The sequence below is a fragment of the Curtobacterium caseinilyticum genome (genome assembly GCF_030363035.1).
Classification (GTDB): Bacteria; Actinomycetota; Actinomycetes; order Actinomycetales; family Microbacteriaceae; genus Curtobacterium; species Curtobacterium caseinilyticum.
In genome coordinates this window covers 285,431-341,299 of the sequence record NZ_JAUCMN010000004.1, presented here as the reverse complement: position 1 = coordinate 341,299, position 55,869 = coordinate 285,431, and the positions used below count along the sequence as shown (strand labels likewise).

Genomic DNA, 55,869 nt, shown 5'->3' with positions numbered 1-55,869 from the left:
GCGATCCCGAAGGGCATGGACCCGATGCGGGCGCGTGCCGGCCGGCCGCGCTGATCCGACCGCTCCCGCTCGCAACGACGACGCCCCCGACCGTGCCAGGTCGGGGGCGTCGTCGTGTGCGGGCCTGCGTGCGGGCGGGCGCGGGTGCGGGTGCGGGCGCGGGCGGCGCGCGGTGTTTCCCGGTCGGTGGAGCAGGAAACGTCGAGTGGTCACTCCGTTGACGACGTCTTCTGCTCCATGAACGGCGAGGCGCGGCAGCGCGGCAGCGGGCACCGGGCACCGGGCACCCATCGAGCCCCGCGGGTCAGCGTCGGACGAGCACCGTTCCCGCGATCCGGTCGTGCGCCCCGCGGCTGTCGCGGTCGATGATGAGCGCGGGCACGACCAGGCAGAGCAGCACGGTCCGGACCACCGGCCGCCAGATCCCGACGTAGCCACCGCGGATCGGCACGACACGCAGCCCGACGCAGACGTGGCCGAACGAGCCCGACAGTGTGCAGATGAACAGGACCTGGAGCACCGCGAAGATCGCGAGCTGGATCCAGGTGTGGGTGATGTCCCCGGACCCGGCGACGGGCGACCAGACCCCGGTGACGAACGCGACGAGGTCCGCCAGCAGGCCGTCGATGAGCAGACCGACGATGCGACGTCCGATGCGCCCGACACTCCGCGGCCCCTCTTCCGGCAGCCCGAGGTCCTTGCCCGGCCACCCGTCCGGGTGTTCACCGCCGGGCTGTGCGGAGGGCGCGGAGGGCGGGGTGGTGCGGCGAGCCATGGTCCAAGGGTAGGTGACCCCGCCGACGTAACACGCACGAAACAATGCAGTCATGTCCGGGAAACTCGGTGTCTCTAGCCTCGTCGGAGGGTGCACCTGCGGCACCTCCGACATCACCTACCCCCCAGGAGATCGACACACATGTTCAGCGATTCCTCCGAGGTGCTCGCCTTCATCAAGGACACGGACGTCAAGTTCCTCGACATCCGCTTCACGGACCTGCCCGGTGTCCAGCAGCACTTCAACATCCCGGCGTCGACGGTCGACGAGGACTTCTTCTCCGTCGGGCAGCTCTTCGACGGCTCCTCGATCCGCGGCTTCGCGTCGATCCACGAGTCGGACATGCAGCTCATCCCCGACGTGACGACGGCCTACATCGACCAGTTCCGCGCCGAGCGCACGCTGATCATGATCTTCGACATCTACAACCCGCGGAACGGCGAGATCTACGGCCGCGACCCGCGCCAGGTCGCCAAGAAGGCGGAGAAGTACCTCGCCTCGACCGGCATCGCGGACACGGCGTTCTTCGCCCCCGAGGCCGAGTTCTACATCTTCGACGACGTGCGCTACTCGGTCACCCAGAACAAGTCGTTCTACTCGGTCGACTCGGAGGAGGGCGCCTGGAACACCGGTCGCGAGGAAGAGGGCGGCAACCTCGCCAACAAGACCCCCTACAAGGGCGGCTACTTCCCGGTCTCCCCCGTCGACAAGACGGCGGACCTCCGCGACGACATCACCCTCAAGCTGATCGAGGCGGGCTTCGAGCTGGAGCGCTCGCACCACGAGGTGGGCACCGGCGGCCAGCAGGAGATCAACTACAAGTTCGACACGATGGTCCACGCCGCGGACGACATCCTGAAGTTCAAGTACATCGTCAAGAACACGGCCGACCAGTGGGGCAAGGTCGCCACGTTCATGCCGAAGCCGCTCTTCGGTGACAACGGTTCGGGCATGCACACCCACCAGTCGCTGTGGTCCGACGGCAAGCCGCTGTTCTACGACGAGAACGGCTACGGCGGGCTCTCCGACGTCGCCCGTTGGTACATCGGCGGCATCCTGAAGCACGCGCCGGCGCTGCTCGCCTTCACCAACCCGTCGATCAACTCGTACCACCGCCTGGTCAAGGGCTTCGAGGCGCCGGTCAACCTGGTCTACTCGGCCGGCAACCGCTCCGCGGCGATCCGCATCCCGATCACCGGGACCAACCCGAAGGCGAAGCGCATCGAGTTCCGCGCGCCGGACGCCTCGGGCAACCCGTACCTCGCCTTCGCCGCGCAGCTCATGGCGGGCCTCGACGGCATCCAGAACCGCATCGAGCCGCACGAGCCGGTCGACAAGGACCTCTACGAGCTCCCCCCGGAGGAGGCCAAGGGCATCCCTCAGGTGCCGGGCTCCCTCGACGAGGCACTCGAGGCGCTCGAGGCGGACCACGAGTTCCTCACGAAGGGCAACGTCTTCACCGAGGACCTCATCCAGACCTGGATCGACTACAAGCGCGAGAACGAGATCCTCCCGCTGGCCCAGCGCCCGCACCCGTTCGAGTACGAGCTGTACTTCGGCGTCTGATCTCCGGCGTTCGTCGTCGAAGGGCCCCGCACCGTCTCCGGTGCGGGGCCCTTCCGCGTGCACGGGCGTCGCGTCGAGCGGGAGCAGTGTGCGGGAGCGACAGACCAGTACGGGAGGTCGGCCGCGCTCGATCGCTGCCGCGGAGTACTCCGCGGCGCGGCTGACGACGCGGCGCCGACCGACGAGGCAGCGCCGGCTGACGACGCGGCGCCGACCGACGAGGCAGCGCCGGCCGACGAGGCGGCGCCGGCCGACAGCGGAGGTGACGGCCTGGAGGCCCGGTGCCAGCCCGGCGGACCGGCACCGGGCCTCCAGGCTGACGCGGTACCGGCCGCCCGATCCTTCCCAGAACGGTTGCGATGGCGTGTGGGAACGGGCGTACCTGGTCGGAACGAACGACCTGGTACGCCCGGAACGACCGGGCACGCGCGGCGCGATCGGGTACGCCCGGAACGATCGGGCACGCGCGGCATGACCCGGTACGCCCGGAACGACCTGGTACGCCCGGAAGGACCCGGTACGCCCGGAACGACCGGGCACGCGCGGCACGACCCGGTACGCACGGAAGGCCCGGAACGACCGGGCACGCGCGGCACGACCCAGTACGTACGGAACGACCGGAACGACCGGGCACGCGCGGCACGATCGGGTTCGCCCGGGTACGCCCGGAACGACCGGGTACGACCGGAACGACCGGGCACGCGCGCACGGCCGGTGCGGCCCGGTGCGCCCGAGAAGGCTCGGCGCGAGCGGTGCTGCCCGGGGCGCACGGAAGCGGGGTCCGCGCCGCCCCCGGCACGGACCCCGCTCGAGCGGAGACGACTAGCGCGCTGTGGCCAGCACGTCGTTCGCCCCCGCCGCCGTGCTCACGGGTGCACCTGTGACCGGAGTGGGCCGTCCCAGGGAACGGACGGTCCACCCCGCCTTCACCCAGTCGGCGACCGGGAGGCAGTTGCGCGCATCGATCACCGTGCGGCGACCGGCGAGCTCGCCGAGCGCGACCGGGTCGGCGCCGATGATGTCGTCCCACTCGGTGAGGACGAGCACCACGTCGGCACCCTCGATCGCGTCCTCCTTCGAGGTGGCGTACGACAGCGTCGGGAAGGAGCGGCGGGCGGTCTCGTTCGCCTCCGGGTCCCACAGCGTGACCTGGGCGCCACGCAGGTGCAGCGCCGCGGCGACGTTGAGCGCCGGCGAGTCGCGGACGTCGTCGGTGAGGGGCTTGAAGGCAGCCCCGATGACGGCCACGCGACGGTTCAGCACGGACCCGCCGAGCGACTCGATCGTCATGTCGATGACCCGCTCGCGCTGGCCCATGTTGATCTCGTCGACCTGCTGCATGAGTCCCACGACCCGGCCTGCGCCGAGCTCGTTCGCGCGGTGCATCAGCGCGCGGATGTCCTTCGGCAGGCAACCGCCGCCGAAGCCGAGGCCCGCGTTGAGGAACTTCCGGCCGATCCGGGCGTCGTGCCCGAGGGCGTCCGCGAGCGTGGTGACGTCGGCGCCGGTGATCGCGCACATCTCGGAGATCGCGTTGATGAACGAGATCTTCGTGGCGAGGAACGCGTTCGCGCTGACCTTCACGAGCTCGGCGGTGGCGAGGTCCGTCGTGATCACCGGGGTGCCCTCGGCGATCGGCGCGGCGTAGACCTCGCGGATCACGGCGTCCGCCGCTGCCGACGCGCCGCCCCAGACCAGGCGGTCGGGGTGCAGGGTGTCGTCGACGGCCTTGCCCTCGCGGAGGAACTCGGGGTTCCAGACGAGTTCAGCCTCGATGCCGCTCGGCGTGAACTCGCGGACGATGCCCCGGAGCCGTTCGGCGGTGCCGACCGGCACGGTCGACTTGCCGACGATCAGGCCCGGGTGGGTGAGGTGCTCGGCGACGCCCCGGGTCGCGGACTCGACGTAGGAGAGGTTCGCGGCGTGCGACCCGGCCTTCTGCGGCGTGCCGACGCAGACGAAGTGCACGTCGGCGGCACCGACCGCCTCGGCGATGTCCGCGGTGAAGCGGAGCTTCCCCGTCGCGACGTGCTTCGTGATGAGCTCGGGCAGGCCGGGCTCGTAGAACGGCACCTCGCCGGCGGACAGCGCGGCGAGCTTGGCCGGGTCGACGTCCACGCCGATGGTGTCGAGGCCCATCTCGGCCATGGCGGCCGCGTGGGTGGCACCCAGGTAGCCGGTGCCGATGACGCTGATGACGGGAGCTGGGCGTGCGTCGACCGACGAGGTCGACTGCTTCGGTGCGGTCACTGGGGGATCCCTTCCAGGCGGTAGTTGGTGTCGGTGCGCGAGATGCCGTCCACGAAGGCCTGCAGGCTGTCCCGGCGCGAGTCGAGCCGCCAGTCGTTCGTGGTGCGGCTGCCGTCGACGATCGTGGTGGCGACCTCGCTGAAGTACGCGAAGCCGATGATGTCGTCGTTGGCGGGGTCGGCGAGGGCGTCGAACAGCGAGGTGATCCACTGCGACTTCTGCCCCTCCGAGACCGATCCGCCGGTCTCGGTCGCGCCGATCTCGTTGAGGACGATCTTCTTGCCCGGCGCGATCTGCCGGATCTGCGCGAGCGTCGCCCCGTAGGTGTTCTGGAAGGTCGGCTGCTCCCCGGTGGTCCGGTAGTACCCGCTCATCCCGACCCAGTCGACGTACTGGTCACCCGGGTAGTACGCCGCCATGTAGTCGAGCGTCTGGTACTTCGGGTTGCCGAGCTTGTCGATGCGGGACGGCGACCAGTCCCAGATCACGTAGTCGTTGGCGCCGTTGGCCTGGAAGACGTCCCACACGTGCTTCCACATCGCGACGTAGGAGCCGGGCGCGTTCTGCTGGTTCTTCGACTCGGACCAGTTGTACCACTGGCCGTTCATCTCGTGGTCGAGCCGGATCACCATCGGCATCCCGTTCGCCGCCAGGTCCTTCGCGTACTTCGTCAGGTAGGCATCGAACGAACCGGAGGTGATGTCGGCGTTCCCGTAGCCGGGGACCCACGGCTGGTCGTTGCCGGTCTCGGCAGGGAGCGACTCCCACGTCAGCATCGGCAGGCGGCCGTTGGCCCAGGAACGTTGCACGGCAGTCGCGTTGAAGTCCTGGTCGAAGCCCTGGAAGTAGCCGACCATGTTCGTCGCCTTGCCGACCGCCTTCGACACCTGGTCGTACTCCGACCAGTTGAACGGGGACTGCGCGGTGTACAGGCCGTACCAGCGGGACTGCTGGGCCAGGACCTGCGCCTTGGTGGGGGTCCGGATCGGTTCGGGGCTCGGCGGGGTGACTCCACCGCCGGAACCGCCGGGCTCGGACCCCGGACCGGTCCCACCGCCGGCACTGCCGGAACCACCCGAGCCGCCACCGGAGGAGCCGCTGCCGGAACCGCCGGGACCGCCGGAGCCCGGACCCGAGCCCCCGACACCTCCGGAGCCGCCACCGGCTGCTGCGCCGGCGCCGTCCCCGCCGCCGGACCCGCCGCCACCCGACGCTCCGGCCCCGCCCGATGCCGAGGCCCTGCCGCCGCTGGTCGCCGCTCCGAGGTCCGACTGCAGCGAGGCGATCTGCGCCTTGAGCCGGGTGATCTCGTCGGCTCGCGACCCGGCCTGGGCGCTCGAGGAGTCGAGCTTGCCCTCGAGCTTCCAGATGGTCTCCTGCGCGGCATCGAGCTTCGCGCTGAGCTCGGCGGCGCTGGGCTGCTTCGCCTTCGGCGGGGTGACGCCGAGGGCGGTGTGCACCGCGGTCGACACCGGGCCGGCGGGCGAGACCCACACCGTCCACGTGATGAGACCGAGGACGAGGACGATGGCGACCGTGCCGATCGCGGTGCGTCGCGCGTGCTTGCTGGACTGTGCCCACCACGAACTGGTGGAGCGGATGAGGTCAGACAATGAGGAACGCCTCCAGGGCGAAGATCGCGAACCCGATGAGGTACGGGATCGCCGCGTAGGGGTTGTAGCGACGGGCCTTCAGCGGACCCGGACGCCGTGCGGACGCGGCGGGTGCCGCGGTGGCTGCAGGACGTCGGGTGGCGAGCACCGTCGCGGTCGAGTTGGTGGTGGCATCGGCGCCGAACAGCTCGTCGAACGCGCGGTCCGCCGCTGCCTGGTCCGTCGGCGAGCCGACGCGATCCGCCGTGGAGCGCCCCGCAGCACGGCCCGCAGTGACCTGGTCACCGAGGTCGACCGGGCTCAGCGGCGGGGTGTCGAGCACGGCCGGCTGCGCGGCGTCGGCGGGATCCTCCTCGACGGGACCGCCGGCGTACGCCCCGGCACGGGTCCCCCAGCCGGACGCGTGGGCCAGGCGGAAGAAGCCGATGAGCCGGATCGGCATGAGGAAGAACGTCGACACGATGATGAACATCGGCAGGCGGAAGAAGTCGCTCGGCTTCTCGGCCAGGTGACGCATCTGCCGGATCGCCATGCTCAGCACGCTCGAGACGACCATGAGGCCGGCGACGTAGACGAAGCCCGTCGAGAACCCGTACTGCTGCAGGATCCCCTGGTAGAGGTTCTCGCCCTGCCCGGTCACCGCGCGGTAGATCCAGCCGGCGATCACCCCGAAGAGCATGAACGGCAGGATGATGTCGGTCAGGAAGAACACCGCCAGGATCGGCGCGTGCCCGAGCATCCAGGGCAGCATCCGGAGCGTGTTGTACTGCGAGCCGCGGGCCCAGCGGAGCTGCTGCTTGAAGAGCTTCTTCACCTGCAGCGGAGCGTCCGTGTAGACCAGCGAGGTGTACTGGTAGACGGTCCGGTACCCCTCCTTGAGCGTCAGGTTCGTCAGGGTCCGGTCGTCGGACACCTCGAGGAAGACCCCCATGAACTTCTCGTGCATGAACCGGTCCATGACCCGCACGAGGATGCTGCGGCGGAAGGCGATCGTCCGGCCGGGCAGGCAGCCGATCTGCCCGAGGACGCTCTGCGCGGGCATCGAGTAGAGCGCTCGCGAGTTCTCGAGCCAGTCCGCCCAGCGGGTGATCCAGGAGCGCGTCGGCTCGAGGATGCGCTGGCGGGTCGTGACCCCTCCGACGGACTCGTCGGCGAAGGGCTTGAGGAGCTCGTCGAGCGTGCCCGGCGTCCAGACGGTGTCCGAGTCGACGAGGATCGTGATGTCCCCGTTCGACATCTCGGTGCCGACCTTGACGGCGTTGCGCTTGCCGGGGATCGGCGTGTGGGTCCAGCGGACGAGCGGGGCGAACTCGTCGCAGACCCCCTCGAGCGCCTCGTTGCGGGCGCCGTTGATCACGACGATGATCTCGCCCGGCCGCTGCTCGACCATGCGGCCGATCACGTCACGGAACAGGTCGAGCGGTTCGTCCACGACCGGGACGACCACGCTGGTCGTCCCGACGAAGGTGCCGGTGTACGGGCGGTAACGCGCGGACAGGATGACCTTGAGCAGCCAGAGCAACCAGATCACCGCGGAGTACACGGCGAACAGGTAGAACTCGGGGTGCCCTTCGACCATCTGCCGGATCTGCAGAATGAAGGTGAACATCGATCCCTGCTTCAACGTTCGAGGTGGGGATTCCGCTTCATCGAGGAACCAGTGGTCGGTTCGGGTGAGCCCATTGAGACAGAAGTGGGGGCACCGCGCAACGCGTCCCCCGACCGGGGGCATCGCCGGTCCCCGACGGGGTACAGCCGTGTCCTCCGCCCGGAACGCGCCCGGTGTCCGCACTGCTGCTGACAGCAGCAATGCGGACCGCCTGAGAGCCGTTAGTCGCGGTCGGCAAGGCGCTCCGCGGACGGGAGGCGCGGGGATGCGTGCGGAGGAACTCCTGATCAGCGGCTGGTCGCCGCATCGGTCACCGTGGTCACGAGATGCTCCGGTGCCACCGGCCGTGAACCTGTGCCGCAGCTGAATCGCGACGACGGGAGGCCGACAAGACGGGGGACACCACCAGCCCCGACGGGGTACACGGTTCGTCACACAGATTTCACCGTGCACGTCCGGTCACCCCGGCCCCGATGACGTCATCCCGGGCGTGTCGCAGACACCGCGAACGGTCTCGCGGAACCGTCAGGCGCCGTAGAACTCTCGCTCGAACACCTGACGCGCCCGGCGTGTCACACCGAGGTAGTCGTCCTCGAGGCGTGAGGCCGACCCGGGCGGGTACTCCATCAACCGCGCCACGCCCTCGAGCTGCACGCGGTCCACCGGCAGCACGTCGGTGGTCTTCCCCGACCAGAGCACGAGCGCGCTCCGGGTGCGCGAGGCGAAACGCCAGGCGGCGCCGAGCCGCTCGGCGTCCTCGGCGCCCACGAACCCGGCGGCCCTCGCGGCCTCGAGGGCCTCGAGGGTCGAGGTCGTCCGGAGTCCCGGCACCGCGGCGGCGTGCTGCAGTTGGAGGAGCTGCACGAACCACTCCACGTCGCTCAACGAACCTCGGCCGAGCTTGAGGTGTCGGGCCGGGTCCGCGCCGCGCGGCAGGCGCTCGGACTCGACCCGGGCCTTGATGCGGCGGACCTCGCGGACCTCGCGGTCGTCGATGTGCTCCGGGTACCGCGTGCGGTCGGCCAGGTGCTCGAAGTCGCGCAGGAGCTGCTGGTCGCCCACCGCGCCTCGCGCCCGCAGGAGCGCCTGCGCCTCCCACGTCAACGACCAGCGGGCGTAGTAGGCCCCGTACGACTCGAGCGTCCGGACAACGGGACCGTTCTTGCCCTCCGGTCGCAGGTCGATGTCGAGCTCGAAGGGGTGGATCGCGTCGTCGGTCAACCGCGACAGCTCGCGGACGATCACCTGCGCCGCGCGCGAGGCCTGCTCGGACGGCAGGTCCTCCGGCGCCCGGTACACGTACAGGACGTCGGCGTCCGAGCCGAAGCCGAGCTCGCGTCCACCGAACCGCCCCATCGCGACGATGCCGAACGCGAGCCCCTCGGGTGCGTTGCGTCGCGCGAGGGCCAGCGCGCCGGCGAGCGTGGCCTCGGTCACGTCGGACAGTGCCGGACCGAGGGCGTCCACGTCCAGGTGGCCGAGCACCGCGGCCATGCCGAGACGGAGGGTCTCCCGCCGACGGGCCGAGCGCACGAGGGCGGCCGCACCGTCGACGTCGGCCCCGTGGCGGGCGGTCGTCGCAGCGTGCTCGGCGAGGAGCGACGCGAGCGGCCTGGGACGCAGCAGGGCGTCGGGTTCGTCGAGCCACGCGACCGCCTCGGGGAAGCGCTCGAGCAGCCCGGCCAGGAACGCCGACTCGGACAGGACGGTCGTCAACGAATGGGCGGCGCCGGACGAGTCGCGGAGCATGCGGAGGAACCAGCTCGACTCCCCCAGCGTGTCGCTCAGTCGTCGGAACGCGAGCAGCGCCCGGTCCGGCGCCGGCCCCTCCGCCATCCAACGCAGGAGCACGGGCAGCAGGTTGCGCTGGATCGCGGCGCGGCGACTCGTGCCCTGGGTGAGTGCCCGGATGTGCCCGAGCGCCCCGGCGGGGTCCGCGAAGCCGATCGCCCCGAGGCGGTCCGCCGCCTGGTCGCTGGTCAGGACGATCTCGCCGTCCGTCGCCGCGACCGCGGACAGCAGCGGGCGGTAGAACAGCCGCTCGTGCAGCCCGCGGACCTCGAGCTTCACTCCGCGCCAGCGTTGCTCCAGGGCGACGGCGGACGTCGCGAGGCCGGTCGAGCGGGCGAGTACCCGGAGCTCGTCCTCGTCGGAGGGCATCAGGTGCGTGCGCTGCAGCCGGCGGAGCTGGATCCGGTGCTCGAGCAGGCGCAGCAGGGCGTAGTCGGGCCCGAACCGAGCGGCCTCGGGTCGTCCGACGTACCCCGCGGCCGCCAGGGCGTCCATCGCCTCGAGCGTCGATCGCACCCGGACGGACTCGTCGTCACGCCCGTGCACGAGCTGCAGCAGCTGCACGGTGAACTCCACGTCGCGCAGGCCACCGGGGCCGAGCTTGATCTGCCGGTCGACCTCGGCGTCCGGGATGTGCTCGGTGACCCGCTCCCGCATCCGCTGGACCGACTCGACGAACCCGGGGCGGCCCGCCGAGGTCCACACGAACGGCGCGACCGCCGCCGCGTAGCGCTCCCCCAGGTCGCGACTGCCGGCGATCGGCCGCGCCTTGAGCAGGGCCTGGAACTCCCACCCCTTCGCCCAGCGCTCGTAGTACGCCACGTGCGAGTCGAGCGTCCGGACGAGGGCACCGTCCTTGCCCTCCGGCCGGAGGTTCGCGTCGACCTCCCACAGCGCGGGCTCGGCGGCGAGGTCGGTGATCGCGTGCGTCGCCGCGATGGCCAGGCGCGTCGCGATGAGGACGGCCCGGTCGGTGCCCACGCCGGTGCCGGCTTCCTCGTCGCGCGTCGGCTCGGTGACGAAGATGACGTCGACGTCGCTGACGTAGTTGAGCTCGCGCGCCCCGGCCTTGCCCATCGCGATGACCGCGAGCGGCGTCGCCTCGACGTCGGCAGCCGGGAACGGCACCTCGCGCCGGGCGACGGCGACGGCCGCCTCGAGCGCCGCTCCGGCGAGGTCGGCGAGCCCCGCGGCGACGACCGGGAACGCGTCCGTCGGGGCCTCGTGGAGCACGTCGAACAGGGCGATCTGCGCCAGGTGCCGCCGGTAGCGCACACGCAGCCGGAGCCGAGCGTCCTCACCCGTGGCGCCGGCGACCGCCTCGGTGAGCGACGCCGTGTACGCCTCCTGCGACCACGGCGGCGTCACCGGCTCGAGCAGCAGCGCGACCTCGGCCGGTCGCCGGTGCAGGAACTCGCCGAGGCCGACCGACGCACCGAGCAGGCGGACGAGCCGCTCGGTTGCGGCCTCGTCCGCCAGGACCGGCCTGAGCGCCTCCGGCGCCCGGTCGAGGAGCCGCTCCAGCAGGCGCAGCGCGCCGTCCGGATCGGCCGTGGCCTCCCACAGGGCCGGGGCGTCGGTGACCGGCACCCGCACGTCGGGGCCGAACCGTGCCTCCAGGCCGGCGATCCGTTCCAGGCTCTCCGACAGCTCCGCGAAGCCCAGCCGGGCCATCTCGGAGCGGGACGTCCTCGTCCGACCGGTCATGTGGTGCGCTCCGGGCGTGCGACTAGAGCGCGCCGAGGTTCGTGCGGAGCTCGAACGGCGTGACCTGGTCGCGGTACGCCTTCCACTCCTGCCGCTTGTTGAGCAGCACGAAGTTGAAGACCTGCTCGCCCAGCGTCTCGGCGACGAGCTCGGAGTCCTCCATCAGGCCGAGGGCGTGGTCGAGGCTGGCCGGCAGCTGCTTGTACCCGAGGGCCTTGCGCTCGGCGTCGGACAGGCTCCAGACGTTGTCCTCGGCCTCCGGCGGGAGCTCGTAGCCCTCGTCGATCCCCTTGAGGCCGGCCGCGAGGAGCAGCGAGTACGCCAGGTACGGGTTCGCTGCCGAGTCGATCCCGCGGTACTCGACGCGTGCGGACTGGCCCTTGTTCGGCTTGTACAGCGGCACGCGGACGAGCGCCGAGCGGTTGTTGTGGCCCCAGGTCACGAAGGACGGGGCCTCGTCGCCGCCCCAGAGACGCTTGTACGAGTTGACGAACTGGTTCGTCACGGCGGTGATCTCGGGCGCGTGCCGGAGGACACCGGCGATGAAGTGCTTCGCGGTCTGCGACAGCTGGTACTCGCCGCCGGCCTCGTAGAAGGCGTTCTGGTCGCCCTCGAAGAGCGACACGTGGGTGTGCATGCCCGAGCCCGGCTGGCCGGAGAGCGGCTTCGGCATGAACGTGGCGTACACGCCCTGCTCGATCGCGACCTCCTTCACCACCGTGCGGAAGGTCATGATGTTGTCCGCCATCGTCAGGGCGTCGGCGTACCGGAGGTCGATCTCGTTCTGGCCGGGGCCCGCCTCGTGGTGGGAGAACTCCACCGAGATGCCGAGGTCCTCGAGCATCCGGACCGAGCGACGCCGGAAGTCGTGCGCGCTGCCGCCGGGGACGTTGTCGAAGTAGCCGGCCTGGTCGACGGGCTGCGGGCCGCCCTCCGCCCAGTCGCGGCTCTTCAGCAGGTAGAACTCGATCTCGGGGTGCGTGTAGAACGTGAACCCCCGGTCGCTCGCCTTCGCCAGCGTGCGCTTGAGCACGTTCCGGGGGTCGGCCACCGCTGGCTGCCCGTCCGGCGTCGTGATGTCGCAGAACATGCGGGCGGTCGGGTCGACCTCGCCGCGCCACGGCAGGATCTGGAACGTCGAGGGGTCCGGGTGCGCGAGGACGTCGGCCTCGTAGCTGCGGGTGAGGCCCTCGATCGCGGAGCCGTCGAACCCGATGCCCTCTGCGAACGCACCCTCGACCTCGGCCGGGGCGATCGCGACGGACTTCAGCGTGCCGATGACGTCGGTGAACCAGAGTCGGATGAACTTGATGCCCCGCTCCTCGATGGTGCGGAGCACGAAGTCCGTCTGCTTGTCCATGGACGCCCTTTCCGTGGTGCTGCTGGGGCCTCCAGCCTATTGGTCCTCGTCGTCCCAGCGCTCGTTGTTCGCCCTGATGCGGTCGAGGGCGTGTTGCGCCTCGTCACGGCTGGCGAACGGGCCGATCCGGTCGCGCTGCGGCGACTGCGGGCCCTGCTCGACCTCGTGCGTCTTCTCGTTGAACCACCACTGGGACTCGATGCGTTCGTCGCTCATGGCGCCACCGTACCCACGGCGGGGCCGTGAGGTGCGGCTGCGCGTGCGTGCGGCGAGGAGGCGAGGAGGCGAGGAGGCGAGGAGGCGAGGAGGCGAGGAGGCGAGGAGGCGAGGAGGCGAGGAGGCGAGTCTCGCCCCTGCGGACACGTTCGCGCCGCTGGACCGCGAGTCCTGTCCGCAGGGGCGAGTCGCGCGGCCACCGGCGGCCGGCGGTGGTGGTGACCGGCCTGGAGGCCCGGTGCCGGTCCGGCGGGCCGGTGCCGCGCCTCCAGGCCGTCGCGTCGAGCGGGGTGCGCCGCGCAGCCCGGTCGGTCCGCAGCAGGGGCGCGGGCGCCGAGCGCCCGCCGCGAGACGCCGGTCCCCCGCGGGACGACCGACCGCCGCACCCGGTTAGAGTGGTCCGCATGCCCCGGGACGCACACGGACACCTGACCGCCGGCCGGATCTCCCCCCAGCGGCCCGTCCCGAAGGACATCGAGCGGCCCGAGTACGTCGGGCGCGCCGAGCCGCACGAGCACGGCCTCGGCGACACGTACACCCCGGACGAGGTCGAGCGCATCCGCACGGCCGGGCGCATCGCGTCGCAGGCCATTGACGCCGTGGGCGATGCGATCCGGCCCGGCGTCACCACCGACGAGCTCGACCGGATCGGCCACGAGTTCGTCGTGTCGCACGGCGCCTACCCCTCGACGCTCGGCTACCGCGGGTACCCGAAGTCGCTCTGCTCGAGCCTCAACGAGGTGATCTGCCACGGCATCCCCGACGACACCGTGCTGCAGGAGGGCGACCTCGTCAACATCGACATCACGGCCTACAAGGACGGGATGCACGGTGACACGAACCGCACGTTCGTCGTCGGGCAGGCCTCGCAGGAGGTCCAAGACCTGGTCGACCGCACCCGCACCGCGCTCGAGCGCGGGATCAAGGCCGTCGCGCCGGGCCGCCAGGTCAACGTCATCGGTCGGGCGATCGAGGCGTACGCGAAGCGGTTCGGGTACGGCGTCGTCCGCGACTACACCGGACACGGGGTCGGTCGGGCCTTCCACTCGGGGCTGATCATCCCCCACTACGACGCTCCGCAGTACGACACCGTCATCGAGCCCGGCATGGTGTTCACCATCGAGCCCATGCTCACCCTCGGCGGCATCGACGCGGACATCTGGTCGGACGACTGGACCGTCAGCACGCGCGACAAGTCCTGGACCGCACAGTTCGAACACACCCTCGTCGTCACCGAGCGCGGCGCGGAGCTCCTCACCGTCTCCTGACGGCACCCCTCCCCAGAAAGGCACACCCATGACCACCCTCGCAGTCGGCGTCGACATCGGCGGTACGGGCATCAAGGGCGCGATCGTCGACGTCACCACCGGCGAACTCCAGACCGACCGGATCAAGAAGGCCACGCCCGAGGGCGGCAAGCCGCACGACATCGTCGCCGTCGCGAAGTCGATCCTCGACGAGCTCGCACCAGCGGCCGACGTGCCCGTGGGTGTGTGCTTCCCCGCCATCGTCCGTGACGGCAAGACCATGTCGGCGGCGAACGTGTCGAAGAAGTGGATCGGGTTCGAGGCCGAGGCGCTCTTCGAGAAGGAGCTCGGCCGCTCCATCCACTTCGTGAACGACGCGGACGCCGCCGGGTTCGCCGAGCAGCAGTTCGGCGCGGCGACGGGCAAGGAGGGACTGGTCGTCGTCACGACCCTCGGGACCGGGATCGGCACCGCGCTCATCAACGACGGTGTCCTCATCGTCAACTCCGAGCTCGGACACCTGGAGATCGACGGCCACGACGCCGAGACCCGCGCCTCGTTCGCAGCGAAGGAGCGCGACGAACTCAGCTGGAAGCACTGGGCGAAGCGGCTGCAGAAGTACTACTCGACGCTCGAGGCGCTGCTCTCCCCCGAGCTCTTCGTCGTCGGCGGCGGTGTGTCGAAGCACCACGAGGAGTTCCTGCCGCTGCTCGACCTGCAGGCCGAGATCATCCCGGCGACGCTGCGCAACAACGCGGGCATCATCGGCGCGGCCACCCTGGCTGCCCGCTCGCGCTGACGCCGGGGAGCGCGGTCGGCCGCAGCGGTACCGCCACGCCCGGACGCTCGTCGTCGGGGTTCCAGGACTCGCCGGAAGCGTGTCGTCGAGGTCCCACGGACGAGCTCGTCGCACGCCGAGATCCCGGAATCGTGGGACCTCGGGCGGCGGCCCGCGCGTGCCGCGGCCGCCCGCGGGCCGCTACACTCGGTGGTGCGAACGGGTCGGTGAGACGGTCGCGTCGCTCCCCCGGGAGCGCCGAGGAACGTCCGGGCTCCACAGAGCAGGGCGGTGGGTAACACCCACCCGGAGCAATCCGCGAGACAGTGCCACAGAAAGCAGACCGCCGGCGGCGACGTCGGTAAGGGTGAAACGGTGGTGTAAGAGACCACCAGGGGTCCGGGTGACCGGACTCGCTCGGTAAACCTCGCCCGGAGCAAGGTCAGACAGAGGACGACGAGGCTGCTCGCTGAGTCCTCGGGTGGACCGCTGGAGGCCGGCGGCAACGTCGGTCCGAGAGAGATGGCCGTCACCGCGCAAGCGGGACAGAACCCGGCGTACGGCCGGCCCGTTCGCACCACACGCCCACGGCGCCGGCGTCGTGGGCGGCACGAGTCTCAGGCTGTGCGACGGTCCTCGCGGTGCCGGGCACGAGACCGGTCGCCCGGCGCGGGACTCGCACCCGGCAGGCGGGCTACAACCCCGACTCGGCGGTGCGCACCAGGATGGCGTCGCTGTCCGGGCAGAGCACGACGTCGTCCGGCGCGGCCCGACGGATCGTCTGCAGGTCGGACGCCGTGAGCGTCACGCCGGAGGCCGTCGACACCCCGCCCTGCAGCAGGGACGCGCCGAACCCGTAGCGGTCGCGCTGCCGGTCGTACAGCGCGAGCAGGTCGGCGGGCACCTTCGCCGCCACGGCAGCACGGCTCTGCACGGCCGAGTCACGGTCGGCCTGGACGCGCGCGATCTCCGCGTCGCGCTCGGCGACCAGGCTCGCCCGCGAGGCCTCGACCTCGGCCAGCCGCGCCTCGATGTCGCCGACCCGGGCGCGGTGCACGTCGAGCTGCTCCATGACCTCGAGCTCGGCGGTCTCCAGGTCGCCGATGCGGCGGCGCAGGGACTGCATCTCGCTCTCGAGCCCCGCTGCGTCCTTCGCGCTGGAGACGTTCTGCAGCATGGTCGTGTCGCGCTCGATGCGGGCCTGCGCGGTGGCGGTGTCGGACTCGAGTCGGGCGAGGTCGCGCTCGGCGTCCTCCACCCGACCGGTCGCGGCGGCGAGCTCGGCGCGCAGGGACGCGGCGGTCGCGCCCAGCTCCGTCAGCCGGTCGCCCTTCTGCAGCGCGGTGATGCGGTGCGACAGACGGGTCACGTCGTTGTCGAGGCGCTGGAGGTCGAGGAGGACGACCTGGTCCTCGGGTGCTGCCTTCACGGTCGGTCTCCTTCGTGGACGGGTTCGGCGGCGGGTTCGGCCGCCGGCAGGACGGCGAAGTCCCAGGGATCGGTGCGGAGGTCGCTCACGGTGACGCGGACCCCGGCGGCACGGCGGAGCTGCTCGGCGGCGACGTCGAGCCAGAGCCACTCGGTCGCCCAGTGCGACGTGTCCACGAGCGCAGGCCCGTCCCCGAGGAGGGCCTGCTCGCGGAACTCCGAGGCGGGGTGGTGCCGCAGGTCGCTCGTGACGTAGACGTCGGCGGCCCGGACGGCGGCGTCACCGAGGAGGGAGTCGCCCGCTCCGGCGCAGAGCGCGACGGTGCGCACGGGTCGGTCGAAGTCGCCGGAGACGCGGACGCCGGTGGCGGTCGGCGGCAGCAGGTCGACGAGCGTCCGGGCGAGCGCGCCGAGCGTGGTGCCGTCGGGCAGGACCCCGACGCGTCCGATACCGGTCCGCGGGTCCGCTCCCGGTGCGATCGGACGCTGCTCGGCCAGCCCGAGGCGGTCGGCGAGCACCGCCGAGGTCCCGGTGGTGACGACGTCGGCGTTGGTGTGCGCCGCGACGAGGGCGGTACCGCCGCGCACGAGCGTGGCGAGCACCCGCCCCTTGTAGGTGGTCTCGTCGATGGTCGTCACGCCGCGGAGCAGGAGCGGGTGGTGGGTGAGCAGGAGGTCGGCACCGAGCGCGACGGCCTCGTCCGCCGTGGCGGGTACCGCGTCGACCGCGAGGTGGACGTGCTCGACGGTCTGGTCCGGATCGCCGGAGACGAGCCCGACGGAGTCCCAGGACTCGGAGCCGGCGGCGGGCCACAGGTCCTCGATGACGGCCTGGAGTTCGCGGAGCGTCGGCATCCCGTCAGTCTACCGAGACCCCGACGGCCCTCGACGCCGCACCACGACGACGCGGCACCGGGCAGCTCAGCGCCGGCCGAACAGGCCGCGCAGTCGGGTGACGAGGCGCGCCCACCAACCCGCCTCGGTGGCCGCTGCCGCGGGCGAGGTCGCGTCCGGGGTCGCCTCGCCCTGGTGCCCGGCGGGGATCGCAACGGCGTCGGGCAGCACGACCGGGGTGCTCGCCGTCGTGCCGGCGTGCGCCGTCAACGCCGCGGCGAACGCGGCGCGGTCGATGACCGTGGGCCCGGTGGCGGGCTGGACGAGCGGCGTGGGCCGCGTGTTCGCGGAGACCGGCGTCCGGTCCGGGAGGGACAGCACCGGCCGCACGGGCTCGTCCCGCCCGCCGGTGGTCGACTCCGCGCCGGGGGCGACCGGCAGCACGGACGCGGTCGTCGCCGCCCGCACGTGGCGGGTCCGGACCGCCGCGGTGCGGTCCGGCCGGGCTGCGTCGCGGACCGGGGTCGGCAGCGGGGAGGTCGACGCGCGGCGGGCAGCGGCGCGCTCACGTCGTCCGGCCTCGTCGGCGGCGTCCGCGAGCAGGTCCGCGAAGACGGCGCGGGCGAAGGAACGGGCGGCGGCGACCTCGGCGTCGTCGAGTCCGGCGACGGTGGCCTCCCACGCGGCGAGTCGGGCGAGGTCCTCGTCGCGGCGCCGGACCTCGTCCTCGAGCAGCACGATGCGCTCGACCGTGGTGCGACCGCTGGCGGCGGACACCTCGACCGCGAGGTCCTCGATGCGGAGCGCCATCCGTGCGGGTGGCTCGGGGAAGGACGGGGCACAGGCGGCGACGTGCCGAGCGCGGTCACGACGGCGGAACGACCCGGTCTCGGCGGCGGGCTGCTCGGTGTCGACGGGTCCGGCGGCGGGCTGCACAGCGGGGGTGGGCTCCGCCGTGTCGGACTGCGGGTCGGAGGGACCGACGAGCGCGTCCGGAGACGTCACCGGGCGCTGCACGGGACCCGTGACCGGCGGCACCACGAGGTCCGCCAGGTACGGCGTGCGGGTGGCCGGGACGTCTCGGAGCCACTCCTCGAGCTCGCGACCGAACGGGTCGACGAGGGGGGTGCGTGCACCGGGCTGGGTCTCCATGTGACGCAGGATAGATATCAGGGGCACCGGAACCCGGGAGATCCGCGGTGTGTCGCGCATCCCGGGGCTGTGCACCTGACGTGTCGGCTCGGACGTGAGCGGCGTGTCACGCCCTCGGCAGGTCGGCGGCGAAGGCGTCGAGGAGGCCACGCCCCTCGGGCCACGCACCGACGCCGCTCGCGACGTTCACGTGCTGCCGGTCCCCCACCCGGAGCACCCGTGCGCCGAGCACGGCCGCGAAGCCGGAGGCACGCGCGACGGAACAGTACGGGTCGTCGTCGCTCACGACCAGCGCCGTCGGCGTCGACACCGCCGCCGTCGGTGCACGGAACCCAGACGCCGCCTCCGGGAAGGAAGGTGCCTCCGGGTCCGGCGGTGCGACGAGGAACGCACCCGCGACGCTGCCGTCGTCGTGCTCCGCGAGCCACTCGGCGACGGCGAGGACGCCGAGGCTGTGGGCCACGAGCAGGGGCGGCCGCGCCGATCGTCGGACGGCGTCGGAGATCGCCCGGCGCCAGTCCTCGGGATCCGGCTCCGACCACGACGTCGGCGCGATCCGCACGGCGTCGACGCCCCGGTCCGCCTGCCACCGGGACTGCCAGTGGTCGGCGTCGGACCCCCAGATGCCCGGCACGACGACCCAGGGGTGGCGGTCGGCAGGCCGCGCTTCCACGTTCATCCGGGCAGCGTAGCGGGACGACGTCCCGTCAGCCGTGGAGCGTGTCACGCGGGTACTCGCCGAAGCGCTTCGCGTACGCCGCGGAGAACCGCCCCAGGTGCGCGAAGCCCCACCGGACGGCGACCGAGGCGACGGTGAGGTCGCCCGGCGCGGCCTGCCGGAGTTCCTCGCGGACGCGGTCCATCCGGATCCCCCGCAGCATCGCGTTCGGCGCGGTGCCGACCTGGCGCTGGAACGCCTGCTGCAACCCGCGGACGCTCAGGCCGACGTGCTCGGCCACGTCCGTGGTGGTGATGGGCGTGTGCGCGGAGGCGTGCATGTACTCGACGGCCTCGCGGACGCGGGACGTGGCACCCTGCGGGACGGGGACCTCGGACGCGAGCTGCCGGTGCGGGAACGTCCGGAGCATCGCCAGGGCGGTCTCGCGTGCGGTCTCGGCCAGGGCGATCGGCGACGGACGGGCCGTGCCGAGGACGACCTCGGCGGCACGGCGGACCTGGGCGTTCCACACCCGCAGGTCCTCGGCGCGCGGCAGGGCGGTGTGGTCGAAGACCAGGGCGCCCGGCTGGCCCCCGTGGTCCTCGGCAGCGACGCCCTCGAGGAACCGGCGGTCGAAGTGCACGAGGTTCTGCCGGACGTCCTCGAGGTCGAAGACGAACGGCCTGCCGGTCGGGAACACCACCGGCCGCCCCGGTGCGAACCCGGCCTCGTCACGTCCGACGTCGACCGTGCCGCCCCCGTCGGTCGTCCACATCACCACGTACTCGTCCCCGGACGACGCCTCACCCGCCGACCGGGCGTCGAAGTGGGTCGACCTGAGGGACATCGCGTCGTCGCCGACCATGCGGAAGCGGTACGCGAAGGGCCGTCCGGTGCGTCGGGCACTGAAGTGCGCGCCGTCGTACGCGTCGGAGAACAGCTGGAGGGCGGCGTCGAGGTCGGTACCGGCGGCCTCGTAGCGCATCCGTCGGTCCACGGGGGTGTCGGCGGTCATCGAGCCGAGCGTCCCACCGTGCCACGACCGCGTCGCGCGCGCCGACCGATGGTGCGCGGAACGGCTCCCGGTGTGCGGGGAACGGACGACCGGTCACCCCCGGACGCGGGACCGACGACCGGCGACGTCAGTGGCGTCCGCGGCGGACCGTCCAGCGGTTGCGGTCGCCGACACGTTCGTACCGCAGGTCGTCGACGACCATCTGCACGAGGGCGAGCCCGCGACCACCCTCGGCGAGGGCGTCCGGCAGGTGGGCGGCGGACGGGTCGACGAGCACCGGGACGCCGTCGTCGGCCAGCGCCACGACCACTTCGTCCGCCCCGACGTCGACACGGAGCGAGCAGGTCACCCGGCCGCCGCCGGCACCGTGCTCGATGACGTTCGACGCGAGCTCGACCAGCGCGAGCTCGAGGGCCATGCGGTCCTCGGTGGACAGGTCCGGTTCGCGGTCCCACACCGAGGAGAGGAACGCGTGCACCGCCGTGACGTCGTCCGGCGGGCAGGCGAGGTCGAGGACGTGCTCGCCCATGGCGACGGTCATCCCCAGTTCGTCACCGCGGCGTCCCCGTCCGGGTACGTCCGCAGGATCTTGTCGATGTTCGAGAGCTTGAGGACCATCTGCACCTGCTCCGACGGCGCGGCGATGCGCAGGTCACCCCCGGCCTGTCGCGCCGTCTTGAGGCAGCCCACGAGCGCGCCGAGACCGGACGAGTCCATGAACTCGACACCGGCCAGCTCGACGACGAGGCGTGCGCGACCGCCCTCGACGACCTTCGCGACGGTCTCGCGGAACGCGCCGGCGCTGACCATGTTCAGGCGACCGCTGCACTCGAGCACTGCCGTGTCGTCCGTTGCCTCGTGTACGACGATGTCCATGCAGGTGCCTCCTCGGTTCGGTGCGGGTGCACCCAGCAACCTACCGGGTACCGGCCGTCAAGTGGTACGGCCTCGCCGGGTCGCGACCACCTGCACGACCACCGCGGCGGCCATCAGGACCGCCATGACGGCCCCCATCGCCAGCGCCGTGCCGCCCAGTGCACCCGCGAGCGGTGTGCCGAGGCCGCCGAGTCCGAACGTCAGGCCACCCTGCAACGCCGCGGCCGTGCCGGGGTGTGCGGCCCCGACGTGCTGCGTCCGGGTCATCGCCGCGGGCAGCACGAAGCCCCACGCGCCGGTGACGACCGCGAGGGCGCACCACACGGGGACGGGGCCGAGCCCGGCGAGGGCGGACACGACGACCACCGCACTGCCGACCGTCCCGGTGGCCAGCCCCGCGGTGAGGAGGGTGTCCTCGGACCACCGCCCGACGATCCGTCGGAACAGCAGCGTGGTGAGGACCATCATCGACGCGTTGGTGGCGAAGACGAGGGTGTAGAGCTGCTCGGAGAACCCGTACTGCCGCTGGAACACGAACGAGCTCGTCGCGATGTACGCGAAGAACCCGATCGTCGAGAGCACCCCGGTGAGCACGTACGCCCGGAACCGTCCGATCGCCAGCAGGGCACGGATGCGCTGCCCGTTCGCCCGGAACCCGGTACCGCCGCGAGCGGCCGGGGGCAGGCTCTCGCCGAAGCGCAGGACCACTGCCACCGCGAACACCGCGCCGAGCACCGCGAGCACGACGAACATCAGCCGCCACGACCCCACCGCGAGCACGACACCGCCCGCGAGCGGCGCGACGACCGGCCCGATCGCGTTGATCGCCGCGAGCGTGCCGAACACCTTCGCCGTGCGGGGACCCGTCGTGGTGTCCGACACCATCGCCCGTCCGGCGACGGCACCCGCAGCACCGGCCAGGCCCTGCAGCACGCGGGCGACGACGAGCGTGACCGCATCCGGAGCGAGGGCGCAGCCGACCGACGCGAGGGCGAAGCCCGCGGTGCCGATCAGCAGCAGGGGCCGACGTCCGATCCCGTCGCTCACCGGACCGGCGAGCAGCTGCCCGACGGCGAACGCAACGAGGAACGCGGTGAGCGAGAGCTGCACGACCCCGGCGGAGGTGCCGAGCTCGCGGGCGATCGTCGGCAGCGCCGGGATGTACATGTCCGTGGCGAACGGCGAGACCCCGACGATGAGCGCCAGCGGCACGATCGGCGGCAGGACCCCGCTGGTCGGCGGTCGTCCGGCCCGTCCGCGCTCCGTCGTCACCAGGGCGACGCTACGCGCTCACGAATCGATTCGACAGGGGCAGCGGGACCACGGGACGGACGGGAGGCGCGTGGCGGACCCGCCACGCGCCTCCCGTCCGTCCTCGGTCGCGTCCGCGCCCGCGGGGATCAGCCGGTGTTCTGCAGGCCGGCGGCCACCCCGTTCACGGTGAGCAGGAGCAGGCGGTGGTCGGCGTCCGTCGGATCGGTGCTGCCGGACGTCCGGATCGCCCGGAGCGCGCGGAGCTGCAGGTGCGACAGCGCGTCGACGTACGGGCTGCGGAGTCGGACGGCGCGGGCGAGCACCGGCCGGTCCTCGAGCACGTCGCTGCCACCGGACACGCGGAGCACCCAGTCGCGGGTGCGCAGCATCTCGTCGAGCACCTTCGCGGCGAGGTCGTCGCGGTCGGCCAGCTCGAGGTACCGACGGGCGATCTGCTCGTCGGTCTTCGCGAGCGACATCTCGACGTTCTTGATCATCGCGCCGAACAGCGGCCACTCGGCGTACGCGGCGCGGAGGGCCTCGACGTCACCGACCGCCTCGAGCGCCGAACCGAGCCCGTACCAGCCGGCGAGGTTGATGCGGGCCTGCGTCCACGAGAACACCCACGGGATCGCACGGAGGTCCTCGAGGGACTCGACGCTCAGTCCACGCCGGGCCGGGCGGGAGCCGAGCGGCAGCAGGCCGATCTCCTCCATCGGCGTGACCCGGGCGAACCACGGCGCGAAGCCGTCCGCCTTCACGAGGTCGTAGAAGGCCTGGCGGGAGACGTCGTCCAGCTGCTGCGCGAGGTCGGCGAAGCGGGTGGCGGCGACGGCCGTGCGCTCCTCGTTCGACGGCGACGACGCGAACAGTGTGGCCGAGGCCATCTGCTCGAGGTGCCGAGCGGCGATGTCCTGGTCGCCGTACTGGGCGAAGATGACCTCGCCCTGCTCGGTGAGCTTGAGCCGTCCGTCGATCGACCCCGGCGGCTGCGCGAGGACGGCCTCGTTCGCGGGTCCGCCCCCGCGGCCGAGCGAGCCGCCGCGACCGTGGAACAGCGTCAGTTCGACGTCCTGCTCGCGCGCCCAGTCGGCGATGCGGGCCTGGGCGTCGTAGAGCGCGAGGTTCGCCGACACCGGCCCGACGTCCTTCGACGAGTCGGAGTAGCCGAGCATGACCTCGAGCCGACGACCGGTGGCGGCCAGGCGCCGCTGGAACGGCTCGGTGCGGACGGCCTCGTCGAGGATGTCGACGCTGGCGTGCAGGTCGGCGAAGGTCTCGAACAGCGGGATCACGTCGAGCACCGGGGCGGCGTCCCCGCACGCGGCGACGGCGAGCTCGTGCACGTTCGCCAGGTCGGCGGCGGACTGCGTGAAGGACACGATGTAGCGGTGGGCTGCACGCACGCCGTAGCGCTGCTGCAGGTCCGCGATCGTGCGGAACACCGCGAGCACTTCCTCCGTCGTCTCGCTGAGCGTCTCACCGGAGCGGATCTCGGCCAGGGCGGTCCGGTGCACCTGGGAGTGCTGACGGACCTCGAGCTCGGCGAGGTGGAACCCGAAGGTCTCGACCTGCCAGACGAGGTTCTGCAGCTCGCCGTTGGCGGTGCGGACGGCTCCGGCGGCGACGAGCGAGGACTGGATGACCCGGAGGTCGGCCAGGAGCTCCTCGGGGCCGGCGTACGCCAGGCCGTCCTGCCCGCGGCGCGTCGCACGGATGCGGGCGGCGACGAAGAGCAGGGCGCGGCGGTGGGTCTCGTTCGGCGCGCGGACGCCGATCCGCTCGGCGATGCCGGGGTCGAGCGACTCCTGCGCGGCGACGAGCGCCTGCAGCCCGGCGTCGGCCGGGGTGTCGGCGGCGTCGAGCGTCAGCGCGGCGCCGATGCGGGTCGCAGCGCGGGCGAGTCCGAGCAGGATGTGCTCGGCGGCGATGTCCGCGGCCTGGCGGGTCACGTCCGCGGTGACGTGCGGGTTGCCGTCGCGGTCACCGCCGATCCAGGTGCCGAAGCGCACGAACGCGGGCGCGGTGACGGGGACACGACCGGCGTCGTCACCGAGCAGCCGGTCGTCGAGCAGGCGGTAGACCTGCGGCACGATCTCGAACAGCGTCTGGTCGAACACGCTCATGGCGGTGCGGACCTCGTCGAGCGGGGTCGGGCGGGTGGTGCGGAGCGGCGAGGTGCGCAGGAGGGTGGTGATCTCCTCGAGCAGCCGGCGCTCGTTCTCGGCGCGGGCGGTCGCGTTGCGGGTCCGGTCGCGTTCGTCGATCAGGTCCGTGATCCGCCGGACCGCCGTGGTGACCGCACGGCGACGGGCCTCGGTGGGGTGGGCGGTGAGCACCGGGTGGAACCGGAGGTCGGCCAGGCGCGCCGCCGCCTCGTCCGCGCCGACCTGCTCGACGAGGGACGCGTAGGTCGCCGGGAACGAGTCCCCCGCGACGCCCCCGTCGTCCCCCCGGGCGCGGAGGACCCGCACGCGGTGGTGCTCCTCGGCCAGGTTGGTCAGGTGGAAGTAGGTCGTGAACGCCTGCGCCACGGCCTCGGCCCGCTCGGCCGACATGCCCGCGACGACGGCCTCGGCACGGGCGGCCCCCTCGGCGTCGGAGCCCTCGTACGCGTCGATGACCGCGGCACGCAGGCTCTCGACGTCGTGGAGCAGGTCGTCGCCCCCGGTCTCCCGCAGCACCCGCCCGAGCAGGTTGCCGAGGTACCGGACGTCCGCGCGCAGGTCGCTGTCGACCGCTCCGCTGACGTCGTCCCGTGCGCGCCCGTGGCGCGTCGATCCGTCGATCGCCGTCATGGGTTCCTCTCACGTGTCGCCGGGACCGTGCCCCGGGTCTCCAGCACTGTACCGGCGTGCGCGGGCACGTGACGACGACCGTCCGGACGGACCGACCGGCCGTGCTCAGGCGGGCAGCGATCCGAGCCCGGCGGTCGGCGCTCCCACCGCGCGGGTCGCGCCGAGCGACGCGACGAGCGCCCGGTCCAGCCGCGCGGCGAGGTCGACCTCCGCGAGGACGGCCTCGCGCTCGGCGGCGGACCACGGCGCGGCGTCGAGCTGGGCGCGGTAGGTGTCCTCGAAGGCGTCGGGGTCGGCCACCTGGTCGAAGATCGTGAACAGCACGCCGTTCGTGTCGAAGCCGAACCGCTCCTCGAGCAGTCGCGCGAGCGTCGGCCCGCCGGTCAGGTCGCCGAGGTAGCGCGTGTAGTGGTGCGCGACGAACCCACCGGGCGAGGTCGCGGCGACCTCGTTGAGCCGACGGACGTAGGCGGTGGTCGCCGCGGTCGGGCAGCAGAGCTCCGACCAGTCGGGGCCGACGAGGTACTCGAGGTCCGCGCGGATCGCCGGCATCCGGGTGAGCTGCGCCGTCACGAAGGGCGCCGCGACGGGGTGGTCGGCCATCCGGGCCGCGGCCCGTTCGAGCGCGTCGTAGACCACGGCGTACTGCCCGAGCAGGTCGGCGTAGTCGGCGACGTCGCACTCCCCCGCCAGCAGGTCGTGCGCCCCGCCCGACCAGCGAGCGGCGCCCGGCACGTCGGCACGGGAACGCCGACGGAGCAGCTCGGAGAACGGCGTCACGGTCGGACTCATGAGGTGAGGCTAACCTCAGTCGCTGAGAAGGTCGAGCACCGGAAGAGGAAGTCGCACGATGAACCCGAGCCCCAAGCGCACCCAGCACGTCTTCGTCGTCGATCGGACGGAGCGCATCACCCCGCACATGGTCCGCGTGCACCTCGGCGGCCCTGCCTTCCGTGACTTCGTCGACGGCGCCGACCCCGACCGCCTCGCCACGACGGACAAGTACGTGAAGCTCCTGCTCGCGCCGCCGTCGAGCGGCCTCACCCCGCCGTACGACCTCGACGCCCTGCGGGAGACGCTGCCGAAGCACGAGCGCCCGGCCCGGCGCACGTACACCGTCCGCGCGGTCGACCACGCCGCCGGCACCATCGCGATCGACTTCGTGGTGCACGGCGACGACGGCCTCGCCGGCCCGTGGGCCGCGAGAGCACGACCGGGTGACCTGCTCGCCCTGTCCGGACCCGGGGGCGGCTGGGCGCCGTCGGCCGACCCCGCCGTGACGCACGTGCTCCTCGGTGACGACAGCGCCCTCCCCGCGATCGGCGCCGCCCTGGCGGCGATGCCCGCCGGCGCCACGGGCACGGCGCTCGTCGAGGTCGCAGGCGCGGCCGACGAGCAGCCGCTCGAGCACCCGAGCGGTGTCGACTTGCGGTGGCTGCACCGTGACGCCACCGGCGCCGAGCCGGGCACGCTCCTGCTGGCGGAGGCGCGCGCGCTGCCCCGCGCCTCCCGACCGGTGCAGGTGTTCGCACACGGCGAGCGGACCGCGGTGAAGGCCATCCGCCGCCTGCTGCAGGACGACTGGGGACTCGAGAAGGCGGAGCTGTCGCTGTCCGCGTACTGGGCGCTGGGCCGCGCCGAGGACCGGTTCCAGGAGGAGAAGCGCGAACCGGTCGGCGTCATCTTCGCGGACTGACCGCTGCTCGCGGACCGACCCCTGTTCCCGGACGGACCCCGGCCGGGAGGCGCGCGGCTCGTCGGTGGTGCCCGCTAGCGTCCGGCAGGTGGTCACTCCCCCTGCGGTCCCCGCCTGCTGCGTGCCGGGGTGCGGTGCCGCCAGCGCCGACGGCTTCGCCGCCGTCCTCCCGCTGTGCGGCGGGCACGTCGCCCTGGTCGTGGACGCCGCCGCCGAGCACCTCGGCGTCGAGGACGCCCTGCCGGGTCCGTGCCCGGTGTGCGGGTCGCGGACGGGCGTGCGGTGGCCGAGCGGGACGACCTGCTCGACGTGCGAGTGGGCCTGGGGCGACGTGCCCGACGGGGAGCTCCCGCCGCCGCGCGTCGACGTCGTCTACTACCTCCGGCAGCGTGACGACTTCGGCGACCGGATCAAGATCGGCACGACCGCGAACCCGCGCCAGCGGCTCGCGGCGGTGCCCCACCAGGAGCTCCTGGCGTTCGAGCGCGGCGACCGGACGCGCGAACGCCGGCGGCACGCGGCCTTCGCGGCGGACCGGTTCCCGGGGACCGAGTGGTTCCGGACGACGCCGGCGCTGCTCGAGCACGTCGCGGCGGTGGCGGACGGCATCGACGACCCGTGGGCGCTGCACGCCCGGTGGGTCAGCGAGGCGCTCGCGCTGCGGGGGTGACCCCGCTCCGGGCGCGGACCGCCGGCACCGCTCGACGTCCGAGCAGCGCCGGCGACGGTGCTGCCGTGTCAGGCGGTGGCTGCGACCAGCGGCCGCCGGTCGGCGGCCGCGTCGTCGCGCAGGAACCGGTCGGCGGTGCGGAGCGACAGCGCCATGATCGTCAGCGCCGGGTTCGCGATCACCGCGCTCGGGAACACCGAGTTGTCGCAGACCCAGAGGTTCGGCACGTCCCACGACCGACCGGCCGGGTCGACGACGGACGATCCCGCGTCGGCGCCCATCCGCGCGGTGCCGATCGTGTGCGCCGTGCGCTCGAGCACCCGCACGTCCGTGCCACCGGCCGCCTCGACGATCGCCGTCATGGTGCGCACCGCGTGTGCCCGGATCGCCTCCTCGTTCGAGCCGGGTGAGAAGCTGACCCGCGCCCGCGGGACGCCGTGCTCGTCGAGCTCGTCGGACAGCACGAGGCGGTTGTCGTCGTAGGGCAGGCACTCGGCGTTGATGCCGACGCCGGCCATCCGCGGGTAGTCGCGCATCGCCCGGACGAGCTCGGCCCCGCGCAGCCCGCCGCCGCGCACGAGCGAGGTGGCGAAGGTCAACGGCTGCACGCCGAGGCTCTGGATGAGGTACCCGCCCGCGAAGTCGGCGTCGGCGGGGCGGACGAAGTCCTCCGTGATGATCGACGACGGGTAACCCCGGTAGGACCGCATCGACTCGTCGAAGGTCGCCCAGACCTGGGTGGCGCCGTGCGCGGTGAAGTTCCGGCCGACCTGACCGCTGCTGTTCGCGAGCCCGGTGTGCAGGAGCAGGCGCGGCGTCTCCACGCCGCCGGCGGCGAGCACGAGGGAGCGGCAGCGCTGACGACGCTCGCGGCCCTCGCGGGTGTACAGGACCGCGCAGACCTTCCCGTCGGCGTCGAGCTCGATGCCGTGCACGAACGAGTCCGGGCGGATCTCCGCGCCGAAGGCGACCGCGGCGGGCAGGTACGTGGTGTCCATCGACACCTTCGAGCCGTTGCGGCAGCCCTGGTGGCAGGACCCGCAGGACACGCACGCCTGGCGGAGGCCGTGGTGCTCCTGGTGGCGGTCCTCGGTGGTGAGTGCGACCGGGGCGTCGGTGGCGGTGATGCCGAGCGCCGCGGTGCCGCGCATCATCATGTCGGACGACGCGTTCCGCGCCGGAGGGCCCATCCGGTACTGCCGGTCCGGGTCCCACGGGTAGTGCGCGGGACCGGCGACCCCGACCTCGTGCTCGACGCGCTCGATGTACGCCGTCAGTTCCGCGTGGTCGACCGGCCAGTCCTCGCCCTGCCCGCTCTCGGTGCGCAGGCGCAGGTCGTGCACGCTCGGCCGCGGGGTGAAGGCGCCCCAGTGCAGGGTCGACCCGCCGACTCCGGTGCCGCTGTTGTTCGGACCGAAGGCGGTCGGTGCGGCACCACCGCTGATCCGCTCGTCCATCCAGTTGATGTCCGCGGGCGCTGCGACCTCGTCCGGCGTGTGGTCACCCGGCTCGGTGTTCCGTCCGGCCTCGAGGGCGACGGCCGTCAGCCCTTCGCGGGCGAGTCGTGCGAGGAGCGGGGCACCACCGGCACCGGTCCCCACCACGACCACGTCGACGACCTCGTCGTCCTGGTACCGCCGCTGTGCGTCGAGTCTCATCGTGCTGCTCCCTCGGGTTCCCACGCTTCCCGCTGCCCGGCACCGAGCAGCTGGAAGCCCTGCTTGCGGACGCCGTCGCCGCCGTTGGCGAAGCCGTCGTAGTCGATCTCGGACATGGTCGCGGGGTGGGCGAGCCACTGCTTGACCAGGTCGACGCTCGCGTCCTCGAACCAGGCGCGGAGCTGGCCGGCGTCGAGCGCGCCGTCGGACCGGTAGCGGCCGGCCGCGACGTCCTCGAGTACCGCGGGCAGGGCACCGTCGTCGGCCGCCGGCGCGAGGACGTCGAGCGCACCCCGGTACGCCGTGACGTCGTCGGGCAAGCCGTCCGGACGCCACCCGTCGCCCTGGCCGGCGGCGAGCTGGGCGTCGACGCGCAGCGCGAGGTCGACCTCCTGACCTCCGGGCTGGGGGACGACGACGCGTGCGACGGCCCTGAGGGTCGTCAGTTGGCGTGGGGTCAGGGCGTCGGGCGTGGCCGCGGGGTCGTCGGCCAGGGCGCGCACGGCGAGCAGGCCGCGTGTCCTGGCGCTCACCCGGGGCGAGGCGATCACGCGGACGGTGTCCGCCGGGACGACCGGCCCCTGCGCGATGCGGCGGTACCAGAAGTCGCGGACGAGGGCCGCGACCTCGACGGGGCGCTCCCACGGCAGCAGGTGCGCGGCGCCCGCGACCTCGTGGAGCTCCGCGGCCGGCCAGTGCGGCAGCGTGAGGCGCCGCTGGGCATCCGCGGCGAGGTCGCCGTCCTCGGCGCCCGCGAGCACGAGTGCGGGGACGGGGTTCGGTCCGGCCGACGTCGACCAGTCCTCGCGGCTGCCGCGGAGCAGCCAGTCCCGCCACGCCCGCGGGTCGGTGCGCTGCACGTCCTGGACGGCCTGCTCGTGGCGGTCGGGCGACAGGACCTCGGCCGTGTTCGCGTCGACGAACTCGGCGGCGTGGTGCGGCTCGATCGCTCCGTGCTCGGCCCAGGCGAGCATGGACCGCCGACGGTCCTCGGCCATCGGCTCGGGCGCGAGGGGCGAGGCGGCGAGGAGCACGACGGCGCGCAGGCCGAACAACCCGTTCGCGCCCGAGACCGTGCGGTCGGCGACGACGGTCGCGACCTTGCCGCCCATCGAGTGCCCGACGAGTGCCCACTCGGTGGCTCCGCTCGCGCCGATGGCCCGTTCGACGAGCACCGCCATCTCCTCGACGGTCGTGCCGCCGGACGCGGGGCTCCGGCCGAACCCGGGCAGGTCGATGCCGACCAGGTCGAGGTCGCCGGCGAGTTCCGAGCGGAGCAGGGCGAACTCCTCCGAGCTGGAGCCCAACGCGTGCAGGCAGAAGGCGGTCGCTGTCATACTTCGTTCCTACCGTCCGCAGCGCGCGGGACACAGCAACGCTGTACCCCACGGACGTACCCCGCCAGCCAGCGGTGCCGCCGCCGGGATCCGCAGGACCGGGCACCGCTGCGGGACGCACCGCCCGGAGCGGGCTCAGCGCGCGTAGGCGTCGACGAACAGCGCCCCGCGCAGGTCTCGCAGGATGTCGACGAGCTGGTCGATCGTGCGGCGTGAGATCCCGGACACCTCGAGGTCGTACGGTCCGAGCGCGGGCAGCCTGCCCGTGCGGATCCGCACCACCTCCCACCCGACCGCCCGGACGGCGCGGTCCTTCCGACGGTCGGTGTCCTGACGCGGACCCACGTGCTCCAGCCCGTGACGCCCCGTGCTGTCGTACTCGATCGCGACGCGGAGCTCGGGCAGCACGATGTCCGGCCACGCCTCGACGTGGTCGAAGAACGGGCGGTCGAGGCGGATCGCGGTGTGGTCGAACGTCAGGGCGAACCGCTCCTGCAGCGCAGCACGCAGGTCCGCCTCGACCGCGGACGCCGTCGCGGGGGCGCAGACGCTCGTGAACGACTCCCCCGACGGCAGTCGCGGGGTCTTCGGGCAGATGGTGCGCGGCACCGGTCGGGAGGCCCTGCCCCGCACGGACCGACCCGGACGAGCGTGTGAGGACGCGACCGCGCCCGTCGGCAGCGCGGCGGCCCGCGCGGGAGCGGCGGGCAGCGTCTGCCGCCCGCACACCCGCTCGGCGCGCTGCGGCGGTGGGACCGCGTCCGGCCAGTCCGCGGGCAGCACCGGCCAACGTCGCGGCGTCGCCTGGAGCTGGCACTCCGGGCACCAGACCGACCGGCGGCGCTCACGCCCGGGACGGGACCGCTGTTCGGCGGGCGTCGCGACGAAGACGTGCCCGACGTCGCACTCCCACGTCAGCAGGACCTCGGCCGTGGGCGGGACCTGGGTGAGGACGACCCCGTGGTTCCACTCCGGGTGGTACTGGCGCACGAGCACGGGGTACGACGCCCACGCGGACCGGAACTCCCCGACGGCGTACGGCACCGGGGTGCCGCGGGACCACTGTCGCCGCCGCCACCACGCGTCAACGGGTTCGACCACGCGATCACGGTAGGCACCGCCACCGACACGGGTGCTCGTCCTCGTGTCCGGGCGCCGGGTCCGTCAGGCTCCCAGCGCCCTGCGGACGTAGCCGACGACCGCGTTCGCGTGCCCGCGACCGAAGCCGTGCTCCTCCTTCAGCCAGGCGACGACCTCCATGTGCCGGTGCTCGTCGAGGCGGTCCGAGACCAGGTCGAGCCAGTGCTGCACGGGCTGCCCGTAGGTCTTCTCGATGCTCGGGAAGTACGAGGCGGGGCCCTTCGGCGTCGACCCGTCCGAGGGCGGTTCCGGGGCGGTCACGCGGTGCGTCGTCATGGCCGCACGGTAGCGTCACACGCCGTCGCACGACAGGCCTCGCCGCACGATCGACCGTCACGGAGCGTCACGCGCCCGTCGGTCGTGACGCCGTGTTCCGCCGCGTGCCGGAGTGTTGCGCGCGCCGTTGTCGTCGCCGTCCACCGCTCCTACCGTCGCCGCATGACCGACACCACCGGAACCCTGCGCGGGCCGATCGTCGCCGCGGACGGCACCGACGACCCTCGACGCACGCACGTCGAGGACGGTCCGCGTGCGCCGGAGCCGCCCCGTGCCTCCCGTCCGACGGCGCTCGACGCGGCCGCTCGCGCGGCGCTCGACCGGCCCGTCGTGCCACTACGCCACCCGGTGCGGTGGATCGCCGCGGGCCTCGTGCTCGTGGTGCTGCTGAACGTCGTCGAGACGCTCTTCACCAACGAGTCGTGGGGCTGGCCCGCGGTCGGGAAGTGGTTGTTCAGCCCGGCGATCCTGACCGGACTGCAGCTGACGCTCGTCGCCACCGCCCTCAGCGCGGTGATCAGCTTCGCCGGCGGCGTGGTCGTGGCGCTCGCCCGGCTGTCACGCAACCCGGTGCTGTCCGGCCTGGCCTGGGGCTACGTGTGGCTGTTCCGGTCGGTGCCGCTCATCCTCGTGCTCGTCTTCCTCTACAACCTGGGCTCGCTGTACCCGACGATCGGGGTCGGGATCCCGTTCGGACCGCAGTTCCAGGTACCGACCGCGAACGTGCTGGGCGACCTGGCGATCGGCGTCCTCGCGCTGAGCCTCAGCGAGATCGCCTACGCCTCGGAGATCGTGCGGGCCGGTGTCCTCGCGGTCGACCACGGGCAGCTCGAGGCCGCGCAGGCGCTCGGGCTCCCCCGGCGTCGGCAGTTCGTCCGGGTCGTGCTGCCGCAGGCGCTGCGCTCGATCGTCCCGGCGTTCGTGAACCAGGTCGTCGGGCTGCTCAAGGCGTCGTCGCTGCTGTTCTACGTCTCGCTGCTCGACCTGTTCGGCGTCGTGCAGAACCTGTCGAGCACGTACCCGACGGACATCATCCCGCTGCTCGTCGTCGCGACGATCTGGTACCTCGCGCTGACGAGTGCGGTGTCCGTCGTGCAGTACCACGTCGAGCGGTGGACGGCCCGCGGGTCCGTCCGCACGCTGCCGCCGACGCCGTGGCAGCGGGTCCGGGCCGCGGTCCGACGGGGTGGCGGCCGGTCTCCCGGTGCGCGTTCCGGCGGGCCGACCGGCGGGCCGACCGGCGGGCCATCCGGCCTGTCTGGAGGCGCGGACCGCCGCGTCGACGCCGGCACCGCTTCCGGCACGGGGTCGGCCCACACATCTCCTTCTGCCTCCATCGACGACAGGGCCATCTGATGAGTGCAGCGATCGGCATCCACGGCGCCCACAGGGCGTTCGGCGACCAGGTCGTCATCGACGGCGTCGACCTGGAGCTGCCGTCCGGCAGCGTCACCGTCGTGCTCGGTCCGTCCGGGTCCGGCAAGTCCACGCTCCTGCGGGCGATCAACCACCTCGAACCGCTCGACCGCGGCGTCGTCACGGTGGGCGACGAGACCATCGGCGTCCGGGTCCGGACCGGTCGCGGCGGTGTCCCCCGGTACAAGGAGCTCCCGGAGCGCCTGATCCTGCGGCAGCGGTCCCGGATCGGCTTCGTCTTCCAGCACTTCGAGCTCTTCCCGCACCTCACCGCGCTCGAGAACGTCGCCGAGGGGCCCATCGCCGCCGGCGTCCCCGCCGCGACCGCGAACGCACGGGCGCAGGAGTTGCTGGAGCGCGTCGGACTCGGCGACCGCGGTGCCACCCGGCCCCGGCAACTCTCCGGCGGGCAGCAGCAACGCGTCGCGATCGCCCGGGCGCTGGCCCTCGACCCGTCCGTGGTGCTGCTCGACGAGCCGACGTCGGCGCTCGACCCGGAGCTCGTCGGCGAGGTGCTCGGCGTCATCCGCGCGTTGGCCGGGTCCGGCACGACGCTCGTCATCGTCACGCACGAGGTCGCCTTCGCCCGTGAGGTCGCCGACCACGTCGTCTTCCTCGACCACGGGCGGGTCGTCGAACAGGGCCCGCCCGCACAGGTCATCGACGCCCCGCAGCACCCGCGCACGCGCGACTTCCTGTCCCGCGTCCGCTGATCCGTCCCGTACCGCCCCGTCCGCACCGGCCACGACCACGACCACGACCACGACCGGCGTTCACGACCCGATCCCGACCACGACCCCGATCCCGTCCACGACCCACAGGAGCACCATGTCCACGATCACCCCTGCCCGCTGGCGCCACCGCGCCGGAGCCCTCGTCCTCGCCGCGGGCGTCGTCGTCGCCCTGTCCGGGTGCGCCGCGAACGCCGCCGCCGACCCGGGTGCCGCCTCGGCCGACGGCACCGTGACCATCGGCGCCGCGTCCAACGGCGCCGCCACCGAGACGACGGTCACCGTCGCGGAGGACACGGCGCTGCACGACGCCCTGCCCGACGACGTCGAGTCCTCCGGCACGCTCACGATCGGCATCGGCGCCCTGCCGTCCGCGTTCCCGCCGCTCGCCTTCACGGGTGACGACCAGGAGACGCTCACCGGGTCGGAGCCGGACCTCGGCCGCCTCGTCGCCGCGAAGCTCGGGCTCCGGGCCGAGGTGCAGAACGCCACGTGGGACAACCTGTTCGTCGGCATCGACGGCGGGAAGGTCGACGCCGGCTTCTCGAACATCACCGTCACCGAGCAGCGCAAGGAGAAGTACGACTTCGCCTCGTACCGGCAGGACGAGCTCGCGCTGCAGGTGCCCGCCGACAGCGCGCTGTCGTTCGACGGCGACCCCTCCGTGCTCGCGGGCAGGACCGTCGCCGTGAGCTCCGGCACGAACCAGGAGAAGATCCTGCTCGAGTGGAAGACCGAGCTGGCGGCGCGTGGGAAGACCATCGACGTCAAGTACTACCCGGACGGCAACGCCGTGAAGCTCGCGCTCGACGCCGGCAAGATCGACGCCTACTTCGGCCCGAACCCGACCATCGCCTACGCGAACAAGCAGAGCGCCGGGAGCGCCCACGAGACGAAGACCGCGGGGACGTACTCCGGCGCCGGCTCCTCGTTGCAGGGGCTGATCGCGGCGACGACGAAGAAGGGCAGCGGGCTGGCGGAGCCGATCCAGGGCGCCATCGACGAGCTCATCGAGGACGGGACCTACGGCAAGTGGTTGGAGGCATACAACCTGTCGGACGAGGCCGTGGAGCACTCCGAGGTCAACCCCGAGGGCCTGCCGCTCGACAACAGCTGACCGCGGCGAGAGCGGAACTGCTGACCGCGGCGCGACCGGGACGGGTGACCGTGGGGTCACCGGTCCCGGTCGCGCGCCCTGCTCCGCTGCAGCGTGTCACGCGGGCTCTCGCCGAACCGCTCGGCGTACGCGGCGGCGAACCGTCCGAGGTGGTACCAGTGCCACCGGCGGGCGACGTCCGCGACGAGGACGTCGCCCGCCGAGTCCTGCAGCTCCCGACGCGCCCCCTCCAACCGCTCGACGCGCAGCCGCGCCATCGGTGACTCGCCGAACCGACGGTGCATGGCGTTCTGCAGCCCGCGTTCGCTGACGCCCACGGCTGTGGCGATCTCCTGCAGCGTGACCGGACGGTCGGCGTTCGCCCGGATCCACTCCGCGGCACGGGCCGCCGACCCGGTGCCCGCTGGCCGCTCGGGCACGAGGAGCGGGAAGGCGGCGACCACCGCGTCGGCGACCTCGGCGTTCGCCGCCTGCCGGGCCGGAGCGGGGAGCGCGGCGTCCATCAGCCGCGGCCCGTGCGACCTGATCGTGCCGCGGAGGGCGCGGCGTCGGTCATCGTCGTCCGGCTGCAGGGTGAACGCGACCGGTCCCGAGGGGACGGTCCCCCGTCGCACCAGCGCGCGGCGGACGACCGGGTCGGACAGGTGGACCATCGTGATCGTCCTGGCGTCCGCGGTGAACGCGTACCGCCGCGAGGCGGAAAGGATCGTCGGGTCGCCGGGGACGACCTCGACGACGACCCCGTCGTCGAGGTCCTCGATCGTCGCGGTCCCGTCGCCGATCCAGAAGACGATGTGCTCGGCACGGGGTCGCATCGTCCCGGTCCGGGAGCCCTCGACCTCGGCCCGGCGCACCGACACCTCGGTGTCGCCCGCTCCGAGGTACCGGAAGGCGTCCTGGTCGCCCGCCATGTCGTCGCCGGTCCCGTAGACGGCGTCGAGTTCCTCGCCGCGGTCCACGCTCACGGCCTCGACGCGGTACCGGCGGAAGGTCGGGTCACCGGGCCCGTTCGCCTGGAGGGTCACGGACGCATCGTCGCAGGCCGCCACCGCGCGACGTGCACACCGGACGGGCGTGTCGCCCCACGGTCGCCCGCCCACAGGTCGACGGGACGGGAGGCGCGGTGTCGGCCGACACGCGCCTCCCGTCCGACCGCCGGTCGCGTCAGCACCGCCGGTCGCGTCAGCACCGCCGGTCGCATCAGCACCGCCGCGCCACGTCGATGCCGTCGGTCGTGACAGCGCCGTCGGATCCGGTCAGCGCGATCCGTCGTCGCCACGCCCTCCCGCGCCCGCCGGCGTCACGGCCCTGCTCGCGGCCGCGCTGCGACGGGCCCACTCGCCCGCGAGCAGCTGGTGCGAGCGCACCCGCGCGGCGTGGTCGTGCGTGATCGTCGTGACGAGGAGTTCGTCCGCGCCCGTGACCCGCTGCAGCACCTCGAGGCGATCGGCGACGTGGGCGGCATCGCCGACGAACCGGGTCGCCACGCGGTCGGCCACCGCGGCGGCGACCGAGGCGTCGACCGGGTGCGCGCGCGCCCACGACGGCGTCGGGTACGCGATCGCGCCGACGCCGGACCGGATCGAGTGCACCCAACGGTCGTACCCGAGCGCGAGTTCGTCGGCCTCGGCGGCGGACGCGGCAGCGACCACGTCGGCCGACACGATGACGTGCGGGGCGTCGAGCACGCCGGGCCGGAAGGCCTCGCGGTACGCCCGGACCGAGTCGAGGACCGTGCCGGGCGACGAGTGGTAGTTCGCGCCGTAGGGCAGCCCGAGCGCACCGGCAGCGCGGGCGCTCGCTCCCCCGGTCGAGCCGTGGATCCACAGCTCGACGTCCGCACCGCCGGCGGGCGGCGCCTCGACGACCGAGCCGTCGCGCGTCCAGTCGCCGGCGAACAGTGCGCGGACGAGCGCGAGCTCGTCGTCGAAGCGCTCGACGTCCCCGGGCACGCGGCCGAGCAGTTCGCCCTGGAGCGCGAAGCGGCTGCCCGGGGCGATGCGGAACGGGAAGGGGGCGGGCACGAGGAGTCCGTCCACGACCTCGTCCCCGCGCGGTGTCGGGGCCGGCGGCGGTGCGGTGCCCGGGGCCGGCGCTCCGGAGCGACCGAGCCCGAGGTCGATGCGCGGGCCGTACAGGGCGGCCAGGGTGCCGAAGGTCTCGGCGATCTGCAGGCCCCGCACGTTGCCGACGAGCGTCGCGGCGCTGCCGACGCGGATCGTGGCGGTCGCCGCGGCCACGGCGCCGATGACGACGGTCGACGCGCTGCCCGCCACACCGGGGTTGAGGTGGTGCTCGGCGAGCCAGTACCGGGCGTACCCGGCCCGTTCGGCTGCGACGGCGAGGTCGATCGTGTTGCGCAGGGCCTGGGCCGCGGTCGACCCGGACGGCACCGGCACGAGGTCGAGGACCGAGAGCGGGACAGCGGTCACGCGGACACCTCCTGGCGGTCGAGGACCCGGCCCGGCAGGCCGAGCGTCTGCCGCAGCGTCGCCCCGTCGTCGTAGGACTCCCGGTGGACCCCGCGCTCCTGCAGCAGCGGGACCACCCGGTCGACGAACTCGTCGAGGCCGTACGGGTTCGTGTGCGGGACGACGACGAACCCGTCCGAGGCGCGCTCCTGCACGTACCGGTCGATCTCGGCGGCGATGTGCGACGGCGTACCGATGAAGCCGCCGCGCGTGGAGACCGCGATCACGAGGTCCCGGATGGACAGGTGCTCGGCGGCCGCGCGGTCGCGCCAGGTCTGCACGAGGGCACGAGGATCGCGCACGTGGCGCACCCGCCCCCGCGTGATCGTCTCGGCATCGACGTCCGGCTCGACCTCGGGCAGCGGACCGTCGACGTCGTAGGCCGACAGGTCGCGGTTCCACACCTGCTCGAGGAACGCGATCGCGGTGGCCGGGCTGACCTGCGCGCGGCGGATCGCCCGGGAGCGTTCCTCGGCGTCGGCCGCTGTGTCACCGAGGGTGAAGGTCGCGCCGGGCAGGACGAGCAGCTCGTCCTCCGTCCGGCCGACCCGTGCGAGGCGGTCGGTGACGTCGGCGTAGAACGTCCGTGCGTCGTTGAACTCGGTGTGCAACGAGAAGATCACCTCGGCGTGCCGGGCGGCCAGGTCGCGGCCCTCGTCGGAGTCGCCGGCCTGCACGACCACCGGGTGCCGCTGCGGGCTGCGCGGGACCGGGAAGGTGCCGGTCACGTCGAACTGCGGTCCGTGGTGGTCGACGTCCCGGATGCGCGAGCGGTCGGCGAAGCGGCCGGCCGACGTGTCCGCGACGACGGCGTCCGGCTGCCATGAGTCCCAGAGCTCACGTGCGAGCGACACGAACTCGGCCGCCCGCGTGTACCGGTCGGCGTGGTCGAGGAACCCACCCCGTCGGAAGTTCGCCCCGTGGAACGCGTCCGAGCTCGTCACGACGTTCCATCCCGCCCGGCCGTCGCTCAGGTGGTCGAGGGTCGCGAGCTGCTCGGCGAGTTCGACCGGCTCGTTGAACGTGATCTGGAGCGTCCCGACCAGACCGATGTGATCGGTCACCCCGGCCAGCGCGGCGAGGATCGCGAGCGTCGCCGGTCGCCCGACGACGTCGAGGTCGTGGATGCGGCCCTTCTGCTCGCGGAGCCGCAGCCCTTCGGCGAGGAACAGGAAGTCGAAGCACCCGCGCTCGGCGTTCCGTGCGAAGTGCTCGAACGACGAGAACGCGATCTGGCTCTCCGCGCGGTCGTCGCTCCAGACGGTGGTGTTGTTGACGCCCGGGAAGTGGGCGGCGAGGTGGACCTGACGCTTCCCGCTCATGCGGAGACCCCCTGGGTGGTGGCGTACCGGCTGACGGCCGGGGCGATACCGAACCGCGTGCGCAGGTCGGCGGTGGGACGGGAAGCGACGTCGGCCCGCAGTCCGGCCGTCACGAGTGCGGGGACGAGCTGCCGGGCGATCGCCGTGGAGTCCGTCGGGATCCGCAGCGGCCGGAGTCGGACCCCGGCGTACCCGAGGTCCCGCAGTCCGGCGATCCGCGACACGAGCTCCGGCACCGTGGTCGCGAGGACCGCGCTGTCCGACAGGTCCGCGTACGGCGTGCCCGCGGCGGCGTCCAGCGCGGCGAGCGCGTCGGCGGCCTCGGCCGCCGACGACCCGATGAGCACCGCGAGGTCGGCGAGGACCGGACGGCGGAGGTCGGACCCGGCCGCCTGCTCGGCGTCACGGACGAGTGCCAGGGTGCTGCGCGCCTCCAGGCCGGACGGGACGGACGCACCCGCCCCGCCGGACCCGCCCGGCGTGACGAGCACGACGTCGGCGGTGTCGACCGCGAAGCGCGCTGCCTCGGCGGTGTGCGCGAGCGCGAGCACCGGCGGTCGCCCCTGCGGCGAGCGCGGCACGATCGACGCCCCGTGCACGGCGACGTGCTCGCCGACGAACTCGGCGCCGTGGATGCGGTCGCGGTCGACGAACCGGCCGGTCGCGACGTCGCGGATGATCGCGTCGTCGTCCCAGCTGTCCCACAGGCGGGAGACGACCTCGGCGACCTCGCGTGCCTCGGCGAACAGCGCCGTCGCACCCTCGCCGCCGGGGCGGCGGCCGAAGAGCGCCGCCTCGCGCGGGGTCGGGCTGACCTGGAGCCGCCACCCGGCACGGCCGTGCGAGACGTGGTCGAGGGTCTGGAGGCCCGTGGCGACGTGGAACGGTTCGGTGTGCGTCACCGAGACGGTCGGCACCAGGCCGACGGCGCGGGTCGCCGGGGCGACCGCGCTGGCGACGAGGAGCGCGTCGAGCCGGCCGACGACGGTGGTCGTGTCGAGGTCGCCCTGCGCGTCGACGGGCCCGGCGGTGAAGGAGTCCTCGAGGGTGACGGCGTCGGTGCCGAGACGGTCCTGCTCGACGACGACCTCGCGCCAGTGCCGGAGGCTGCTCAGCCGCCCGGCAGCAGCACCGGCGAGGCGCCAGGCGGCGGGGTGCCAGCCGGCGCCGCGCAGGGCGGTGACGAGGGCGAACCGGTCAGGCACGACGTGCCCCCGTCGGACCGGGCTGGAAGGTGTCGACGTGGACGCTCATGCCGCGACGCTACGGCCGCCCTGCGGTCGGTGCGACGGGTGTTGCGGATCGTGACCGACCGTTGCGCCGTGTGACGTCCGCGGTCCCCGGCGCCGCAACACGGCGTCACCAGCGGATGCGGGCGAACTCCTCGTGCAGCCGTCGAGCCCGGCCGGGGTGCACCTGCTCCACCCAGGCGATGCGGCCGAGCAGGTGCGCCCGGAAGTCGGCGTGGCCGGTCCGGTCCTGCGACGCCGGGCCGTGCTCGGCGGCGTTGTGCAGGACGGCGTGCAACCGGTCGACCTCCCGGCGACCGGGCGAGGGGCGGTCGTTGACGACGACCCCGGTGACGGACTGTCGGGTCCCGCGTCGCCGCACGCGGGTCTTGCGCGGGTTGAGCCGGTACCCCTGGTCGCCCACGATGCGGCCGACGCCGAGCAGGAACGCGTCCGCCCGGGCCGCGAGTCCGTCGCTGCCGCTGAACGTCAGGTCGTCGGCGTAGCGGGTGTAGACCGCTCCGGAGGCGGCTGCCCAGCCGGCGAGCCGGGCGTCGAGGTGCCGGAGCGCGGTGTTCGCCAGCGCCGGGGAGCTCGGCGCACCCTGGGGCAGGTGGGCGACGGTCAGCGACCGGCGGAGCGCGGCGCGTTCCTCGGGTGCGCCGCCGGCCGGCATGGCGGTCAGCACGTGCGGCGGCACCCGGTGCGTGCAGAGCCCGGTCAGGACGTGGGCGAGCGGTTCGGCGAACCCGGCGGTCCGGAACACGCCGTACACGGTCGGCGCGGTGACGCTCGCGAAGAACGAGGTCAGGTCGGCCGTCAGGACCACCTGCTGCCCGGTGTGCACCGCCGCGCCCGTCAGCACGCTGCGTCCGGGGACGAACCCGTGCGCGGCGTCGTGGACGGGCAGCACGGCGAGCAGGTCGTCGAGGAGCGTCCGCTGGGTGCGCCGGAGCAGGTCCATCGGCTTCTCGAGCAGGCGCGGCACCCGTCCGGGCCGCTCCACCCACTCGTGCCGCACGTGGTGGAGCGGACTGGTCGGCCCCGCCTGCCGGTTCCACGCGCGGGTGTCGGCGAGCCAGAGCAGCCGGCCGATCGTGACGTCGAGCGCGCGTGCCAGCTCGGGCAGCGTGTCGACGAGCAGCCGACTGTCGGTGACCGGACGCGCGCGGACCGCGGTGACGCGTCGGGCGAGCAGGCGGATCGGTCGCCGGGCCGCCCGCGCGCGGTGCAGCTCGGCCAGGCGCCGGTCCGCCCCGAGGACGGCGGCGAACTGCCGCGGGGCGTCGGACGGCGGTCGCGGGTACGCGCGCAGGGCGGCCGCGACGGCGATCCCGACGGCCGTCCGGTCCACGCCGAGCACCGCGTACCCGGCCGCGGTCAGGTCGTCCGGCTCCCACCGCTCGGCCGTGAGGAACGCGTCGGCGAGGGCGGTGACGACGACGTCGAGGGGCGTGGAGTCCCCGGAGGACCCGTCGGTGCCTCCGTGCGGCGTCGCGCGCGGAGCGCGCCGTCCCGCTCGGGGCGTGTCGTCCTGCTGGTCCTGCGTGCCCCGGGGTGACCCCGGAGAGGTCGACGCGTCACGCGCGCCGGCCGCCTCCCCCGGGAACTCCACGGGCACAGCGTACGACGCCGGTCCGACGGACGGGAGGCACGGTGCACGCCCGTCCCGCGCCGGGCGTCGACGAGGTGGCCGCGCACGGGCTCGCCGGTCAGGCGGGCAGGCGCTCCCCCGCCTCGACGGCGACGTCGAGCCGGTTCTCCGCCGGCGGCAGCGGGCACGTGGCGTGCTCGGTGTACGCGCACGGCAGGTTCGCGGCCCGGTTGAGGTCGATCGTCGTGCGACCCGCGGCGTCGGGCGCCGGGACGTCGAGGCTCCGGTTCGCGGCGTACGTCGTGACCCCGCTCGTCCGGTCGGTGAAGAGCACGAGCAGGCCGCCGTCGTGTCCGTTGAACGCCAGGAGGGACCGGGGTCCGTCGAGGTCGAAGGTCAGGACGCCCGGGGCCTCGTACACGTGCAGGAGCCCGTCGACGACCGAGCCGACGGTGACCTCGCGCGGGGTGTCGAACGGCTCGAACCGGGCGTCCACGACGAAGCGCTCGGACGGCTCGTACGTCGGGGTCCCGGTGTACGCCGAGCGCACCGGTGCCGAGGGCCGTCGGGGTCGGACGACGTCGCTGCCGCCGCGTCGGGCGACCTCCACGACCACGGTCTCGTCGCCGTCCCGCCAGCGGAACGACGTGCCCCCGCGCTCGGCGAGCGGGCCGAACCGGTGCGTGCCGGTCACCGTGGCGCCATCGACCTCGATCGCCTCGCCGTCGTCGAGCACCACCACGGGACCGTGCTCCGATGTCGACCAGGTGCCCGGGGCGTCGTCGAAGCGCTCGGGGGTGGGGGTCAGCCACCGCAGGCTCGTGATCGCGAGGAACCCGTGCTCGCTCGCGCGGGCCCGCTCGTGCGCCTCGTGCCAGTCGTGCCACGCGGCGGCGAAGGTCGGGTCGGTGGTCGTCGTCGTGCTCATGTGTCGACGGTACGTCGCCGGGGCCGTCAGCCCCAGGGGCCCGGTCGCGGGCCGTAACGTCACGGCACCGTCGCGGGCCATGACGGACGGGACGGAGGCGAGCGGGGTGGGACGCGACCAGCACGACGCACGGGAGGCCCGTGGCGGCGTCGCCACGGGCCTCCCGTCCGTCGGGTGGGTGGCGTCAGCGACGTGAGCGGCCGAGCACGACCGTCGCGACCGCCGTGGCGATGCCTGCCCAGACCAGGGGGCGGGTGACGCGGCGGCGCTTCGCGACCCAGCCACCGTCCGTGGCGTTGTGCGCGTCGGCCGGCTCGTACAGGTTGCCGTCGCTCGGGACGCCCTTGCCCCGGAGGGCGAAGGTCTCGACCATCGGCTTGGTGATCTTGTGGAACAGCCCCGGGAACACGTACTGCAGCGGCACGAGCGACGCCTGGATGCGTCCGACGAAGCGGTAGCGCTTCGGGTGCAGGGCCGCCAGCACGACGGCCTTGCCGGCGCGCTCGACCGACACCGTCGGCGGAAGCGGGTGCGAGGTCTTGCCCGTGTAGTTCGCGCCGTTCTGGTAGATCGGCGTGTCGATCGTCGACGGCAGCAGGGCGGTGAAGTGGATGCCGGTACCGGCGAACTCGTCGCCGAGGACGTCGACCAGGCCGAGGGCGGCGTGCTTGCTCGTGACGTACGCCGACTGGTACGGCGCAGACAGCAGCGACTGGATCGAGCCGACGAGCACGTACGTGCCCTTCCCGCGCTGCTTCCAGTGCGGCAGCAACGCGGTGATCGCGTGCAGGTGCCCGTACAGGTTGGTGTCGACGACGCGCTTGAACGCCTTGGTCGGGGTCTGCTCGAACAACCCGTAGACGAACAGGGCCGCGTTGCCGACGAAGACGTCGATGCGGCCGAAGCGCGTCGTCGTCGTCGCGACGAGGTCCTTCACGGCGTGCTCGTCGGCGACGTCCGTCGGGATCGCGACGGCCTCGGCGCCGAGCTTCCGGCACTCGGCCGCTGCTGCCTCGAGTGACTCGTGCCCGCGTGCGGCGAGGACGAGGGTGGCGCCCTGCCGCGCGAACTCGTGCGCGGCGGCCCTCCCGATGCCGCTCGATGCTCCGGTGACGACGACGATCTTCCCGCGGAACCGTTTTGCCATGCCTGCGTTGCTACCCGGTCGCTCCTGCGGTCGCGCCCAGGCCGGCGCGCGGACGGGATGCACGGTCAGCGGACCCGCCGCGGCCAGAGCGTGTAGCTGATGGCCCAGAGCAGTTCGACCCCGAGCACGACGCCGAGCACCGGGAGCCAGGCGATGAGCGCCTCGGTGTGGACGCCCGTCCCGAAGGCCAGGAGGAACGCGCCGACGACGGCGCCCGCGATCGCGACCGCGAGGGCGGTCCGCAGCACGTCCGCCCAGCAGGCCCGGGTGTACGCCCACCCGGTGGGTCGCGGCGGGAGTGCTCGACCGTGGCGCCAGTGGGCGAAGCGGGCGTCCGCCCACTCGACCATCCGCCTGCCGTAGGCGAGCGAGACGCCGACGTAGAGCGCAGCGAGACCGTGCATCCAGTCCGCGCGTCCGCCCTGGGCGAGGTCGAGGGCGGTCACGGCGAGCAGGACCGCGTCGAGGACGGGCGCCAGGGCGAGGACGACGGCACCCGTCCGACGGGCCCCGCCGAGGTACCGCAGGGCGAGCCCGCCGAAGACGGCGACCCAGAACCCGATCTCGCAGGCGATGATGACGGCGATCAGCACGGGACGCTCCTTCTGAGTACGAGTGTGTTCACAACGTCGATGCTAGTACAGGTGTGTCCACAACAGCGGTGCTGGTACGACTGTGTACGATCAGCGCGTGCCCCGCCTGATCGACCACGACGAACGCGACCGCGAGATCGGCGAGGCCGCTTGGCGCGTGCTGACCCGGGACGGCCTGGCGGCGTTCTCGGTCCGCAACGTCGCGGACGAGGCCGGCATCGCGACGGCATCGCTCCGCCGGGCCTACCCGACACAGGACTCCCTGCGGGTGGCCTGCCTCCGCCGCGTGTTCGAGCACGTGCAGCTCCGCCTCGCCGCGCTCCACGCCGCACGGACCTCCGACGACGACCGGGTCGACTTCGTGGCGCGGTGCCTGCGGGAGCTCCTCCCCCTCGACCGTGAACGCCGCACCGAGGCCGAGGTGTGGCTCACGCTCGGCTCGCTCGCCCTCACCGACGCGAGCGTCCGGCGCGTGCACGACGAGGCCCACGCACTGCTCCGGGACGCGTGCCGGAGCGCCGTCGACGAGCTCCGCGGCCCCGACCCCGAGGGACCCGGACCGGCTGCTGCTGCTGCTGCTCGACTGCACGCGCTGATCGACGGTCTGGCGCTCCACCTCGTGCACCGACCGGCCGACGCGGACACCGCGTGGGCGGTCGACGTGCTCGACGCCGAGGTCCGCCGCCTGGCGTGACCGGAGCACGTCCACCCTTCCGGTGCACGGCGACCGGGTGCCACGATGGGCCCATGCCGAAGGACGAGCTGACCGTCGAGGAAGCGACGGCGATCGCCGAGCACGCCCGTTCGGGGTCGCTCCCCCTCGACGACCCCGAGGTGCGCAAGGTCGTCGAACAGGCGAACCGGACGCTCGTCCGTGCACAGATGTGGGGCGAGGACCGCAGCCCGAGGTTCCGGCGGCGGCGCCGGTGGCTCGCTGCGGGCGCGCTCGTGATGGTGGTCATCTGGGTCGCGGGCCTGCTCGTGCCGCTCGCGTTCCGCCTCGGACTCTGATCGGGCCAGGCGCAGTGCGGCGGACGACGCCACGGCCGCAGGCCCGTCGGTCCGCCGCCGGTCCGCCGGTCCGCTGAGCGCGACTCAACACGCCCGGCCCCCGGAGTGGGGTTGCCCGGGCGACGTCACACGGGTTGACTCGTCCGTGTGACGAGCACCGCGGACCGCCCGTCGTCGACCAGGACGTGGACCACCAGCGTCCGCGACGACACCGGCCCGATCGTGCTCGGTGGCATCCGGACCTCGTGGGCGCCGCTCGCGAAGCAGACGATCATCGCTGCCCTGATCGTCGGGGCCGCCGTCGCGAGCACGTTCTCGCCGTGGCTCGAGGTGAGCGACGCCCCCCTGATGTGGACGGGAGTCGCGATCGCGCTCGCCGGGCTCGTCTTCGCCGCGGTGGCCGCCCGGTGGCCCGCTGCGATGCGCGTGGAGCTCCTCGTCCCCGCGCTCGACTTCTTCGCGGTCGGCTTCCTCCGGTTCGGCACGGGCGACGGCGCGTCGGTCTTCACCGCGATCGTCGTGCTGCCGGTGGTGTGGGTCGCCGCGAACCCCGGGCGTCGACACGTGGTGTGGCCGGTCCTCGGGACGACCGGCACCTTGCTGCTCTCGTACCTGATCGCCCCCACCGAGCCCCGTCCGAGTGAGCTCGTCCGCCTGTTCATCGTCGTGTTCGTGTTCGGGGCGACCGCAGCGGTGACGAACGAGCTCGCCCGCCAGGCGGGCATGCAGCTCGCCGCCGTGCAGCGCCGACGCCGCGTGGCCGAGGGTGAGATCGACCGCGCCGCGCTCGTGCAGCAGTCGCTCCTGCCGACGACGACCGTCGGGCTGCCGGACGAGCTCCGCGCCGTCGGCGTGTGCATCCCCGCGCGCACGGTCGGCGGCGACTTCTACGACTGGTTCGCGACCCCCGGTGGCGCGGCCTTCACCCTCGGCGACGTGATGGGCAAGGGGGTCGGCGCAGGGATGATCGCCGCGGCCGTCCGGTCCCTCATCCGGAGCACCGTCGACGAGACCGATCCGGCCGTCGCGGTCCGCCGTGCCGCCACCGGGCTCGCCACCGGTGCGTCCGACCTGACGAGCGGGCAGTTCACCACGTGCTTCCACGTGCGGGTCGACCGCGACGGTCACGCCCGCTGGGTCGACGCCGGACACGGGCTGACCGTGCTGCGGAGCGCCGACGGCACCGTCCGGCCGCTCCGGTCCGGCCACCTGCCGATCGGCGTCGGCACGAGTTGGACGGCGGAGGACACGTTCCTCGAGGCCGGCGACGTGATCGTCGCGGTCAGCGACGGTGTGCTCGACCTGTTCGGCGGCGACCTCGACTCGCTCGACCGCTTCGAGGCCTGGGTGGCCGAGCGGTCGCACCCGCAGCAGCTCGTCGACGGCATCGCCGACCTCGCGCACGCGGGCGAGCACCCGGACGACGTCACCGTGCTGTGCGTCGCCTACCAGCCCTGACCGGACCCTCGCGAACGGTCCGCGCGAGGGACAGCACACCGGAGTCCGACGCGGGAGCACCGGCGCTCCGCCGCACCACCTGGCCAGCCCACGACGCACGACGTACGCCGGGGTCGCCGCTGTCCTGAGAAGAGGGGACTGGCGCGGACGCGCAGCGCGGGTGATGATCCAGTGCCCGTCCGCTGACGGCTCCGCCGACCCACGAGAACGCGACATGACGAACGCCCCCACTCCTGACCACCGCACCCGCCCCGTCCTCCGCGACGCGGACGGCCTCGACCGTCGCCGCTTCCTGACGCTCGGCCTGACCGGTGCCGCTGTCGCGTCCACGACCGCCGGAGCCGTGCTCGCCACCGGCACCGGCGCGCAGGCCGCGACCCCGTCGAACGGCGCGGTGCTGCTCGCTGCCGACGAGTTCGACGGTGCCGCCGGCAGCGCCCCGAACCCCGGCATCTGGCGCTTCGACACCGGCGCCGGTGGCTGGGGCAACGCCGAGCTGCAGACCTACACGGACTCCCGCCGGAACAGCGCCCTCGACGGCGCCGGCAACCTCGTCATCACCGCCCGCCGCGAGGCCGACGGCTCGTACACCTCGGCCCGTCTGACGACCGAGGGCACCTTCACCGCGCAGTACGGCCGCGTCGAGGCGCGGATCCGCATCCCCCGCGGGCAGGGCCTGTGGCCGGCGTTCTGGATGCTCGGCGCCGACATCGGGCAGGTCGGCTGGCCCGCGTGCGGCGAGATCGACGTCATGGAGAACGTCGGGTACGAGCCGGCCGTGGTGCACGGCACCGTGCACGGGCCGGGGTACTCGGGCGCACAGGGCCTGACCGCGTCGTACACGCAGCCGAGCGGCGCGGCGTTCGCCGACGACTTCCACGTCTTCGGCGTCGACTGGCGCCCCGGCTCGATCACCTGGACCGTCGACGGGGTCGCTCGCCGGACCGTCACCCGTGCCGATGTCGGCACGTCCCCGTGGGTCTTCGACAAGCCGTTCTTCGTCGTGCTGAACGTCGCCGTCGGCGGCACCTGGCCCGGCTCACCGGACGCGACCACCCGGTTCCCGCAGCAGATGCTCGTCGACTGGGTGCGCGTCTGGCAGCAGGCCTGACGGCGGACGGGAGGCGCGTGACGGTCCGCCACGCGCCTCCCGTCCGCCCGGCGCCGGTCAGCGACGCGACCGCGCGAGCAACCACAGGTACGTCGCGTGCCCGACGAGTGCCAGCCCGAAGAAGACCGCAGCGACCGCGTAGACGCGGTCGAGCTCCCCCTGTCCGATCACCAGCATCACGACGCAGAACACCACGGCGGCGGCGAGCACGCCCACCTGGATCGTCGACCAGATGCGACGGAAGCGGGGCATGCCGGAGTCGTCCACGGCTCCATTCTGCCGCAGCTCCCCGCGCGTCACTTCTCCGGGTCGTGTCCCCAGTTCATCAACGAGTACCGCCACTTCGAGTCGTGCGAGTCACCCTTCGGCTCCTGCTTCGAGTGCCGCGCGACGTACCCGACGACCTTCCGCATGTGCGCGTAGTCGTCGTCGGTGTAGTCGCCCTGCTTCTTCTCGAGGATCGCCACGATGTGGCGACCGCTCTCGTGGCCGGTGGACTCACCGCCGCCGTCCGGCTTCTGCCCGACCTCCTTCGACTCCTCCGTGTCGAGCCACTTCCGCAGCTGGGACGCGGTCATGTTGACGGCGTCCGCGAAGTCGTCGCGGGTCTGCTTCTCGTCGTGCTGGTCGTCACTCATGCGCGCCAGCGAACCCGCGACGCCTGGAAGGCCGACCAGCGGAGCGTGTCCCCCGTTCCGGCGCGCAGACCGGACGGCACTCCGTGTCCGTCCAGGGCTCCGCGCGTTGAGTGTCCCCCGAACACCCACGACAGGAAGCGAGAGCGACATGCGCGCAGTGGTCTGGCACGGCATCGGAGACATCCGTCTCGACGAGGTCCCGGAGCCCACCGTCCAACACCCGGAGGACGCGATCGTCCGGATCACCCGCAGTGCGATCTGCGGCACCGACCTGCACTTCGTGCGCGGCACCATGGCGCCGATGCAGGAGGGCACGATCCTCGGGCACGAGGCCGTCGGCGTCGTCACCGAGGTCGGCGACGCCGTCCGCGGGTTCTCCGCCGGTGACCGCGTCGTCATCAACTCGACCATCTCGTGCGGCGCGTGCCGCTACTGCCGGATGGGCAAGACCGCACAGTGCGACGTCGCGAACCCGAACGGTCCGCAGGCCGGCACGAGCTTCTTCGGCGGCCCGGAGTCGACCGGACCGGTGGACGGACTGCAGGCCGAGTACGTCCGCGTGCCCTACGCCCGGAACACCATGCACCCGCTGCCGGACACCGTCTCCGACGAGCAGGCGATCCTGCTCTCCGACATCTTCCCGACCGGGTGGTTCGGTGCCGAGCTCGCCGGCGTCACCCGTGGCGACGTCGTCGTCGTGTTCGGCGCCGGCATCGTCGGCCAGTTCGCCGCCGCGTCGGCGTACAAGCTCGGTGCGGCCCGCGTCATCGTCGTCGACGGCGAGGAGACCCGGCTCGCCGCGGCGCTCGCCCAGCACTGCGAGGTGGTCGACTACAACCGCGAGGACCCGGTGCAGGCGATCATGGACCTGACCAACGGGATCGGCGCGGACGCCGTCATCGACGCCGTCGGTGTCGACGCGGAGCGCCCGAAGCAGGGCCCCGCGGCCGTGTCCGACGAGCAGGCCCAGCAGTTCGACGCCGAGGTGCAGCAGGTGGCCCCGGACGCCTCGCCCGACGGCTTCGGCGAGCAGCAGCAGTGGAAGCCCGGCGACGGCCCCTCGCAGGTCGCGCAGTGGGCGGTGGCATCGGTCGCGAAGTACGGCCGCATCGGCATCATCGGCGTGTACGGCCCGACGGCCGAGCGCTACCCGATCGGCCAGGCGATGAACAAGAACCTGACGATCCGCATGGGCAACTGCGACCACCACTCGGTCACGCCGCCGCTCATCGACCTGGTGGCGTCGGGGCAGTTCGACCCGACCGCCCTCATCACCGAACACGAGCCGATCGGTTCGGCGATCGAGGCGTACGAGGCCTTCGACCGCCGCGAGCCCGGCTGGGTCAAGGTGGAGCTGGAGACGAGCAAGTGAGCGCACCCGACCAGTCCGGCCCCGCCGACCAGTACGCCTTCGGGGACCCGCGCAGCCGGTACCCCGACGTCTCCCCCGAGCCGCAGACCCAGGACGAACCCGGCCTGCAGTCGCAGATGACCCCGGTCCCCGACCTCGGCGAGACGAGCTACCGCGGGACCGGACGGCTCGAGGGCCGCAAGGCCGTCATCACCGGCGCCGACTCGGGCATCGGAGCGGCGGTCGCGATCGCCTTCGCCCGCGAGGGCGCCGACGTCGTCCTGGCCTACCTGCCCGAGGAGCAGTCCGACGCCGACCACGTGATCGAGCAGGTCGAGGCCGCCGGCCGGAAGGCCGTCGCGGTCCCCGGCGACCTCCGCGACAAGGCGTACGCAGGGCAGCTCGTCGAGCGCGCCGTCGCGGAGCTCGGCGGCATCGACGCACTCGTCAGCGTCGCCGGCAAGCAGCGCTGGCAGCCGGACCTGCTCGACATCACCGACGACCAGTTCGAGGCGACGTTCGACGTCAACGTCTTCGGGCTCTTCCGCCTGGTGCGCGCCGCGCTGCCGCACCTGCAGCCCGGCGCGACGATCACCACGACCGCGTCCATGGAGGCGTACCAGCCGGCGCCGGACCGGCTCGACTACGCGGCGTCGAAGGGCGCGATCAACAACTTCTCGAAGGGCCTGTCGCAGCTCCTCGTCGAACGCGGCATCCGCGTCAACGTCGTCGCCCCCGGGCCGACGTGGACCGTCCTGCAGCCGAGCGGCGGCGTCGACCCCGAGTCGCTGCCCGAGTTCGGCAGCAGCGAGTCACCGATGGGCCGCGCCGCCCAGCCCGCGGAGCTCGCCCCGGCGTACGTGTTCCTCGCCTCGCAGGAGTCGAGCTTCGTCGCCGGCGAGACCCTCAACGTCAACGGCGGCATGGTCACGCCCTGATCGGGAATGCCCGGACGTCCGCCGGCGTCGAACCATCCACACACTGCGAAGGAGCACACCATGAGCCTCGACCTCCACAAGGGGAACGGCGTCGACACCGAGCGTCGCTGCATCCCGACGACCACCCTGCGCGCGCTGCACGACGACCAGCAGGAGCCCGCCTTCGGGCGCTGGCTCGGTCAGATCAACGGTCAGCGCTGATGGCCGGGCTGCGCTGATCGCGCGACGCACGTGACGCAGGACGGGAGGCACGGTGCCAGCTGGCACCGTGCCTCCCGTCCGTACCGGGTCACGGGCGTCTCGCGGACTGCGAGACGTCTCGTGCGGCCGACCGCCGCTGCTAGGTTGCAGCCATGTCCCGGGGTCGCTGGTGGTTCGCGCTGCAGGCCGTCGCCGGCGGAGCGTGGTGGGTGCTCGTCGCGACCGTGCCGACCGTCCGGACGCTCACGCTCGGCACGCTCAACCCGGTCCTGGTCGCGGCGTTCGACGTTCCGCTCTTCGTCGTCGCGTCCGCCCTCGCCGCGACGGGCCTCCGCTGGGCCGCGGTGCTCGCGACCGGCTGGACCGCGGTCGTGCTGGCCGGCATGGTCCTCTGGGCGACGGCGACCCGCGAGGCCGGCTGGGGTGTGGTCGCGATGACGGCCGCCACCGTCGGCTCGGTGCTGGCGCTCTGCCTGGTGCTGCTCGGGCGGATCCCCACTGAGCTCGTCACCTCCGGTCCGCTGCGCTTCCGCACCGCCGACCCGGACGCCGGGCGCCACCGGCACGTCCTCGGTACCGCGCTGCAGATCGTCGTCTTCTGGGGGCTGTTCCTCGGGGTGTTCCCTCTGGTGATCGTGGCCGCCGAGACCCGGTGGCGACTCCGCCCGGCACTGCCCGGACCCGTCGTGGACGTCCTCGTCGACACGGGTGTCGTCGTGTTCGTGCTCGCGAGCCTGCTCGGGCTCGCGTCGGCGGTGTCGATGTCGACACGGGGTGCAGGGACCCCGCTGCCGTCCGCGATGCCGAACCGCCTCGTCGTGGCCGGACCGTACCGGGTGGTGCGGAACCCGATGGCGCTGGCGGGCATCACCCAGGGCGCCGCGGTCGGGTTGGTGACGGCGTCGTGGATGGTGCTCGTGTACGCGGTCGCAGGCTCGATCGTCTGGAACTGCGTCGTGCGTCCCCTCGAGGAAGCGGACCTCGAGGAGCGCTTCGGCGACGACTTCCGCCGCTACGCCGCCGCGGTGCGCTGCTGGGTGCCGCGGCTGCGGCCGGTCGCGCGTCTGTGAGCCGCGCGGTCAGCGTGAGCCGCGGTCAGGCAGCGGAACCGCTGATGTTCACCAGCCACGTGACGCCGAACCGATCGGTCAGCATCCCGAAGGTGTCACCCCACGGCGCCTTCGTCAGCGGCTCGATCACGGTCGCGCCCTCGGCCAACCCGTTCCAGTAGCCGGTGAGGACGTCCTCGTCGTCACCGCTCAGCGAGACGGAGATGCTGCTCTCGGTCGGCGTCGGCATGCTCGCCGGCGCGTCCGATGCCATGAGCAGCAGGCCGGCGGCGGTCTGGACCTGACCGTGCATGATCTTGTCCGCGTCTGACGGGTCCTGCGCCATGCCACCCTCGGCGAAGGTCATCGTCTTGAGCTCACCGCCGAGCACCCCGTGGTAGAAGTCGAGCGCCTCGCGCGCCTGGTCGCGGAAACCGAGGTAGGGGTTGAGGAAGACGGTCACGGTGAGCTCCTTCGGGTCGTGCGGACTCCGGCGTCCGCATCGGCTCGATGATGGCAGGCCCCGTCGCACCGCGGAAGCCCTGGTCCGGTAGGGTCCGGCTCGTGGGTGGGCAGCGGGGAGCCGGACGCCGGGTCGTCACCGGCGTCCTGGTCGTCGTCGGCGTGCTCACCGTGCTGGTGCTCGGGCGGTACGGACTCCTCTGGGCCGGAGCGACCGAGGGCGACGTCCCGCCGCGGTCCGCCGTGCCGCTCCCCGCGGGCAGTGCGATCGTCGCCGAACGCACGGAGTGCGGATCCGGAGGGTGCTCGCTCGTCCTGACCGTCCGACCGCCGACGGGCTCCACACCGGCGGACGTGGCAACGGCGATCGGCGCGACCCCGACGACGCAGCTGCCGGGCGACCTCGTCGACCCTCGGCCGATCACGCTGTCAGCCGAGGCGAGCGGCACCTTCCTGGAGGTGCGCGCCGACCTCTGGTCCCGGCCGGCCTCCCCGTGACCGGGCGCCCGCGCACCCCGGTGCGCGCAGAGGGGACAGCAGACCCACGCGCGGTCCGGTGGACGTCCGCAGTGACCCGGAGCACCCGGGCAGGCCGTCGTGGGACGGGTCGTCCCTCCGGCCGACCAACGACCGGTGCTCAGATCTCGCGGAGCGTGCGTCCTGCCACGGCGTCGTTCCAGGAGGTCGTCGCCCCCGTCTCGACCGCGGTGTGCAGGCCGGCGTGGTCGTGCGCCAATCCGCACCGCCACCGGTCGAAGACGCTCGTGCAGAGGTCGTTCGCGGGGCGCTCGGGCAGGGTCGGGGTCGTGGTGTCGTCGTGCATCTCACCAGTGGGACGTGCTGGATCACCGATGTGTCACGGACCGACCGACGGGCGGTCAGGGCGCACGCGCGACCGGAGGTCGCGCAGCTGCCGGACGTGGCACGATCGGAGCATGAGCACCACCGCACCGGACGTCCGACACGTCGTCGAGTCGTCGGGTGACGACCTCGACGTGGCCCGCGCGGTGTTCGAGTCCGCCTACGGGGCGTCCGGGTTCCTGCCGGAGCGCACCGAGCGCTCGTTCGGGTACCGGTTCCGGTCCGTCGGGGACGACGCACTGTCGCTCGACGCGAAGCGTTTCGACGGCCGCATGCTCGGCGAGGTGGACGCGACGAGCCACTACTTCGTGAGCTGGGTCAGCGACGGCGGCGGGCTGGTGGACCTCGGCCGCGACGAGGTCGCCCTCGCCCCCGGGCGTCCCGTCGTGTTCCCGAGCGAGCGACCCTTCCGGTTCGACCTGGCCGACGTCCGGCAGAACGTCGTGCAGTTCGACCGGCGGACGCTCGAACGGGTGGCCGCCGAGCTGCACGGCACGGAACCGGCTCCCCTGGTCTTCGACCACGCGGCGGTCCCGCGCCGTGACGCGGTCCGGTCCTGGAACGCCGAACTCCGCGATGCCGCACAGCTCGTCCTCGGGTCGACGCCACTGTCACCGCTGGCGATGGCGGAGGCGACCCGACGGACGGCCCTCGCGATGCTCCGGACGTTCCCGCACGTGACCGTCGTGCCGGCGGTACCGGCCGTGCCCGGGGCGCGAGGGCGCGTGCGTGCGGCGATCGAGTGGATGCACGCCCGGGCGGACACACCGATCACGACCACCGACGTGGCCGAGCACGTCGGGTTGAGCATCCGCGGACTGCAGCAGGGGTTCCAACGCCAGGTCCGGATGTCGCCGAACGCGATGCTCCGCGGGATCCGCTTCGACCGGGTGCGCGCCGAGCTCCGGTACCACTCCGTCGGTGAGACGACCGTCGCGGAGGTCGCGCGGAAGTGGGGCTTCGCGCACGCCGGACGGTTCTCGTCGGCGTACGCGAAGCGGTTCGGGGAGCTCCCGAGCGAGACCCTCCGCGCGCGGCGCTAGGTAGCAGCGACCCGGTCAGCGCTCGGTGTCGTTCCTGTGCACTCCTGGGCGCGGGCGGCGGTGTCGCTGGTGCGCGGGGCGTCTCCGGTGGGCCCTGCCGGGATCGAACCGACGACATCCACGGTGTAAACGTGGCGCTCTACCAGCTGAGCTAAAGGCCCTCACCGTCGATCCTAGGGGGTCCGCGGATCACGATCCCCTCGACACCGGTGGTCCGACGCCGTCCTGACGGCGTTCCTCGCCGCGACAACCGCCGCCTCACACCGCGACCGTGCGGCGGGGACACGCCACGACCAGCACTGACGGACGCCGTCAGCCGCCGAACCGCTCGACGAGCTCCCGCTTCAACACCTTCCCGCTGGGTCCGAGCGGCAGCGCGTCCACCACGTGCACGATGCGCGGGTACTTGTAGACGGCGATCTCGTCCGCGACGAACCGGACGAGCTCCTCCGGGGTGACGACGGCATCCGGCCGGAGCACGACCGCCGCGGCGACCTCCTGCCCGTGCACGTCGTGCGGCACGCCGAACACGGCCGCCATGGTGACGTCCGGGTGGGTGGCGAGGACCTCCTCGACCTGCCGCGGGTACACGTTGTAGCCGTTGCGGATGATCATGTCCTTCGTGCGGTCGACGATCGTCAGGTAGCCGTCGTCGTCCTTGGTGCCGAGGTCACCCGTGCGGAACCACCCGTCGACGATCGCGGCCGCGGTGGCGTCCGGGCGGCCGAGGTACCCGTTCATCAGGTTGTGCCCGCGGATGACGAGCTCGCCGATCTCCCCGCGCGGCAGGAGCACCGTCCGGTCCGTGGTCTCCGGGTCCGCGATCTCGATGTCGACGCCCCAGATCGGCGTGCCGATGGTCCCCGGGCGCGGTTCGGTCCCGACGTGGTTGAACGACGCGACGGGCGAGGTCTCCGTGAGCCCGTACCCCTCGTGCACGGGCGCGTCGAAGACCTGCTGGAAGCGCTCCAGCACGGCGAGGGGCAGCGAGGCACCGCCGGAGATCGCGTACCGCAGGTGCGGTCGCGCGTCGGACCGGCCGGCGGCGTCGAGGAGCGCGATGTACATCGTGGGGACGCCCATGAAGATCGCGGTGTCGTGCTCGACCATCGCGGCGAGCGCCGCGTCCCCGTCGAACTTCGGCAGCATGACGATCGTGGCGCCAGCCCGGAAGCCGGTGTTCATCGTGCAGGTCTGCCCGAAGGTGTGGAAGAGCGGGAGCGCTCCGAGCAGGACGTCGCCGCGGCGCATGTCGAAGGTGGTGAGCAGGCAGGTGTTGACCTGTTCGAGCAGGGCGAAGTGCGAGCCCTCCGCGCCCTTCGGCTTGCCGGTGGTGCCGCTGGTGTACAGGATCGTGGCGGTGTCGAACGGGTGCCGGGGGACGTAGGTGTCGAGCGGCTCGCTCGACGCGGCGAGCGCCTCGAGCCGGTCCGGACCGTCGGCGGTGTCTGCGGGCGCCAGGACGCTGAGCACGTCGACGTCGGCCAGTGCGGC

The 55,869-nt window shown here is 73.0% G+C and carries 53 protein-coding genes, 1 tRNA gene and 1 other RNA gene (2 of these 55 only partly in view); 20 read left to right on the top strand and 35 right to left on the bottom strand.

From position 1 onward, the window contains the following. Positions 1 to 54, top strand: partial view of a DUF4191 family protein gene (locus QUG93_RS08280; protein ID WP_289473445.1) — the final stretch only. 657 nt of this gene lie to the left of the window's left edge; 54 of the gene's 711 nt are visible here — the last part of the coding sequence; its start codon lies off the left edge, out of view; its stop codon occupies positions 52 to 54. Between the two features lie 250 nt (positions 55 to 304). Here the strand turns inward: QUG93_RS08280 and QUG93_RS08275 are convergent, their stop codons facing one another. After that, a complete protein-coding gene (locus QUG93_RS08275; RefSeq protein ID WP_289473444.1) occupies positions 305 to 775 on the bottom strand; it encodes an RDD family protein in 471 nt (156 codons plus the stop codon). Between the two features lie 141 nt (positions 776 to 916). Between QUG93_RS08275 and glnA (QUG93_RS08270) the strand changes: the two genes are divergently transcribed. Continuing rightward, positions 917 to 2,341 carry a type I glutamate--ammonia ligase gene (gene glnA / locus QUG93_RS08270; RefSeq protein ID WP_111225920.1) on the top strand — a complete coding sequence of 475 codons (1,425 nt, stop codon included), beginning with the start codon at positions 917 to 919 and terminating at the stop codon, positions 2,339 to 2,341. Positions 2,342 to 3,163: 822 nt separating this feature from the next. On the opposite strand, the gene QUG93_RS08265 is transcribed toward glnA (QUG93_RS08270), so the two are convergent. The 6 genes from QUG93_RS08265 to QUG93_RS08240 all read right to left on the bottom strand — a co-directional run bounded on the left by QUG93_RS08265 (position 3,164) and on the right by QUG93_RS08240 (position 12,887). Continuing rightward, positions 3,164 to 4,591, bottom strand: coding sequence for a UDP-glucose dehydrogenase family protein (locus tag QUG93_RS08265; RefSeq protein ID WP_289473443.1), 1,428 nt, complete (start codon positions 4,589 to 4,591; stop codon positions 3,164 to 3,166). Beyond that, positions 4,588 to 6,204, bottom strand: coding sequence for a glycosyl hydrolase (locus QUG93_RS08260; protein ID WP_289473442.1), 1,617 nt, complete (start codon positions 6,202 to 6,204; stop codon positions 4,588 to 4,590). Before QUG93_RS08260 ends, QUG93_RS08265 begins: the two co-directional genes overlap by 4 nt. Next, positions 6,197 to 7,813 carry a glycosyltransferase family 2 protein gene (locus QUG93_RS08255; RefSeq protein ID WP_289473441.1) on the bottom strand — a complete coding sequence of 539 codons (1,617 nt, stop codon included), beginning with the start codon at positions 7,811 to 7,813 and terminating at the stop codon, positions 6,197 to 6,199. Before QUG93_RS08255 ends, QUG93_RS08260 begins: the two co-directional genes overlap by 8 nt. Before the next feature lie 525 nt (positions 7,814 to 8,338). Then, positions 8,339 to 11,311 carry a bifunctional [glutamine synthetase] adenylyltransferase/[glutamine synthetase]-adenylyl-L-tyrosine phosphorylase gene (locus QUG93_RS08250; RefSeq protein WP_289473440.1) on the bottom strand — a complete coding sequence of 991 codons (2,973 nt, stop codon included), beginning with the start codon at positions 11,309 to 11,311 and terminating at the stop codon, positions 8,339 to 8,341. Positions 11,312 to 11,333: 22 nt separating this feature from the next. Next, on the bottom strand, positions 11,334 to 12,671 hold the full coding sequence (gene glnA / locus QUG93_RS08245) for a type I glutamate--ammonia ligase (protein ID WP_289473439.1): 1,338 nt from the start codon (positions 12,669 to 12,671) through the stop codon (positions 11,334 to 11,336). Between the two features lie 36 nt (positions 12,672 to 12,707). After that, positions 12,708 to 12,887 (bottom strand): SPOR domain-containing protein, encoded by a 180-nt coding sequence (locus QUG93_RS08240; protein ID WP_289473438.1) that lies wholly within the window; start codon positions 12,885 to 12,887, stop codon positions 12,708 to 12,710. Positions 12,888 to 13,291: 404 nt separating this feature from the next. Here QUG93_RS08240 and map point away from each other — a divergent pair, with 404 nt between their 5' ends. The 3 genes from map (at position 13,292) to rnpB (ending at position 15,487) form a co-directional block, all read left to right on the top strand. Then, complete coding sequence (map, locus tag QUG93_RS08235) at positions 13,292 to 14,155, top strand: type I methionyl aminopeptidase (protein WP_289473437.1); 864 nt, start codon at positions 13,292 to 13,294, stop codon at positions 14,153 to 14,155. Positions 14,156 to 14,183: 28 nt separating this feature from the next. Continuing rightward, positions 14,184 to 14,933 carry a polyphosphate--glucose phosphotransferase gene (ppgK, locus tag QUG93_RS08230; protein ID WP_289473436.1) on the top strand — a complete coding sequence of 250 codons (750 nt, stop codon included), beginning with the start codon at positions 14,184 to 14,186 and terminating at the stop codon, positions 14,931 to 14,933. Between the two features lie 199 nt (positions 14,934 to 15,132). After that, positions 15,133 to 15,487: RNase P RNA component class A (gene rnpB / locus QUG93_RS08225), an RNA gene on the top strand. 119 nt (positions 15,488 to 15,606) lie between these two features. On the opposite strand, the gene QUG93_RS08220 is transcribed toward rnpB, so the two are convergent. The 10 genes from QUG93_RS08220 to QUG93_RS08175 form a co-directional block, all read right to left on the bottom strand. Further along, positions 15,607 to 16,341 carry a zinc ribbon domain-containing protein gene (locus QUG93_RS08220; protein ID WP_289473435.1) on the bottom strand — a complete coding sequence of 245 codons (735 nt, stop codon included), beginning with the start codon at positions 16,339 to 16,341 and terminating at the stop codon, positions 15,607 to 15,609. Then, positions 16,338 to 17,195, bottom strand: a complete 858-nt coding sequence (locus tag QUG93_RS08215; RefSeq protein ID WP_289473434.1) for a Nif3-like dinuclear metal center hexameric protein — start codon at positions 17,193 to 17,195, stop codon at positions 16,338 to 16,340. The genes QUG93_RS08220 and QUG93_RS08215 overlap by 4 nt, the downstream gene beginning before the upstream one ends. Before the next feature lie 66 nt (positions 17,196 to 17,261). Next, positions 17,262 to 18,326, bottom strand: a complete 1,065-nt coding sequence (locus QUG93_RS08210) for a hypothetical protein (RefSeq protein ID WP_289473433.1) — start codon at positions 18,324 to 18,326, stop codon at positions 17,262 to 17,264. A gap of 106 nt (positions 18,327 to 18,432) precedes the next feature. Then, a complete protein-coding gene (locus tag QUG93_RS08205) occupies positions 18,433 to 19,005 on the bottom strand; it encodes an RBBP9/YdeN family alpha/beta hydrolase (protein ID WP_289473432.1) in 573 nt (190 codons plus the stop codon). A gap of 28 nt (positions 19,006 to 19,033) precedes the next feature. Then, complete coding sequence (locus QUG93_RS08200; RefSeq protein ID WP_289473431.1) at positions 19,034 to 19,999, bottom strand: helix-turn-helix transcriptional regulator; 966 nt, start codon at positions 19,997 to 19,999, stop codon at positions 19,034 to 19,036. A gap of 127 nt (positions 20,000 to 20,126) precedes the next feature. Then, positions 20,127 to 20,540: an ATP-binding protein gene (locus QUG93_RS08195; protein ID WP_289473430.1), complete on the bottom strand. Its 414-nt coding sequence runs from the start codon at positions 20,538 to 20,540 to the stop codon at positions 20,127 to 20,129. Continuing rightward, positions 20,537 to 20,875: an STAS domain-containing protein gene (locus tag QUG93_RS08190; RefSeq protein ID WP_289473429.1), complete on the bottom strand. Its 339-nt coding sequence runs from the start codon at positions 20,873 to 20,875 to the stop codon at positions 20,537 to 20,539. The genes QUG93_RS08195 and QUG93_RS08190 overlap by 4 nt, the downstream gene beginning before the upstream one ends. 57 nt (positions 20,876 to 20,932) lie before the next feature. Next, positions 20,933 to 22,147, bottom strand: coding sequence for a multidrug effflux MFS transporter (locus QUG93_RS08185; RefSeq protein WP_289473428.1), 1,215 nt, complete (start codon positions 22,145 to 22,147; stop codon positions 20,933 to 20,935). Between the two features lie 128 nt (positions 22,148 to 22,275). Further along, positions 22,276 to 24,927 (bottom strand): phosphoenolpyruvate carboxylase, encoded by a 2,652-nt coding sequence (locus tag QUG93_RS08180; protein WP_289473427.1) that lies wholly within the window; start codon positions 24,925 to 24,927, stop codon positions 22,276 to 22,278. A gap of 105 nt (positions 24,928 to 25,032) precedes the next feature. Continuing rightward, complete coding sequence (locus tag QUG93_RS08175) at positions 25,033 to 25,719, bottom strand: biliverdin-producing heme oxygenase (protein ID WP_289473426.1); 687 nt, start codon at positions 25,717 to 25,719, stop codon at positions 25,033 to 25,035. Between the two features lie 58 nt (positions 25,720 to 25,777). Between QUG93_RS08175 and QUG93_RS08170 the strand changes: the two genes are divergently transcribed. Both QUG93_RS08170 and QUG93_RS08165 read left to right on the top strand, forming a co-directional pair. Beyond that, positions 25,778 to 26,623 carry a siderophore-interacting protein gene (locus QUG93_RS08170; protein ID WP_289473425.1) on the top strand — a complete coding sequence of 282 codons (846 nt, stop codon included), beginning with the start codon at positions 25,778 to 25,780 and terminating at the stop codon, positions 26,621 to 26,623. A gap of 88 nt (positions 26,624 to 26,711) precedes the next feature. Further along, positions 26,712 to 27,293, top strand: a complete 582-nt coding sequence (locus QUG93_RS08165) for a GIY-YIG nuclease family protein (RefSeq protein WP_434533092.1) — start codon at positions 26,712 to 26,714, stop codon at positions 27,291 to 27,293. 68 nt (positions 27,294 to 27,361) lie between these two features. Here QUG93_RS08165 and QUG93_RS08160 read toward each other — a convergent pair whose 3' ends face one another. The 4 genes from QUG93_RS08160 to QUG93_RS08145 form a co-directional block, all read right to left on the bottom strand. Further along, positions 27,362 to 28,951 (bottom strand): GMC family oxidoreductase, encoded by a 1,590-nt coding sequence (locus QUG93_RS08160; protein ID WP_289473424.1) that lies wholly within the window; start codon positions 28,949 to 28,951, stop codon positions 27,362 to 27,364. Beyond that, on the bottom strand, positions 28,948 to 30,288 hold the full coding sequence (locus tag QUG93_RS08155) for an alpha/beta fold hydrolase (RefSeq protein ID WP_289473423.1): 1,341 nt from the start codon (positions 30,286 to 30,288) through the stop codon (positions 28,948 to 28,950). The genes QUG93_RS08160 and QUG93_RS08155 overlap by 4 nt, the downstream gene beginning before the upstream one ends. A 135-nt stretch (positions 30,289 to 30,423) precedes the next feature. Continuing rightward, on the bottom strand, positions 30,424 to 31,389 hold the full coding sequence (locus QUG93_RS08150) for a putative endonuclease domain-containing protein (RefSeq protein ID WP_289473422.1): 966 nt from the start codon (positions 31,387 to 31,389) through the stop codon (positions 30,424 to 30,426). Between the two features lie 63 nt (positions 31,390 to 31,452). Beyond that, positions 31,453 to 31,704, bottom strand: coding sequence for a DUF4287 domain-containing protein (locus QUG93_RS08145; protein ID WP_289473421.1), 252 nt, complete (start codon positions 31,702 to 31,704; stop codon positions 31,453 to 31,455). A gap of 162 nt (positions 31,705 to 31,866) precedes the next feature. Here QUG93_RS08145 and QUG93_RS08140 point away from each other — a divergent pair, with 162 nt between their 5' ends. The 3 genes from QUG93_RS08140 to QUG93_RS08130 all read left to right on the top strand — a co-directional run bounded on the left by QUG93_RS08140 (position 31,867) and on the right by QUG93_RS08130 (position 34,968). Then, a complete protein-coding gene (locus tag QUG93_RS08140; protein WP_289473420.1) occupies positions 31,867 to 33,060 on the top strand; it encodes an amino acid ABC transporter permease in 1,194 nt (397 codons plus the stop codon). Then, a complete protein-coding gene (locus tag QUG93_RS08135; protein ID WP_289473419.1) occupies positions 33,060 to 33,833 on the top strand; it encodes an amino acid ABC transporter ATP-binding protein in 774 nt (257 codons plus the stop codon). Before QUG93_RS08140 ends, QUG93_RS08135 begins: the two co-directional genes overlap by 1 nt. A 115-nt stretch (positions 33,834 to 33,948) precedes the next feature. Then, on the top strand, positions 33,949 to 34,968 hold the full coding sequence (locus tag QUG93_RS08130) for a transporter substrate-binding domain-containing protein (RefSeq protein WP_289473418.1): 1,020 nt from the start codon (positions 33,949 to 33,951) through the stop codon (positions 34,966 to 34,968). 56 nt (positions 34,969 to 35,024) lie between these two features. Here the strand turns inward: QUG93_RS08130 and QUG93_RS08125 are convergent, their stop codons facing one another. From QUG93_RS08125 to QUG93_RS08090, 8 genes are all read right to left on the bottom strand, one after another. Beyond that, positions 35,025 to 35,993: a helix-turn-helix transcriptional regulator gene (locus tag QUG93_RS08125; RefSeq protein ID WP_289473417.1), complete on the bottom strand. Its 969-nt coding sequence runs from the start codon at positions 35,991 to 35,993 to the stop codon at positions 35,025 to 35,027. Between the two features lie 231 nt (positions 35,994 to 36,224). Beyond that, positions 36,225 to 37,400 carry an LLM class flavin-dependent oxidoreductase gene (locus QUG93_RS08120; RefSeq protein ID WP_289473416.1) on the bottom strand — a complete coding sequence of 392 codons (1,176 nt, stop codon included), beginning with the start codon at positions 37,398 to 37,400 and terminating at the stop codon, positions 36,225 to 36,227. Continuing rightward, positions 37,397 to 38,761: an NtaA/DmoA family FMN-dependent monooxygenase gene (locus QUG93_RS08115; protein WP_289473415.1), complete on the bottom strand. Its 1,365-nt coding sequence runs from the start codon at positions 38,759 to 38,761 to the stop codon at positions 37,397 to 37,399. Before QUG93_RS08115 ends, QUG93_RS08120 begins: the two co-directional genes overlap by 4 nt. Further along, positions 38,758 to 39,966 carry an LLM class flavin-dependent oxidoreductase gene (locus QUG93_RS08110; protein WP_289473414.1) on the bottom strand — a complete coding sequence of 403 codons (1,209 nt, stop codon included), beginning with the start codon at positions 39,964 to 39,966 and terminating at the stop codon, positions 38,758 to 38,760. Before QUG93_RS08110 ends, QUG93_RS08115 begins: the two co-directional genes overlap by 4 nt. Positions 39,967 to 40,120: 154 nt before the next feature. After that, complete coding sequence (locus QUG93_RS08105) at positions 40,121 to 41,605, bottom strand: reverse transcriptase family protein (protein WP_289473413.1); 1,485 nt, start codon at positions 41,603 to 41,605, stop codon at positions 40,121 to 40,123. A gap of 97 nt (positions 41,606 to 41,702) precedes the next feature. Next, the gene (locus QUG93_RS08100; protein ID WP_289473412.1) at positions 41,703 to 42,512 is read right to left on the bottom strand and encodes a DUF1684 domain-containing protein; all 810 of its coding nucleotides are present in this window, start codon (positions 42,510 to 42,512) and stop codon (positions 41,703 to 41,705) included. Between the two features lie 184 nt (positions 42,513 to 42,696). Beyond that, positions 42,697 to 43,659, bottom strand: a complete 963-nt coding sequence (locus tag QUG93_RS08095; protein ID WP_289473411.1) for an SDR family NAD(P)-dependent oxidoreductase — start codon at positions 43,657 to 43,659, stop codon at positions 42,697 to 42,699. A 65-nt stretch (positions 43,660 to 43,724) separates the two neighbouring features. Beyond that, positions 43,725 to 44,252, bottom strand: coding sequence for a hypothetical protein (locus tag QUG93_RS08090; RefSeq protein ID WP_289473410.1), 528 nt, complete (start codon positions 44,250 to 44,252; stop codon positions 43,725 to 43,727). Positions 44,253 to 44,349: 97 nt separating this feature from the next. Here QUG93_RS08090 and QUG93_RS08085 point away from each other — a divergent pair, with 97 nt between their 5' ends. The 4 genes from QUG93_RS08085 (at position 44,350) to QUG93_RS08070 (ending at position 47,832) form a co-directional block, all read left to right on the top strand. Next, positions 44,350 to 44,946 (top strand): TetR/AcrR family transcriptional regulator, encoded by a 597-nt coding sequence (locus QUG93_RS08085; RefSeq protein ID WP_289473409.1) that lies wholly within the window; start codon positions 44,350 to 44,352, stop codon positions 44,944 to 44,946. A gap of 53 nt (positions 44,947 to 44,999) precedes the next feature. Then, complete coding sequence (locus QUG93_RS08080; protein WP_289473408.1) at positions 45,000 to 45,263, top strand: hypothetical protein; 264 nt, start codon at positions 45,000 to 45,002, stop codon at positions 45,261 to 45,263. A gap of 147 nt (positions 45,264 to 45,410) precedes the next feature. Next, complete coding sequence (locus QUG93_RS08075; protein WP_289473407.1) at positions 45,411 to 46,721, top strand: PP2C family protein-serine/threonine phosphatase; 1,311 nt, start codon at positions 45,411 to 45,413, stop codon at positions 46,719 to 46,721. 214 nt (positions 46,722 to 46,935) lie between these two features. Then, entirely contained in the window at positions 46,936 to 47,832 is an 897-nt protein-coding gene (locus tag QUG93_RS08070) for a glycoside hydrolase family 16 protein (protein ID WP_289473406.1), read from the top strand. 57 nt (positions 47,833 to 47,889) lie between these two features. Here the strand turns inward: QUG93_RS08070 and QUG93_RS08065 are convergent, their stop codons facing one another. Further along, positions 47,890 to 48,099: a hypothetical protein gene (locus QUG93_RS08065; protein WP_289473405.1), complete on the bottom strand. Its 210-nt coding sequence runs from the start codon at positions 48,097 to 48,099 to the stop codon at positions 47,890 to 47,892. 29 nt (positions 48,100 to 48,128) lie between these two features. Beyond that, the gene (locus tag QUG93_RS08060; RefSeq protein WP_289473404.1) at positions 48,129 to 48,470 is read right to left on the bottom strand and encodes a DUF3140 domain-containing protein; all 342 of its coding nucleotides are present in this window, start codon (positions 48,468 to 48,470) and stop codon (positions 48,129 to 48,131) included. A gap of 148 nt (positions 48,471 to 48,618) precedes the next feature. Here QUG93_RS08060 and QUG93_RS08055 point away from each other — a divergent pair, with 148 nt between their 5' ends. The 4 genes from QUG93_RS08055 (at position 48,619) to QUG93_RS08040 (ending at position 52,030) form a co-directional block, all read left to right on the top strand. Then, positions 48,619 to 49,842 (top strand): zinc-dependent alcohol dehydrogenase, encoded by a 1,224-nt coding sequence (locus QUG93_RS08055; protein ID WP_289473403.1) that lies wholly within the window; start codon positions 48,619 to 48,621, stop codon positions 49,840 to 49,842. Then, positions 49,839 to 50,759 (top strand): SDR family oxidoreductase, encoded by a 921-nt coding sequence (locus tag QUG93_RS08050; protein ID WP_289473402.1) that lies wholly within the window; start codon positions 49,839 to 49,841, stop codon positions 50,757 to 50,759. Before QUG93_RS08055 ends, QUG93_RS08050 begins: the two co-directional genes overlap by 4 nt. 60 nt (positions 50,760 to 50,819) lie before the next feature. Beyond that, positions 50,820 to 50,960, top strand: coding sequence for a hypothetical protein (locus QUG93_RS08045; RefSeq protein WP_289473401.1), 141 nt, complete (start codon positions 50,820 to 50,822; stop codon positions 50,958 to 50,960). 152 nt (positions 50,961 to 51,112) lie between these two features. After that, positions 51,113 to 52,030, top strand: coding sequence for a methyltransferase family protein (locus QUG93_RS08040; RefSeq protein WP_289473400.1), 918 nt, complete (start codon positions 51,113 to 51,115; stop codon positions 52,028 to 52,030). A 25-nt stretch (positions 52,031 to 52,055) separates the two neighbouring features. Here the strand turns inward: QUG93_RS08040 and QUG93_RS08035 are convergent, their stop codons facing one another. Beyond that, positions 52,056 to 52,472: a VOC family protein gene (locus QUG93_RS08035; RefSeq protein WP_289473399.1), complete on the bottom strand. Its 417-nt coding sequence runs from the start codon at positions 52,470 to 52,472 to the stop codon at positions 52,056 to 52,058. 101 nt (positions 52,473 to 52,573) lie between these two features. Here QUG93_RS08035 and QUG93_RS08030 point away from each other — a divergent pair, with 101 nt between their 5' ends. Further along, complete coding sequence (locus QUG93_RS08030; protein WP_289473398.1) at positions 52,574 to 52,969, top strand: hypothetical protein; 396 nt, start codon at positions 52,574 to 52,576, stop codon at positions 52,967 to 52,969. A 139-nt stretch (positions 52,970 to 53,108) separates the two neighbouring features. Here the strand turns inward: QUG93_RS08030 and QUG93_RS08025 are convergent, their stop codons facing one another. Then, entirely contained in the window at positions 53,109 to 53,294 is a 186-nt protein-coding gene (locus tag QUG93_RS08025) for a hypothetical protein (RefSeq protein ID WP_289473397.1), read from the bottom strand. A gap of 112 nt (positions 53,295 to 53,406) precedes the next feature. Between QUG93_RS08025 and QUG93_RS08020 the strand changes: the two genes are divergently transcribed. After that, entirely contained in the window at positions 53,407 to 54,375 is a 969-nt protein-coding gene (locus QUG93_RS08020) for a helix-turn-helix transcriptional regulator (RefSeq protein WP_289473396.1), read from the top strand. 88 nt (positions 54,376 to 54,463) lie between these two features. Here the strand turns inward: QUG93_RS08020 and QUG93_RS08015 are convergent. After that, positions 54,464 to 54,536, bottom strand: a tRNA-Val gene (locus QUG93_RS08015). Between the two features lie 151 nt (positions 54,537 to 54,687). Next, a protein-coding gene (locus QUG93_RS08010) for a long-chain-fatty-acid--CoA ligase (protein WP_289473395.1) crosses the window boundary here: on the bottom strand, positions 54,688 to 55,869 show its 3' portion. The gene runs 417 nt beyond the window's last position; 1,182 of the gene's 1,599 nt are visible here — the last part of the coding sequence; its start codon lies beyond the right edge, outside the window; its stop codon occupies positions 54,688 to 54,690.

What these genes read in the sequence shown, in the direction of transcription:
- QUG93_RS08275 (WP_289473444.1), bottom strand. Translation starts at nt 775, where the DNA reads ATGGCTCGCCGCACCACCCCGCCCTCCGCGCCCTCCGCACAGCCCGGC.
- glnA (WP_111225920.1), top strand. Translation starts at nt 917, where the DNA reads ATGTTCAGCGATTCCTCCGAGGTGCTCGCCTTCATCAAGGACACGGAC.
- QUG93_RS08255 (WP_289473441.1), bottom strand. Translation starts at nt 7,813, where the DNA reads ATGTTCACCTTCATTCTGCAGATCCGGCAGATGGTCGAAGGGCACCCC.
- QUG93_RS08250 (WP_289473440.1), bottom strand. Translation starts at nt 11,311, where the DNA reads ATGACCGGTCGGACGAGGACGTCCCGCTCCGAGATGGCCCGGCTGGGC.
- glnA (WP_289473439.1), bottom strand. Translation starts at nt 12,671, where the DNA reads ATGGACAAGCAGACGGACTTCGTGCTCCGCACCATCGAGGAGCGGGGC.
- QUG93_RS08240 (WP_289473438.1), bottom strand. Translation starts at nt 12,887, where the DNA reads ATGAGCGACGAACGCATCGAGTCCCAGTGGTGGTTCAACGAGAAGACG.
- map (WP_289473437.1), top strand. Translation starts at nt 13,292, where the DNA reads ATGCCCCGGGACGCACACGGACACCTGACCGCCGGCCGGATCTCCCCC.
- ppgK (WP_289473436.1), top strand. Translation starts at nt 14,184, where the DNA reads ATGACCACCCTCGCAGTCGGCGTCGACATCGGCGGTACGGGCATCAAG.
- QUG93_RS08215 (WP_289473434.1), bottom strand. Translation starts at nt 17,195, where the DNA reads ATGCCGACGCTCCGCGAACTCCAGGCCGTCATCGAGGACCTGTGGCCC.
- QUG93_RS08210 (WP_289473433.1), bottom strand. Translation starts at nt 18,326, where the DNA reads ATGGAGACCCAGCCCGGTGCACGCACCCCCCTCGTCGACCCGTTCGGT.
- QUG93_RS08205 (WP_289473432.1), bottom strand. Translation starts at nt 19,005, where the DNA reads ATGAACGTGGAAGCGCGGCCTGCCGACCGCCACCCCTGGGTCGTCGTG.
- QUG93_RS08200 (WP_289473431.1), bottom strand. Translation starts at nt 19,999, where the DNA reads ATGACCGCCGACACCCCCGTGGACCGACGGATGCGCTACGAGGCCGCC.
- QUG93_RS08195 (WP_289473430.1), bottom strand. Translation starts at nt 20,540, where the DNA reads ATGACCGTCGCCATGGGCGAGCACGTCCTCGACCTCGCCTGCCCGCCG.
- QUG93_RS08190 (WP_289473429.1), bottom strand. Translation starts at nt 20,875, where the DNA reads ATGGACATCGTCGTACACGAGGCAACGGACGACACGGCAGTGCTCGAG.
- QUG93_RS08180 (WP_289473427.1), bottom strand. Translation starts at nt 24,927, where the DNA reads ATGACGGCGATCGACGGATCGACGCGCCACGGGCGCGCACGGGACGAC.
- QUG93_RS08175 (WP_289473426.1), bottom strand. Translation starts at nt 25,719, where the DNA reads ATGAGTCCGACCGTGACGCCGTTCTCCGAGCTGCTCCGTCGGCGTTCC.
- QUG93_RS08170 (WP_289473425.1), top strand. Translation starts at nt 25,778, where the DNA reads ATGAACCCGAGCCCCAAGCGCACCCAGCACGTCTTCGTCGTCGATCGG.
- QUG93_RS08160 (WP_289473424.1), bottom strand. Translation starts at nt 28,951, where the DNA reads ATGAGACTCGACGCACAGCGGCGGTACCAGGACGACGAGGTCGTCGAC.
- QUG93_RS08155 (WP_289473423.1), bottom strand. Translation starts at nt 30,288, where the DNA reads ATGACAGCGACCGCCTTCTGCCTGCACGCGTTGGGCTCCAGCTCGGAG.
- QUG93_RS08145 (WP_289473421.1), bottom strand. Translation starts at nt 31,704, where the DNA reads ATGACGACGCACCGCGTGACCGCCCCGGAACCGCCCTCGGACGGGTCG.
- QUG93_RS08140 (WP_289473420.1), top strand. Translation starts at nt 31,867, where the DNA reads ATGACCGACACCACCGGAACCCTGCGCGGGCCGATCGTCGCCGCGGAC.
- QUG93_RS08135 (WP_289473419.1), top strand. Translation starts at nt 33,060, where the DNA reads ATGAGTGCAGCGATCGGCATCCACGGCGCCCACAGGGCGTTCGGCGAC.
- QUG93_RS08130 (WP_289473418.1), top strand. Translation starts at nt 33,949, where the DNA reads ATGTCCACGATCACCCCTGCCCGCTGGCGCCACCGCGCCGGAGCCCTC.
- QUG93_RS08115 (WP_289473415.1), bottom strand. Translation starts at nt 38,761, where the DNA reads ATGAGCGGGAAGCGTCAGGTCCACCTCGCCGCCCACTTCCCGGGCGTC.
- QUG93_RS08100 (WP_289473412.1), bottom strand. Translation starts at nt 42,512, where the DNA reads ATGAGCACGACGACGACCACCGACCCGACCTTCGCCGCCGCGTGGCAC.
- QUG93_RS08095 (WP_289473411.1), bottom strand. Translation starts at nt 43,659, where the DNA reads ATGGCAAAACGGTTCCGCGGGAAGATCGTCGTCGTCACCGGAGCATCG.
- QUG93_RS08080 (WP_289473408.1), top strand. Translation starts at nt 45,000, where the DNA reads ATGCCGAAGGACGAGCTGACCGTCGAGGAAGCGACGGCGATCGCCGAG.
- QUG93_RS08070 (WP_289473406.1), top strand. Translation starts at nt 46,936, where the DNA reads ATGACGAACGCCCCCACTCCTGACCACCGCACCCGCCCCGTCCTCCGC.
- QUG93_RS08060 (WP_289473404.1), bottom strand. Translation starts at nt 48,470, where the DNA reads ATGAGTGACGACCAGCACGACGAGAAGCAGACCCGCGACGACTTCGCG.
- QUG93_RS08055 (WP_289473403.1), top strand. Translation starts at nt 48,619, where the DNA reads ATGCGCGCAGTGGTCTGGCACGGCATCGGAGACATCCGTCTCGACGAG.
- QUG93_RS08045 (WP_289473401.1), top strand. Translation starts at nt 50,820, where the DNA reads ATGAGCCTCGACCTCCACAAGGGGAACGGCGTCGACACCGAGCGTCGC.
- QUG93_RS08040 (WP_289473400.1), top strand. Translation starts at nt 51,113, where the DNA reads ATGTCCCGGGGTCGCTGGTGGTTCGCGCTGCAGGCCGTCGCCGGCGGA.
- QUG93_RS08025 (WP_289473397.1), bottom strand. Translation starts at nt 53,294, where the DNA reads ATGCACGACGACACCACGACCCCGACCCTGCCCGAGCGCCCCGCGAAC.
- QUG93_RS08020 (WP_289473396.1), top strand. Translation starts at nt 53,407, where the DNA reads ATGAGCACCACCGCACCGGACGTCCGACACGTCGTCGAGTCGTCGGGT.